Consider the following 56213-nt stretch of genomic DNA (forward strand, 5'->3'; position numbering starts at 1 on the left):
GAGTGCATCGTGCGCCTGGCCGCCGCTATGGAAGCGGATCCGGATGCCGGCATCATCCAGTCGCTGCCGCTGATCATCAACCGCAACACCCTGTTTGCCCGACTCCAGCAATATGCCGCCCGTGTCACCGGCCCGGTGATCGCCATGGGCCTCGCGGTGTGGATGGGGCGCGACGGTAATTACTGGGGCCACAATGCCATCATCCGAACCAAGGCCTTTGCGGCTCATGGGGGATTGCCGGACCTAAAGGGCAAGCCGCCCTTCGGCGGCCACATACTCAGCCACGACTTCGTTGAGGCGGCCCTGCTCCGCCGCGCCGGCTGGTCAGTCTATATGCTGGCGGACCTGCAGGGGTCCTATGAGGAAAGCCCGCCTTCTCTCATCGATCTCTCGGCCCGTGATCGGCGCTGGTGTCAGGGCAATCTGCAGCACATGCGAGTGGTCACGGCGAAGGGACTGAAATTGCCGACCCGGCAGCACTTCGCCACCGGCATCATGTCATATCTGGCGTCGCCGTTTTGGCTGTTCCAGCTCATCGTCGGTATCGCCCTGGTCCTGCAAACCACCTATATCCGGCCGGAATACTTTGCCCGCGATTTCCGACTCTATCCGATCTGGCCTCGATTTGACCCCGAGCGAGCCCTCACGCTGTTCGCGGTGACCATGGGCATCCTGTTGGCCCCAAAACTCTTCGGCCTAATCCTGATGCTCATCCGCGGCAGCGACCGGCGTGCCTCTGGAGGCGGGATCCGATTGATCATCTCCTCGACAATCGAGATCATCCTGTCGGCTCTCCTGGCGCCGATCCTCATGCTCATCCAGTCCGGTTCGGTGTTCCAGATCCTGCTCGGACGCGATACCGGCTGGCAGCCGCAGCGCCGCGACGACGGCTCCATACCGTTCAAGGACATCGTTCGTCGCCACCGGGCCCATACGGTCCTCGGAGCCCTTGCCGGCCTCTCGGCCTTCATGATCGCCACGTCCCTCTTCCTCTGGATGTCGCCGACGATCATCGGTCTGTTGTTGGCAATTCCACTTTCCTGGCTCAGCGGCCAGTTGGGAGCAGGTCTGGCCTTGAAGCGTTTTGGACTTCTCAGGACACCCGAAGAATATCAGCCTCCGGCCATCGCCACCCGCGCCAATGAGCTCCAAGCCCGGAACATTGCCTTCGGTTTTGACGATGCAGACAGCCTCAAGGCCATCTATGAAGACGCGACCTTGAGGGAGCATCATATCGAGATGCTCCCGCCCGCCCCGCCGCGCAAACGCGGGATCATCGAGACGGAACGTGCGCTCGCCGAGGCCAAGCTCGTCGATGCGGAGACCATCGATGATGCGGTGAGCTGGCTCCACAACAAGGAACGCATGGTCGTCCTCCACGACCGCGCTCTCATCGACATGCTGGTGCAACTCAAACCGCAGCCTGTGGAAGCCCAGGCTGCGGAATGAGAAACTCGGAACTAAGCACCAGCTTTCACTGCAGACGCTGGTAAAGCTCTGTCGGTGTCGAGCGCCACTTCGCTCAATACCCAGTCCCGGAAAGCCTCGATTTTGGCGGACCGCCTGCGAACTTTCGGGTAAACCAACCAATAGCTGCGATCCGTCAGTGCCATAACATCGAAAGGCTTGACGAGTCGCCCGGACGCCAGATCCTCCGGGAAGAAGAAGGGGTTGATGAGTGCGACGCCCTGGCCAGCAATAGCTGCCATGCCCTCGAACTGCTGCACCCCAAGCGAATTGTCCGGGCGACGTGAGAGGTCAACTTTCTTCACTCCGGCAGCCGCAAACCAGTCATGCCACCAGGGATCACTGGGAGAAATGAGCGGCAATTTGAGAATGTCGAGAGGCTCGCGCAGCTCGATTCCCTTGAGGAGTTCCGGACTGCAGACCGGCATGAAGTGGTTCGGAAACAGAGCGTGCGTTTCCAATCCTGGCCAGTCACCCGTACCGCTCCGAATGCCGATGTCATATTCGCTCTGACCGAACTCGACGATGTCGGTCGACACAGAGATCTGAACCGCGATGCTGGGGTAAAGTTGCTGGAAACGTCCCAAGCGGGGAACGAGCCAGTTGGATGCGAAAGTCGAGAGAGTCGTGATCGAGAGGACCGACTGAACTCCATCCTCAAGGCTAGCAAACGCGCTCCTCAACGCTTCGAACGCCTCGGATACTGCGGGAGCGAGTTGGCGGCCCTTGGCCGTCAGTGACACTTGGCGTGGCTGGCGGATGAACAGAGGCGTTCCGATCCGATCCTCCAGAACCTTGATCTGATAGCTCACCGCGGCTTGCGTCATGCCGAGTTCCTCGGCTGCACGGGTGAAGCTCTGATGACGAGCCGCCGCCTCGAAGACTCTGACGGCGCTCATGGGGGGAAGTTTGGATGGCATTGTTGGGACTACGATCCATAAGGCTGCCTTATGCCAGCCTATTGGCATTCGCTTTGTCAAGATCCTGAAACAGGAGCACCTTAAGGATGCTTGATCGAGGGCGCTGAGAGCCCTTTGACGAAACAAATCGGTAGGTTGTCATGAGGTATGAAGAGACTCGCCGCTCGCGCGGTATTGAGAACGCTTGGCTGCGCCTGAAGCTCTGGTTCCGCCCGGACATCCTGCGAAGCGATTCCATCGTTTCAGATCTAAACAACCTGTCCGATCATGAGCGGCGCGATATCGGATTGCCCGACCCGGTCCGGTACATGGACTGGCGCACCCTGAAGGATCAGAAATAGCTCTCGCGATCAGGATGTCAGACGGCTAGGCTTGAGCTCTCCGCTCTGCTCCAGCAGGGAGTGGCCAGTCGACGCGATATGAGCCTCGATGCGCTTCAGGTCACGAACGATGTCGAGCTGAAGCGTACTGGTGTCACCCACGGTCCTGCCTGACCTGAGCTGGTCGAGGTGCTTCTGGGCTACTGCGCGCTCAAGGTCTCGGAATCGCTCCTTTTCGGAGACGAGCCTGCGGGCCGAGCCGATATCCTGGAACATGAGAACGGACGCGGCCAGTTGCAGGTGCTCCAGCAGCTTGGCGTGCATGCTTGTGATGTCCTCCAAACTGTCCTTCGGCAGGCGCAGGTGGTTCTTAATGCGCTTGGCGGCCAGCTCCATCAGATTCTTGTCGATGATGTCGCCCACGTGCTCCAGGTTGATGGCGAAGGCGAGAATGTCCGAGAGGCGTTTGGCCTCCGCCTCGCTCAGGGCCTCATGATTGATGGAGCTGAGATAACGCCTGATGGCGCTGAACAGGCGATCCAGCACGTCGTCGGTGCGGCTGACCTGATCGACGCGGCTGATGTCGTCCTCCCGGAAAAGATCCTGCGAACTGCGCAACATGGATTCGACCGTGTCGACCATACGCAGAACCTCGCGGGCTGCGTTCGACAGGGCGACCGGAGGCGTGTCCAAGGCATCCTTGTCCAAATACTGCGGCACTCCAGGATCCGAGGCTTGGAGCTTTTCCGGAAACAGCCTGACGAGCAGCTTTGCAATCCATGGCAGCGGCAGAATGAAGACGGTGGCGAGTGCCACATTGAAGATCGTGTGGAAGTTCGCTGCCAGACGCGACGGGTCTGGGTCGATCAGTGTCATGGCCGAGAGAATCGGATCGACCAGGGGCAACGCCACGGCGCAGCCAATGACACGCGTGGCCAGGTTGCCGACCGGCACCCGGATCTTGGCAGGATCGCCTCCCATAGCCTCCAGGAATGGATTGAGAGCGCTTCCAAGATTGGCGCCAAGCACCATCACGAGAGCCGCCGGCGGTCCGATGACAGCAGCCGCAGCTAGGGACATGATCAGCAACATCGCGGCCACACTGGAATGGGCGATCCAGGCAAGGAATGCCGACAGGAGCACCAGGATCAGCGGATCGGACGCGATGGACGCAAGAAGCTCCTTCAGGACAGCCGAGTTCTCGATGAGGTGGATCGTCTCGCTCAGAAGGTGAAGGGACAGCAGCATCAGGCCCAGGCCGATGGCGACGCGCCCCAGATCTTTCGTCCGGCTGGTCTTTCCACGCCGGTACGTCATGAAGCCGCCGAAGACGAGCACAGGAAAGATCAGCGATACGTCAAAGGACAGCACCTGTACGATCAGGGTTGTGCCAACATTCGCGCCCAGCATCACGGCAAGGGCCGGAACGATGTCCACCGCTCCGCCGGCCGTGAACGAAGCCACCATCAGGGCAGTGGCGGTGCTGCTCTGAAGAACAGTCGTGACGCCGACACCCGCCAGAAAGGCCTGGAGGCGGGTTCTCAGTGCCGCTCCCAAGATCCAGCGCAAGTCACTGCCGAAAGCGCGCTGCACCCCGCTGTTGACCATGGTGATGCCCCAAAGAAGCAGGGCAATCTCACCGAAAAGGTGGATCAAGACGGATGTTGCAGACATTCAGCCCTCGGAACAGGAAGTGATGGCGCGATCGCTCTGCTTATCCTTCGTGAGCCATGTCCGCAATAAGGTTGCCGGCTAATAATGAGCCGCCCCCACGTGCGAGTCACCAGTTTCTTGAAGCGGGAGGCAGATCGGGCTGGTCCCTAACCCCAAAGCGAGCCTTGATCCCAATTTGGGTAATGGCTTCAAAGATTTGGGCCTGTATACCCTTCTCGGGACAGTCGAATGTAGGTGTGGAACAATTTGGCTACTCCCAACGCATGTTCCTATCCCCGAAATGACGTCTGCTCTTTTCCACAATTAGCCGGTACGCATGAGTATCTGGCACGGCCAAGTCTTGAGGTTGCATTCTTGATAGACGGTATTTCACTGGTGAGTATGCGAGGGTGTGAGATGGGTTTGGACGATCCATTTCCGATCGAGAAATGCTCCGGACGTGTACGGGGAGCCATCCTGGCAGAATTCCAGGGCCGGTGTCCGACGATCCGTGAGGTAGCGAGCATCTCCGATGCACAATGGCTGACGGTGCCTAATATTGGCCCGACTACCCTGGAGGAGCTGCGCAGCATGGCGCAGCCGCTGCCAAATGGAGAGGAGGGTGCAGCTGCCCGCATACCGGATCACGAGATCCTATCTCGGTTGAGCAGGCTGCAACGGGAGTTGAGTATCCTGATCGGGGAGATCCGGGCAAGATTGAGCGCCAGTTCCCCTAGAAGAGGCCCGCACCGTTAAAAGTTACGATCCCGCAGGAAGAACCTGACCTCCAAATGGGCCAATTGCTCTACTGCTTGGTTTCTCATAGCAAGATCCGCCTAATCCTCTCCTATCATTCCCCTAACGTTAGGATGAAAGAGCGACCAATCTTGACGCGTGCGAAGAGAATTAGATGCAACTTTATTCTAAAAGTTTAAATAGGTATCTGAAGAAAGGCTTAGACTGCAGGCTGCCAAAAACTTAAGCATCGATTGACTTTACGTCATGAAGAGAGTTGATGGATCCCAAATATGGGGTGGCTCGCTCTGGCTTCATTGCGCCGGCTCACTCTTGTCTGGGGGCAAGTTGCATGTCTGGCGTGGTTCGGTCGCTTGAGTTCGTCATCGACAAGGATGAAGCGATTGGGAAAACCGGTTCGGTATACGAAGTCGGAACTCCTGCGGTTAAGTTTCTCATTGAACAATTGTCGGATGGCACTCTGCAGTTGACTGCAACCCTCTTCGACAACGATGGGGATAAGAATAGGGATACCGCCGATCTGCGCGGCATCTTCTTCCATATTGCAGGTATTGAGAACGATCCCGCAGGCGAAACCTGGCTGAAGGGGCTCTCGGTCATTGGATTAGGCAGTTCAGCCCCCCTGATCGAAGGACGCATGTTTGATGCCGATGGTGTCGAGTCTGTGCCAGGCGGCGGTAACAGCGACAACATGAATGGCCGCCCCCTTACTCCCTACGATGTGGGAATCGGTATCGGGACATCAGGAATTGGGCGGGATGACATCAAGACGGTCTCTATCCTCCTGGACCATACCAGCGACAACCTGACCCTCGAGCATCTGGCGCTGCAGGGTTTCGGCGCACGTCTCACGAGCGTCGGCACGGACGGAGCCAAGCGCGAGGACAGTCTCAAGCTTTGGGGATTGGCTCCTACAGCACCGGCTGTTGTGCCTCCGATAGCGCAGACCGGCTCCCTTTCCGGGCGAGTTTGGCTCGACCTCAACAAGGATGGTCTGCAAGATGATGACGGCCAGGAAGGTGGTCTGCCCGGTATTGAGGCCAATCTCATCGACTCTAGCGGCAAGGTCGTGTCGACTGTCGTAACGGACCACAAGGGCGAGTATCGCTTCAGTGATCTGCCGTTCGGGACTTACAATGTTCAGTTCGGTAAGGGTCCCGAGGGAACATACCAGTTCACTGGGTTAGACGCCGGGCCTGATGACGCCCGGGACAGCGACGCCGATGCGAGCACCGGACGCACGGGCTCCTACACGATCAACGAGACGACTAAGCACATCACGACCGTAGATGCTGGGCTGTCCAAGATTGAGGCCCAACCTCCTGTGGTGACTCCTCCCAAGGAAATCGGAAACGACGATCTCATCGAAGCGGGTGACCATGATGACTTCATCCATGGCGGTAGCGGCAATGACGAAATGCAGGGTGAAGGTGGTAACGACACGATCTACGGTGGAACGGATCGCGGGGAGATTGCCCTCAACCCCGGCAATGGAAAGCTGAACAAGGTTCTCATCGGCGACAACCTCTACGGCAATGACGGCCAAGATACCTATCGCTATACCAAGGGCGACGGCGTCGACATGATCTGGGACTTCAGGCCAGGCGACGATGTCATCGAGCTCTCTGGTTATTCCCTCAAGGACATCAAGGCGACTTGGGTCGGCAAGGTTGCAAACTGGATCGATACGCCAAAGCACGCCAAGCTTGCACTGGTGTTCAGCGACGGTGGCGCCATCGTCCTCAACGACTACTCGGGATTGGACAGCAGTTCGGCCGCGGCCCTCAAGTTAAGCGACGGCACGGTGGTCAAGTTCGCGGATCTGATTGCATTAGCAGGCAGCAAACCAGCGAGTGCCGAAGTCAACGATGAGCGGCAGGTCGCCCTCCGGAAATACGAATGGCGCGATGTCGGGAAGGGTCAGAACGGCTATGGCGGCAACGACCGTGACAAGCTCATCGGCGCAATCGGTGATGACAACCTCTACGGCAATGAGGGTGTCAATGGCCTGAACGGAAAAGATGGTAACGATCAGCTGTTCGGAGGCAACACCCGCGACGTCATGATCGGCGGAACCGGCGATGACATCGGCTACGGCAATGACGGCGACGATTTGATCGTTGGCGGAGCAGGCTCCGACAGGCTCTACGGCACAGGCGGTGCGGACTATATCTTTGGCGACGAGATGCCTCTCGGCTTTGTTCTGCCGTCCACCTTCTCCGGCGATCTCGTATGGCTGCAGGAAGAGAAGACGCTCGTGACCTCTTCCAGCATGACGCTCGCGAGCGACGTCAGCAACATCACCGCTTCTGGCACATCTTACCTCAGCCTTATCGGCAACAAGCTGAACAACGTGATGATCGGCAATGCCGGTAAGAACGTGATTGAGGCCGTCGAAGGCGATGACATGGTCTTTGGGGGGTACGGCAACGACATCCTGTCCGGAGGCTCCGGCAAGGACAAGTTCGTGTTCAATGAGAGGCTGGGCAGCGCGACGACCGACAGGACGGTGAACTTCGATAAGATCACCGATTTCAGGGTGAAAGACGATCTCTTCTACCTTGATGACGCTGTGTTTAAGAAGCTCGGCAAAGGCTCGCTCGATAAACCGTCGCAGCTGAACAAGAACTTCTTCACGACCGGCCCGAAAGCCAAGGACAAGAACGACTACCTGATCTACGACAAGGCATCAGGCGTTCTCTCATATGATGCCGACGGTTCGGGGGCGAAGGTTAAGGCAGTCGAGTTCGCCAAGATCGATGCAGGCCTCAATCTCAAATATACTCACTTCTATCTGATCTGAAGATCAGAGAAGTCTTCGCCTCATCTAAGTTGCAGGAGGTGCTCATCCGCTGTGCACCTCTTGTTTTATGAAAGCGAAGCCTTTGGAGACGCCCCTCAGATAGCAAAGGGCAGTACGGCGCGCGTCCCAGCATGCTGCTGGTCGAACTCAATGGACGATTGCAGATTGGACGCCATGGCCTTCACGATCTTCGTGCCGAGGCCGCTCCCCTGCACTTCGCCATTGCCCCTCCAACCAATGCCGTCATCCTCAACGACAAGGACGACTTTCTCGCCGGAAGACGAAAGCGCGACGCGTATGTCGCCGGACGTGCCCTCCGGATAGGCATACTTGAAAGCGTTGGTGACGAGTTCCGTAACTATAACCCCAACGGAGACGGCTTTGTCGGTCGGAATGGCAATTGGTTCCGCCAGAACCCTGATCGTATGCACGCGACCGGCAGCTCTCATGGCCCCTTCCAGTTCCTCGACCAGCCCTTGCAGATAAGTGTCCATCTCCACAAAGCGAATATCGTTCGAGGTATAGAGACGGCGATGAATCTGTGAGATTGCTGTAATGCGGCTCTGGGTTTCGGCCAAGGTGTCCTTGGCGATCGGGTCGTTTCCAAGCGCTCTCTGCTGCATGGCCACTAGTGATGCAACCAGCTGAAGGCTGTTGGCGACACGGTGATTGACTTCGCGGAGGAGCATCTCGGCCCGCTCCCGCGCCTCGCGCATTTCCCGCTCGGCCGCTTCCTTCTCGCGACGGAGGCGAGCGGCGGCAAGTGCCTGCTCAGCCGCCGTGCGGAGGAGATCGATGAAGACACCGCCGACATCCTTGATCACATAGTCCGCCGCACCTGCCTTGAGAGCGGCAACGGCGATCCGGCCTTCATCGGCACCCGTCACGTACACCACGGGAGGAGGGTCGGAGAGTTCATGGATTTCGGCAAGGATTTCCAGTCCCTCCTTGCCCGGCATGAAGTGATCCAAGGCGATCACGTCGAACCGCTCGGCGACGAGCTGGCTCAGTCCCTCATCGCCGCTCAGGGCATGCCTGACATGAAAACCGTGACGTGAGAGGGTCCGTTCGACGAGGCGACCGAGACCGTGGTCGTCATCGATGTACAGGAGCCGGATCGGCGGGCTGGCTGCATCACCGTTGATCATAGCGTCTCGGGAACCTGGATGACGGACAGGAATAGTCCTAGCTGGCGAATGGCCTGGGAAAAGGATTCGTATTCTACCGGCTTCGTGATGTAGACATTTGCACCGAGGTCATAGCACCGCTGGATTTCGCGCTGATCGTCGGTAGTGGTGAGCACGACCACTGGTGCGCGCTTCAACTTCTCGTCCGCTTTGAGCTTGATGAGAATATCCACGCCGTTCATGTCCGGCAGGTTTAGATCCAGCAGAACGAGAAACGGTCCTGCATTGCGAACATCTTCGCTGAAGAGGTGCTCCAAAGCGCCCGTCCCGCTCGCAAAGGTGCGGATTTCATTGCAGACGCCTGCCCGGCGAATGTTCTTCTCGATCAAGCGGGCATGCCCCTCATCGTCCTCGACCATGATGATGGTGACAGGCTGTTGGCTAGGCATCAGGCGGCTTCCGAGTTCATGCTGAGGTATTTGGGCAAAATGACCGTGAATGTCGAACCCTGACCCAGTTGGGATGACACGGTAATTGAGCCGCCAAGCCTTCGCACGAGTGCGCGCACATGCGCAAGCCCGATCCCTTCTCCCTGCTGGTCCTGGACGCCGGATCGCCGGAAAAGGTCAAAAATCCTCTCGAAGTCCTTGGGGTCGATCCCGCGTCCGTTATCCTGGATATCGTACTGGACATTCTCTCCCAACTCCCGGCCGCGAACCACGATGCGGCCTGCCCGGCCAGTGTCCAAGTACTTGACAGCATTGTCGATCAGGTTTCCGAAGACCTGTTCGAGGGCGAAGCGGTCGCTCGTGAGGTCCGGAAGTGCTTCGATCACCAGGTCTGCACCGCGCTCCTGCAACTGATGTGCGACGCTTTGGCGCTGGGCCTCGAGCACTTGGCTCATGTTGAGCGGCTCCGGCATCAGAATACGTCTGCCCTCGCGTGACAGTTTCAGGATGGCGTTGATCAATCTGTCCATCTTGACGGTAGACGACCGAATGAACCCGATCGCCTCCGGCAGATCGATCTCGACAGCCGTGCGGGCTTTCTGTGTGACCAGTCCGGGATCCCGCTCAAGAACATTCCGATAGAAGCGATCCACTTCTGCCTGGGCGGCCTCAAGTTCGCTCGTGAATCCCATGACATTGACGAGAGGTGCTCGGAGGTCATGGCTGACGATATAGGCGAAGCGCTGGATTTCCTCGTTCGCCTCATCCAGTTCAGCCACGCGCTCTGTCAGCATGGACGCAAGCCGGCGTGTCTCCTCCTGGGCCATTTTGAGGTCATGGATGTCCGTGCAACTGCCATACCACCGAACAATGCGACCCTTGTCGTCGCGAAGGGGCTGAGCGCGACCAAGAACCCAGCGATACTGGCCAGAACGATGGCGAAGCCGGTATTCGATGTGGTACGGCTCCCCTGTTTCCAGGCACTGGCGCCAGACACCCCAAGCTCTATCCTGGTCGTCCGGATGAAACATCCCGTTCCACCCTTCCCCGTCCGTCGTTCCCTCGGGAACGCCTGTGTATTCGTACCAACGCTGATTGTAGTAGTCATGGGAGCCGTTCGGCTGCGTTGCCCAGATCATCTGATCGATCGAATTGGCAATGACCCGGAAGCGCTCTTCACTCTCGCGCAGGGCTTCCTCGTTCCGCTTCTGCTCGGTCACGTCGTGGCCTTGAACGAAGATCCCGGACACCTTGCCATCCGGGTCGAACACCGGCTGGTAGACGAAATCAAGGAAGCGCTCCTCAGGAGCGCCGCCAGAACTTGGCTCAAGGACAATCCTGATGCTTCGGCCCACGAAGGGCTGGCCACTCCGGTGCACGCGGTCGAGTAAAGCCAGGAAGCCCTGGTCGACCACTTCGGGCAGAGCCTCCCGTACGGTTTTCCCAACGATGTTCTCACGGCGGATCAGCCGCAGATAAGCAGCATTCGCCATGGTGAATACATGGTCGGGACCGCTGAGAGCCGCCATGAAGCCGGGAGCCTGTTCAAAGAGGCCACGCAGGTGCTGACGCTCTTCAGTCAGGGCCTGATTAGCCTCCTGCACCGCCTGGGCTCGGCGGAACATATCCGTCTCGATCAGGGCTGAAGGCCCTGAGGACAAGCCGGAGCTTCTCGCCAGAACCCTCAGGCGCTGGAGTTCGGTCACATCCACCGTATGCTGGAGGATGAAAGTCATCTCGCCCGCGTGAGTGAAGAGCGGCGTATGGGTTGCGCTCCAGAAACGCTCCTCGAAACCCTGGCCGTTGGGTAACGGGATGGCGTATTCGATGAGGGGCAGATGGTCGGCTAACTTCTCGCGGATAACCTTCTCGAATGAATTCCGCAGCTGTCGATGGCTCGGCGAATCCGGATCGCTAGGAAAAGCATCGAACATGTTGCGCCCGATGAGATCTTCCCGCTCGCGCATGGTGACGTTGAGATAGGCCTCATTCATTCCGACAATGGTGAGGGACAAGTCCACCAGCACGTAGGGATTAGGGGAGGCGCTGAACAGCGCCTCAAAATTGATCGTCTTCAAGAACCTGCGCTGGACAGCAGCCAGCCTCCCTGTCTGATGCCGAATGGAGCTTGTGCTTAATTAGGCACCCTTTGACCGAGAGCCATGGCAATCCCCGACGACAGGCGGACCTGTGACCAATCCGACACTCTTTGCCGCGATCATACCGCGATTGGCACCAAGCGTACCCCACCACAGAGGCGCAACTAAACCTTGGCCATGAGCGTTCCGCTGGAGAGCAGAGGCCTGTCGCCTCAATGGAAGGGAGCCCAGGGTCAATGATGAATGCAGCGGGCCTCGTAGCGCCCTCATCCGAATAGGTTGAATTCGCTCAGCTGCAGGCGCGTATGCCTCCCATGTTCCGCGGCTTTTCGGATCAGGACGCCCCCAGAACGGTCGTCATCGTTCCAAGCCTGACCATGGATCGGGAGGTGCTGGCCAACATATCGGGCGCTCATCACTACGAAGAGCGGATGCTCTGCTATCTGATGCTTCTGCGGATGCCCCGGACGCAGATTGTCTACGTGACCAGCCACCCGATCCCGGAGCCCATTATCGACTACTATCTGCACCTGCTGCCAGGCATCCCGGCGCAGCACGCCAGAAAGCGGCTGACCCTTCTTTCCTGCCACGATGGCTCTCAAACGTCCCTGACCGAGAAGATCATCGAGCGCCCTCGCCTGCAGCAGAGGATCCAGGACGCCATTCCCGATCCAGATTCTGCCTACATGATCTGCTTCAACGTCACGGAGGTTGAGCGAAATCTGGCGCTCAGCCTCGACCTGCCGATCTATGGCTGCGATCCGGATCTGCTGTCACTGGGCTCCAAGAGCGGCTCAAGAAAGATCTTCCGCGAAGCCGGCATCGCCATGCCCGAGGGTTTTGAGGATCTCTTCACGCAGGATCAAATCGTGGATGCGCTCTTGGAACTCCAACGGCGCCGACCCGCGATCCGGCGAGCGGTTGTGAAGCTGAACGAGGGGTTTTCCGGCGAGGGAAACGCAGTCTTCGCCTACGAGGAGGCGCCCAAAGGGTCCAAGCTCCGAGGTTGGATTCGCAGCCGCCTTCCTCAGCTCGCTTTCGAGGCAAAGGACATGACCTGGGAGCTGTTCGAAGAAAAGCTCTCCGTGATGGGCGGAATCGTGGAGGAATTCATCGAAGGCGAGGTCAAACGCTCCCCGTCGGCCCAATTCCGTATCGACCCGCTCGGGCAGCTGGAGCCTGTCTCGACCCACGATCAGGTTCTTGGAGGTGACAGCGGGCAGGTCTTTCTCGATTGCACCTTCCCAGCCGACGAGCACTATCGCCTTGAGATCCAGGAGGATGGCCTGAAGGCAGCCCGGGCACTCGCCGAGCAAGGCGTCTGTGGGCGCTTCGCAATCGACTTTCTGTCAGTTCTGGAAGGCAACGAATGGCGCCACTATGCCATCGAGATCAACCTGAGGCGCGGAGGCACGACGCATCCATTCATGATGCTCGAGTTCCTCACGGACGGCTGTTACGACCCTACCACCGGCAACTTCGTCACCCCGTCCGGTCAACCCCGTTGCTATTATGCCTCCGATAACCTGGAATCGCCGCTCTATCGCGGTCTCGCTCCAGGCGATCTGATCGATATCGCGGCTCTCAACAGGCTGCACTTCGATGGAGCTTGCCAGAAAGGCGTCGTCTTCCACCTGATCGGCGCTCTATCGGAATTCGGCAAGCTCGGCGTCCTCTGCATCGCTCCCTCCCACGAGGAAGCAAGGGAGCTCTACCGGCGCACGACCGACGTGCTCGATCGGGAGAGCACCGAGGCCTGACCTACAATTTCAACCCTCATACTTGATTTGGATGCGAGCCGCCGCCTGAGACGCTCGTTTGCGGGCCTCCTCCACTGTGCTCCCGGATGCCAAAGCAACGCCCATCCGGCGGTGCTTGCGGGTCGTCGGCTTGCCGAACAGGCGAACCTCTACGTCCGCCTCATCGGAGGCGAGCTCCAGCGCCTCCCGGAGCCCCTGAATCGAAAACCGTTCAGCCTCGCGGTCCGCCAGGATCACGGCTGATGCTGTCGGCCCCTTGAGGCGAACCGGCGGGATCGTAAGCCCCAGAACGGCACGGGCATGGAGATCGAATTCGGAGAGGTTCTGGGACAGGAGCGTGACGAGACCGGTGTCATGCGGGCGAGGCGAAAGCTCAGAGAAGATCACCTCGTCGCGAGTAACAAAGAATTCGACCCCGAAGATCCCGTAGCCTCCAAGGTTGTCGACGACCTTGCGGGCCATCTCCTTGGCATCATCCAGCAGCTTCTCGGTCATCGGTGTCGGCTGCCAGGATTCCTGATAATCCCCTCGCTCCTGCCGGTGTCCGATAGGCTCGCAGAAGGACACGCCCTCCCGGGAGCGGATAGTCAGCAGGGTGATCTCGTACTCGAAGGCGACAAACTCCTCGACGATCACCTTCTTCCGGTCGCCCCGCATGTTGGCCACGGCATCGTTCCAGGCCTGCTCCAGCTGATCGGGCGTTCGAACGGTGCTCTGCCCCTTACCCGAGGAGGACATGACCGGCTTGATGACGCAGGGCAGCCCGGTATGCTCGGCTCCAGCCCTGACCTCTTCCAGGCTCTCCGCATATCGATACTTGGACGTACGCAGGCCGAGCTCGGTGGCGGCAAGCTCGCGGATCCGGTCCCGGTTCATCGTCAGGGAAGCAGCACGGGCAGAGGGCACGACCGTCAAGCCCTTATCCTCGAACTCCTGCAGCACCTCAGTGCGGATTGCCTCGATCTCCGGCACGATGAAGTCGGGCCGGTGCTTCTCGATGGCCTGCCGCAGGGCGTCCGCATCCAGCATGGAAAACACCTCGGCCTCATCGGAGACCTGCATGGCCGGTGCATTGGCATAGCTGTCGCAGGCAATCACATGGCACCCGTACCGCTTCGCCGAGATCACGAACTCCTTGCCGAGTTCGCCCGATCCGAGGAGGAGAATTTTGGCAGTGAACACAGGATTGCCTTTCGTCTTGCCCGGCGGTGACGACACTGCATGCCTTAGCCGATCAGTATGGTCGAGTCTGCACAGGCCGAAAAGAGCGGTCGTGAACTCGAAACTTTGCGACGGCCTGGTATGCGGCACTGCTGAAAAAGCTTTGCTCCTAGCCATTTTTCCAGCTTTACCATGGATCCGGTTTGCTCCAGTGGCGTTCAAGAGCATCGAGGGGATTTCAGCCTCGCTTGCGCTCAGTGCAGCCCTGCCGCCTCAACCATGCATTACGCAAACCTCAGCTTCATGAGTTAAGGGTCTGCCCAGGAGAAGCCCGATGCTAGCCAAGAAGAAACCTTCGGAAACCCAGAACCGGCGCGTTACCCGTGTCGACCTTCCTGCCGTTGAGGAAGCCATTGCGGCGGCCCAGGGTCTGACGGACGATGTCGAGAGCCAGATCGAGATTGCCGCACAACTCATGGGAATGTCCGAGGATGAGGTCCGACCCGAGGTGCTGAAAGCTGCAGTTCCGGCCGCGGTCCGTCGGCCTATGCGCTTGGCAGATCGTTTCTCCATGCCCGAACGCAACGAGGGCCCGAAGGTCGTGGTAGTCGAACGGAAGCGCCCTCGCCTCGTCATGCCGCGATAAGCCTGTTATCCTGTTCGCCCGCCCGCTGGCGCTAGCCTGATCGGCTGGCGCCTTTGCCTTTTCTAACCGCCCCTCCCGCGGGATTGCCCGAACATGGTCAAAGGTATCATTCTCGCTTTCCTTGCCTTCGCGGTCTTCGCCTGGGGCGACGCCATTGTGAAGGCGATCGGCCATGACCTCGATCCGTTCGAGGTGACCTTCTTCGGTTATCTTATCCCGCTGATCCTCTCGCCAGTCTTCATGAAGAAAGGCGACAGTGTCATCGATATGGTGCGCTGGAACAGGCCTTGGCTCATGGGGTTCAGGGTCTTCTTGATCGCGGCTACGACGCCATTGAGCGTCATAGCATTCCGGAGCCTGCCCTTCGCTGAAGCCTTCGCGCTTCTGTTCCTTATGCCCAGCCTCGTGACGATCCTCTCCATCTTCATCCTGAAGGAACATGTCCGCTGGCGCCGCGGCCTTGCCGTCTGCGCGGCCTTCATCGGGGTGCTGGTCATCGTGCGTCCTGGGTTTAGGGAGCTTCTCCCCGGCCATTTTGCAGCCCTAGCTGCGGCTTTGTGCGCAGCCGGAGGGGTCATTGCCGGTCGCATGATCGGCCACACGGAGAAACGGTTCACGCTCATCAGCACCGTGTTTCTGGCCACAACCCTCTTGGCCGGTGTGCTGATGATCCCAGGCTTTGCCTGGCCCACAATCTCTCAGTGGATCCTGCTGATCGCCTTCGCAGCCACAGCCTTCGTCGCGCAGGCCTTCTTCATCGTGGCGACCATGTACGCTCCGGCCGACCGCCTAGGGGCGGCCCAATACAGCCAAATCCTCTGGGCTCTGGCGATCGGCGCCCTGTTCTTCGACGAGTGGCCGGACGCCTTGGCCCTGTTCGGCATCGCCATCGTGGTTGCAGCCGGTCTGTTCATTTTCGCCCGCGAGCGGACCCTCAAGCGAGGCCGACCGGAGGCTGACCCATTGCCCGAACCCGTGCCGCAGGCGTCGGCCGCGACATCCACGACGCGCTGAAGCTGCGCCGCGATCACAGAGGTGCGACTTCTGCCGCACCCGCGTTCACTCGATTAGCCTGTGCCCTATGTCCCTGATCTGCAATCGTAAGGCATGGGCCGCAGCCTAGGCCGTTGAGGCAGGGTGGAACTTGTGACAGGCGCGTATATCAACCGGATCGGCACGGCTGTGCCGGAGCATGACGTCCATCAGACATTCATCGGCTTTGTCGACCGCCTCCTGCCCGAGCGGAAGGACAAGCTTCTTTTCAGGCGCATGGTGCAGCGTTCCGGCATCGAGCATCGTTACTCCACCCTCACGCCTAGTGAAAATCTGGACATTGCCGCCGATCAGGAAGGGTTTTTCCAGCCGGGACAGTTTGCCGGAACCGCGGCCCGAATGAACCGTTTCGAGACCCATGCAGTCGACCTTGCCGAGCGGGCAGTCGGTGGCCTCGAACTGGGCGAAGAACTCTCCACCCTCACCCATCTTATAGTGGCGTCCTGCACAGGATTCACAGCTCCCGGGCTCGACCAGCAGCTGATGGAACGACTCGACCTCAATCCGTCCATCGAGCGTACCTTGGTCGGGTTCATGGGCTGCGCTGCGGCCGTCAACGCGTTGAAGCTGGCGCACCACGTTGCCCGGTCGGAACCCTCTGCGAAGGTGCTGGTCGTCAATTTGGAACTCTGCACGCTTCACCTCCAAGAAACCATGGACCTCGAGGTGATCTTGGGTGCTTTGCTCTTCGGCGACGGATGCGCCGCGAGCATCGTTACGGCCGAACCACGAGGCATTGCCCTCAAGGATTTCCGCGTAGCGACCATTCCGGACACGCGGGATCTCATCACTTGGCGCATCGGCGATGCGGGCTTTCAGATGAGCCTATCCGGCGAGGTGCCGCAGCAGATCGCAAAAGCGCTCCGCCATGAGTCAACCCGCAACGACGACGGTGGCATCCTGCGGGGCCAGCATAAGGACGACTTCGATCTCTGGGCCGTTCATGCGGGCGGCCGTACGATCCTTGATGCGGTCGAACAGGGCCTTGAGCTTGCCCCGGACGCTCTGCGCTGGTCCCGCGGCGTCCTGCGGGATTTCGGGAACATGTCGTCCGCCACGCTGATGTTTGTGCTCAATCGCATGATGCATCAGGCGCCTCCGGATTCGAAAGGCATCGGCATGGCCTTCGGGCCCGGACTCGTCGCCGAGACCTTTCGGTTCGATATCACAGGATAACCCCGCCATGGGCCGGAGCTTCGCCGAGCGCAGCCACGAGACGGAGTTGATGGACACCGAAACTGTCAGCTTCGAGGATTACCAAGCCTGCCTCAAGGATCTCGCCATGGTCAATGCTTTGACCTTGACCCACGGCCCCATCCTGAGCTGGCTCGACCGTGCCACCCGCAATCTGGCACCGAACGAGCGTGTGACGGTGCTCGATGTGGGATACGGCTACGGTGACCTCCTACGCAAGATCCATTCCTGGGGCCGTCGCAAAGGCCGTGCAGTCGGTCTGGTCGGGGTCGACCTCAATCCTATGAGCGAACCGATTGCCAGAGCTGCAACACCTGCCAGTGTCTCCATCGAGTACCGGACGGGCAATGTCTTCGACTACATGCCCGAGCAGCCTATTGACTTCGTGATCAGCTCACAGACGACCCATCATATGTCGGATGAGGAACTGGCGGTCTTCATTCGCTGGATGGAACAGGTGGCGGCAAGAGGCTGGTATATCGCCGATTTGCACCGCCATCCGCTTCCATTTCACGTCTTCGGCACGCTCGCCCGCCTTGCCCGCTGGCACCGCTTCGTCCAGCACGATGGACCTGTCTCCATCGCCCGCAGCTTTCGGAAAGGGGATTGGGAGAAGATCCTGCATGCGGCAGGCCTCGCACCCGGAGTGGCAGAAATCCGGTGGCACATTCCGTTTCGCCTCTGCGTGAGCCGGTTGAAATGAACGGTCACCGCACCGAGGAACTCGTGATCGTTGGCGGAGGGCTTGCCGGTGCCTCTGCTGCCTGCATCCTGGGCAGGGAAGGACGCTCGGTGCTTCTCCTCGAGCGCGATGTGGGAGCACGGCACAAGGTTTGCGGTGAATTCCTCAGTGTCGAAGCACAGACCTACCTCGCCCGTCTCGGCATCGATCTCGATGCCCTGGGTGCGAGCCGGATTTCGCACCTTCGTCTATATCATCGCGGGAAAAAGGCAGAAGCGGAGTTACCCTTCCTGGCACGGGGACTCTCCCGCAAGATTCTGGATGAGGCGCTGCTGGAAAAGGCGATTTCGCACGGCGCTCAGATTATGCGGGGAGTGACCGTGCGATCCATCACCGCCGACGAAAGGGCCAGTTGGGTTGATGCAGGTTCATTGGGCCGCGTTCGGGCCGAGACACTCTTCCTGGCCAGCGGCAAGCATGATGTCAGAGGTGCAAAACGGCCGATATCGGGATCCATCAATGATCTCATCGGCTTCAAGATGCATTATCGGCTGTCGGAGCAACAGCGAACCGCCCTTGACGGCGCCATCGAAGTCATCCTGTTTGACGAAGGCTATGCCGGGCTGCAACTCATTGAGGGCGGTGTCGCCAATCTCTGCCTCGTCGTCAGCCAGAGAGGGTTTGAGCAGGCTGGTAAGAGCTGGGACAGCCTGGTCAACCAGGTCACCCGTGAGTGCCCGCCTGTGGCAGATCGGTTGAGGAACGCAATCGCGCTTTTCGAAAGACCTTTCTCGATCTTCCAGATTCCCTATGGCTTCGTTCATCACCCTGACTGGACCGAGCCTGGCGGCCTCTTCCGCCTCGGCGATCAGATGGGTGTAATTCCCTCCTTCACCGGTGAGGGAATGTCGATGGCTTTGCATAGCGGGTATATCGCCGCCTCGATGTTCCTTCGCAATGGCCGCGCCAGCACGGATTTCCATCGGAAGATGGCCGCGAACGTCCGGCAACAGATCCGGCTCGCCTTTCTTCTCAACAAGGCAGCCCGCTTCGGGCCTGGGCAGGCTGTTCTGTTTCACCTGTGCCGCACTTGGCCCTCCCTCATGCGTCAGGTGGCAGCGTTCACGCGGATCCGGGTGGGCTCCATTCACAAAACCGCGGCTCTGTCATGATCGTGCCGCGTGAGGTTCAGACATCGGCCGCCGTCGCAGAGCATTATGACGAGTTGGATCCGTTCTATCGTGAGATCTGGGGCGAGCATGTTCATCACGGTCTGTGGAAGACTGGCCGGGAGACACCAGATGAGGCAGTCGAAGCCCTCATAGCCCACCTCGCGGACAAACTGGACCTCCAGCCGGGTCAGCATGTCTGCGATGTCGGCTGCGGCTATGGCGCGACGGCGGAATGGCTCGCATGTCATCACAATGTCCGCGTGACCGGCGTCACGCTCTCTTCGGCGCAGCTTCAGCGGGCGCAGGCGCGCAGCACCGCGTCGACCCTGCTGCACTTCAGCCGGGAGGACTGGCTCGAGAACACCTTCGGGGACGAGACCTTCGACCAGGTGATCGCCATCGAGAGCTCCGAGCACATGCCCGACAAGCAGAGGTTTTTCGACGAAGTTTTTCGCACCCTTCGTCCCGGCGGCCGCTTCGCCGTTTATGCTTGGCTGGCTTGTGACGGAGCCAGTTCCTGGGAGGAACGCTACCTGCTGGAGCCGATCTGCCGTGAGGGACGCCTGCCGAGCATGGGCAGCGAAACCGAATATCGTACGTGGGCGAGCAAGGCCGGGTTGGCAGTCGACGGGTTCGAGGATCTCAGCGCCGGTGTGAGGCGCACCTGGGCGCTCTGCACGGGACGGGTTGCAAGGAAACTCCTGACGCAGCCGCGATACAGACGCTACCTGCTGGATGCCCATGCCAGGAACCGCATCTTCGCCCTGAGCGTCCCGCGTATCTGGATAGCCTATTTGAATGGTTCGATGCGTTACGGTCTTCTAACGGCGCACAAACCCGTAAAGGCCTCTGGAACGCTCTACGCCTGAGCCACACGAGCGAGCAACTCGGCCGTGTCGGATGCACCCATCGCACTCGCCAGCGCCTCGGCCGTAAGCCCGCCAGCATCGAGCGCTTGAACATCCGCTCCACGCGCCAGCAGCATCTCGACGATCTCTGCTCGGTTGAACATGGCTGCGACCATGAGCGCGGTCTTGCCGCCGTCACCCCGGCCATTCACGTCGGCGCCACCATCGAGAAGGATTTCCACCGATGTCAGATCGCCCTTGAAAGCCGCCCCGGCGAGGGGCGTCTGCCCACGGTCATTGGCGAGTTCCGGATCGGCGCCATGCTGCAGTAGAATCCGTACGGCCTCTGAATGCCCGTGATAGCTCGCCAGCATCAGGAGCGAGTCGCCCTTCTCGTTGCGCAGATTGGGCGGCAAGCCCATGCGGAGCAGGTCGCCAAGCTCCTGCACCTGCCCTGCTCTCGCATGCTGGAAGACACGTTGGGCGAAGGCGATGGTCTCCTCGTCGAGTTCCTGAGTTGGTTTCTGCGGCTCGTCCGTCATCGCAGTTTCCTATCCAACTGCGCTGAGTGTTTCAGCAAGGCGGTCGAGAGCACCGGGACCGTCGACGCCAAGTGCCACCTGCACAGGGCTTCCTTTTGGGTCGATCGTGAGCGCTCCAGCCATCTCGCCATTGCCGGTATCGACGATCAGGCGAAGCTCCTCGATGCGGAAGAGTTCAGGCGCAAGGGCGTACAGCATCACGCAGGGATCGTGGAGCGGACGGCTCTCCCGGTTCGTTTGAGCTTCGAAATAGGATTCAATGAGGCTGGCCACCATGACGGCCATCGGCTTTTCGCTCGCTGACAGCGTCTCCACGAACTCACGTGTGGCGCGAACGCGGCGGGTCACGTCGAGGGGAATGAGTATAAGGGGCATGCCGGATGCTACGACAACCGCCGCAGCCTCAGGATCGGCCCACAGGTTGAACTCGGAGCGCGGCCCAACATTGCCGTGCTCGTGGATCGCCCCGCCCATGGCGATGATCCGGCCGATGCGCCCTGCGGCCTCAGGCCTCTCCAGAGCTAGGCGAGCCAGATTCGTCAGAGGCCCTAGGGCAAGCACATCGACAGAGCCTGCCGGTTGATCGAGCAGGAAATCCGCCAGCCATTCCACAGCAGGCTGGCTTTCAGGGAGACGAGTGGGATCAGGCAAGGCAACACCACCGATGCCGTCTTCGCCATGCAGGTTAAGCGGCTCAGGCCCGGCCCGCGAGATCGGCGCGGCTGCGCCTTGGAACACGGGAATATCGCCCCGATCCGAGAATGCGAGAAGGCGCCCTGCGTTGCGCGTCGTGCTTTCAATGCCGATGTTGCCCGCCACGGTCGTGATTCCGGCGATGGTGAAAGTGGGCGAAATGAGGGCCAGGAGGATGCCGATGGCATCGTCGATGCCGGGATCGGTGTCGATGATGGTCAGGCGGGGTTTTGCAGGGGTCATGATCGGGGTAGAAGCCTTTCAGGTCCGTATGGTTTCTTATCCGACAGCGGGCCGCTTTTGACCATAGCTGCAGGTGCGCCGTGACCCGTTCCGCTTCGCTCCCCGACGATCTTCTGGTGAATGCCGCGGACGAAGTGGTAATCCGTCAGGACCTCGTCTTGGTCGCCCTTGGCAAGCGCCCGGCCGACAGGCTCCTGCGCGTCGGGCGGCTGCTCGATGTTCACACCCGCACATGGCTCGATGATCAGGAGATCGCGATCCGCGGTCGGCGCATTGCCTGGACCGGGCCTGCGGGCACATTCCCTGGGAAAGCCCTCGCGCTGGAGGACCGCTCGAACTTTGCCGCCGTTCCGGGGTTCGGCGAGGTGCATAAGCACATCGAAAGCTCGCATATAACCCCCGAATACGAGGCAGCTTTGGTCCTCCCGCACGGCAATACCTGGACCTGCGAGGCAAGCCATGAGTTCTCGAATGTCGATGGTCCGCACAATCTGGAATTCTGGCTGACGGCTCGCCGGCATGGCTCGCCCATGAAGATCTTCCCGCTTCCCGGCTCGGCGGTGCCGCCCACGGCCTATGAATGGGGCGGTGGCTATTACGGCCATGACGAGCAGGCGAGTTTCCTGAAACACAGCCTGATGGTGGCTGGCCTCGACGAGGTGATGGACTGGCCTGCCCTCTGGAACCCGGAAAATCCGTCCCATAAGCGGCTCTGGGGGATGATCCAGGCTACATTTGAACAACGCGGCGTCATTGAAGGTCACGGTGCTGGCCTACGAGACCTTAATTCCATCAATGCCTTCGCGGCGGCAGGGCTCGCGTCCGATCATGAAGGTTGGACCGCCGAAGAGGTGTGGGACAAGCTGCGCCACGGTATCTTCATCGAGATCAGGCCACATTCCATGCCGGAGATCATTCAAGGCATGCTTCAGCGGGGTCTTACCGACTGGTCCCAGGTCGCTTTTGCCACCGATGACCGCAGCGCCTCGGATACGCTGAAGATGGGGTCAACGGACTACAATGTGCGCCTTGCCATTCAGTCGGGTCTCTCGCCGGAGATCGCAATCCAATGCGTGACCATCAATCCGGCACGTCACATGCGTCTGACGCCCTGGGTTGGCAGCATCGCGCCGGGACGCTTCGCTGATATTGTCCTGCTCGACGATGTCGACAAGCTCTCCATCACCGAGGTCTGGGCTGACGGTCATCCTGTTTCCAGGGGCACTGAATATCTCGGAGCCCTGCCTTCCATCGACTGGCCCGACTGGGCCTCCCAAACCATCAAAATCAAGCGTCGGGTCAAGCCTGAGGATTTTACTATTCTCGCGGAACCCGGCCGCACCACGATGCAGGCCGCGCTGCTGCGGCCCTTTCATTGGCATGACGACTTCATCACCATGGAGTTGCCGGTCGAAAATGGCGAGGTCCAGCGCGATCCGGCCCGGAACGTCACCAAGTTCGCCATCGTTGACCGCTTCTCCGGCGAGGCGAAGATCTCGCGCATGTTCTGGCTCGGCTGCGGCCCGAAGACTCCCGATACGGCCGTCGGCTGTACGGTGGCGCACGACAAGCACAACCTCTGGATCGTCGGTTCGTCCGACGAGGCCATGGCAATGGTGGCGAACCGCGTAGCGGAGATCGGCGGCGGTTGGGTTCTCGTCAGCGGCGACAAGGTTCTGGCGGAGGTCCACTATGAGATCGGCGGTCTGATGACCCAGCGTCCGGCGGAAGAACTCGATGCCGAGATGAAGCAGCTTTACGCACAAGCCGAGACAATCCAATGGCTCTACGAGCCGACTTTCTCGCCGCGCTGGTATCCGGGTTTTCCCGAGCGGCTGCAATTCGCGACGCTCACCTGTGCGCCTTGGCGCTGGGTTCTGGTCGCGCCTTGCGAGGCGGCTCCTCAGGGCTTTGTGAATGTGGCGACCGGGCAAACGCACCCGGTCGTCTGGTAAAGTTCAACCGGCCGCGTCGATCCGAGCCATCTCAGCCTTGAACGCTGTCGCAATCTGACCGGCATCGCGCAGGATCTTCTTGCGTTCCAGGCTTTCCACGTTGCGGCCCTGCATGATCCAGCGGCCGCCGACCATCACGTCCTGAACGTCGACCGGCATCGCGGAGAACACGAGCGTCGCGTAGATGTCGTAGACCGGCTGCAGGCGCGGCGCAGACAGGTCGATGCGGATGATGTCGGCCTGCTTGCCGGGCCCAAGCGAGCCGATGCGGCTGTCGAGGCCGAGCACCTGTGCGCCTTCCAGCGTCGCTATGCGGATCACCTGGGCGGCCGGCATCGGCTTGCGGCTGTGGCCGAGAAGCTTCTGGAACATGGAGACCGGCCCGAACTGGCTGAACAGGTCCAGCGTGTTGCCGCTCATCGGGCCATCGGTGGCGATGCCGACCTTGATGCCGGCGGCACGCATGGCCTCGATCGGCGCGATTCCACGCCCGGCCTTGGCATTCGAGCGTGCATTATGGGCGACCCGCACATCGGCTTTGGCCATGCGCTCGATCTCAAAGGGATCGATATGCAGGCAATGGGCTGCGATCAGCCCGGGCATCAGGAGACCTGCCTTCTCTACAACCGCGACTGGCCGCAACCCATGGTTCTTGCGGCACCATTCCATCTCGCTGTCCATCTCGGCGAGGTGGATCTGCACCGGCACTCCCGGATGAGATTCAGCCCAGCGAGCGACACGCGCCATCACCTCGATATCGGTCGAGTACGGCGCGTGAGGGGCGATGGAGGGGATAATCCGGTCGTGCCCTGAAAACTCGGACACGAGTTCCTCAACCAGGGCAAAGCCTTCGTCGATGGATCTGTGGTCCGGCGGGTCGAAGGTGGCGAGGGTCTGGCCTACGACGCCGCGCAGTCCGGCCTGATTGAGGGCCCGCCCGACCTCCGTCTCATAATAGTACATATCGGCGATGGTGGTGACGCCTGCCTCGATGGATTCGAGCGCGCCCAGGAGCGTACCGACGCGCACCATTTCCGGCGTCACGAACTTGCGTTCCATCGGCAGCACGTAGCGGAACAGCCGGTCGTCCACGTCCTCGCCGAGGCCGCGGAACAGAGTCATGGCCAGATGGGCATGGGGATTGACCATGCCGGGCATGACCACGTCGCCGTTCACGTCAATGATCTCGGCCCCGTCCACCTGCGGTGGCTCGCCGGAACCAAGAGCCCGGATCGTGCTGCCCTCGATATGGATCCATCCACCTTCGATGACGCTCATGGTCTCGTCGATGGGAAGCAGGCAGGCGTTCCTGATAAGGATCGACGCCATCACCGAGCTCCGTCAGCGGGAAGGATGGTGCACTGCTCCGGCATCGGCACGAGCTTTACGCTGGTCCCAGCCTCGAGCGGTGTTGTGAGGCTGCCATTGGCGACGAGGTGACCTGCCTGGGTGTCGCACTGGTACTGGTAGGCCCGTCCCAGATAGGTTCGCAGGCCCAATTGGGCTGAAAGACCTTCAGCCATAGGGTCGGTGGATACCACCAGGCCGTCGGGTCGCGTCGCCAGAAGGAAGCTGTCAGGGATGGCGCCATAGGCGGCTTGCGACAATCGGAGGATCATCCCCGCCGTCTCCGCCGTAACCCTGTCGCCGTCCCGTGCAACCACCTTGAACGGAATGATGTTTTCAAATCCGACGAAGCGGGCCACGAAGGTGTTCGCCGGGCGCCGGTAGAGCACCTCCGGCCGGTCGAACTGCATGAGCCGCCCGGCATTCATGATGGCCACCCGGTCGGAGATCGAGAACGCCTCCTCCTGGTCGTGGGTGACATAGACCGAAGTTGTGCCATTCGACCGCTGCAGCTGGCGGATCTCGACGCGCATGTCGACCCGGAGCTTGGCATCGAGATTCGACAGCGGTTCGTCGAACATCAGCAGTGGCGGTTCGATGACGAGCGCCCGTGCCAACGCGACGCGCTGCTTCTGGCCGCCTGAGAGCGCTCCGGGCGCACGATCCGCCAAAACCGCAAGACCGACACGCTCCAGCATGGCCACGGCGCGCTTGCGGCGCTCGGCCGGACCTATACCCCGCTGCTTCAGCCCGAAGGCAACGTTGTCGAGAACTGACAGATGTGGAAACAGAGCGTAATTCTGAAAGACCAGGCCGATATCGCGCCTATGGGTCGGCAAGCGCGTCAGGTCGCGGCCGCCGAGTTGGATCGAGCCGGTGGTGGGCGTGAGAAAACCGGCAATCAGGCGCAGGGTCGTGGTCTTGCCGCAGCCGCTGGCTCCGAGAAGCGAGACGAGTTCGCCGGCCTGAACCGAGAGCGAGAGGTCTTCGAGGACCTTGGTCGTTCCGTAATGGGCGGAAACGGCTTGGAGAGCGAGAGGCTGTGTCACGGGAGTTACTTTGCCAAAAAGGTGAGGCCGAGGGTTCGCTCCACCACGGCCATGACGGCCACGGTGAGGAACATCAACAGGACGGAAACGGACGCCACGGTCGGGTCGAAGAACTGCTCCACATGGGCGAGAATCTGGATCGGTAGGGTACTGATCCCAGGTCCTGTCAGGAAGAGCGACACCGATACGTCGTTGAGCGAGGTGATGAAGGCGAGGATGAAGGCTGCGATCACCCCGGCCCTGACGTTCGGCAGGACGATGGTGAAGAAGGTTTTGACCGGAGCGCTGCCTAAGCTGATCGCCGCCTCCTCGATGGAGAAGTCAAAGGAAGCCAGACTCGCGCTGATCACGCGCACTACATAGGGCAGCACGATCAGCGTGTGGCCGATGAGGAGAGACAGGAAGATCGGCGCGCCCGTCCCGACCGTGAACGACTTGAGCAGGGCAAAGCCGAACACGATCTCGGGCACAAGGATCGGCAGAACGAACAATGTCCCAAGCCATTTCGGCAGCTCGACCCGGAAGCGGTTGAGCGCATAGGCAGCCGGAATGCCGATCAGAAGAGCGATAAGCGTTCCGAGAAGCGCAATCTGCAGGCTTGTGATGATTGTTCGTCGGAAAGCACTGATCTCAAAGATGTTTTCGAACCAGCGCAGGGACAGGCCCTGCGGCGGGAACGTGAGATAGGTGGTGTCGCTCAACGCCGCGCCGACCACGATGACGAGCGGCAGCATCAAGAACAGGTAGACCAGCGCCGCAACGACGATCAGGAGGAAATGAGGTCTGTCCGACATCATGTGGCCATGGGGTTGATGCGGCGGGCGACGTGGCTCATCGCGAGAACGATCGTGATGGTGATCACCGTCATGATGGCCGCGATGGTCGATGCGCCGACCCAGTCAAAGGATACCATGGCACGCTGCTGAAGCAGGGTTGCCAACACGGTCTGGCGCTCGCCACCGAGCAATTGCGGCGTCGCATAAGCCGTGAAGCTGCCGGTGAAGACAAGTACAGCGCCGACGATCAGCCCCGGCACGGCCAGCGGCAGCAGCACCTGCCAGAAGGTCGCCATTGGAGACGCCCCAAGAGATGAGGAAGCCTGCAACACGTCCTTGGGGATGTTCTCTAGAACTCCCACCAGGGAGAGAACCATCAGCGGCACGAACAGATAGACCATACCGATGACCACTGCCCCCTGGGTGTAAAGCATCTCAAGCGGCTCGTTAATGATGCCGAGGCCTAGCAGAGTCTGGTTCAGAATGCCGTTCCGGCCCAGGATGATGAGCCACGCGAAGGCACGCACCACCACGCCGGTCAGAAGCGGAAATACGGCTGCGACGATCAGCAGACTCTTCAGCTTTCCCGGGGCGCGGGAGACCACATAGGCGGTCATGAAGCCGAAGATCAGGGAGATGATCGTCGTGATTGCGGAGATCTGCAGTGTGCGGAACAGAACGGTCGTGCGGAATCCGCTGTTGAAATAGGCAATGTAGGGAGCAAAGACCCCGCGCGGATCCATGAAGGTGCCGGCGATCACGGCTCCGATGGGTATGAGCAGGAAGCCGATGACGGCGAGCGTGGCGGGCGCGGAGAGCGCCCACCCGGTTGCGCCATTGCGGCGCCAGAAACGTCTTGAGGTCATGATAGCTGGATTACTTCCCGAAGACCTCGCTCCAGGCATCGAGCCAGTCGGTCTTGGCCGCATTGAGCTTTTCATAGTCCAGGCGCTTGAGCGACGAGATCATCTTCTGGCCATAGGTCCAGCGGGCAGCTTCCTCCGGCTTGAGCTGCACGGCGGTTGCAACGGGAGCATCCACGCCGCGCTCGGCCAGCGTCTGCTGAATCTTGGGATCGAGAATGAAGTTGATGAACTGGTGCGCGAGTTCCGGGTTGGCCGCGCCCTTGGCGATGTTCACCGTGTTGAGGGTCGCGTAGTCTCCCTCCTTCAGCTCAGCCCAGCGCACCGTCGGAACGGCAGCTTGGATCTGGGCCAGTGTGAAGTCCTGCGCCATGGCCACGGAAACCTCGCCGGTCGAGAACAGGTTCACGAGCTCGGAACCCGTGTTGTAGTTCTTCACCACGTTGGGCTTTAGCTGCTCGAGGGCTTTGAAGGCCGCCTTTTCGTCCTTGTAGGGATCGACGCCCGCCTTGCTCGCGGCAACCAGAACGGTCATCGGGCCGGCCGTGGTGGTGATGCCGGGAAGGGAGACCCGGCGCTTCAGGTCTTCCCGCCACAAATCATTCCAGGAGGTGACAGGCGCGCTGACTTTGGCGCTGTCGTAGATGATCCCAACGCGGCCGATCGTGTAAGCTGGGCCGAACTGGCCCTGCGGCGCGCGGGCCAGTTCATAGATGCCATTGAGGTTGGGGAGCTTGGAACGGTCGACCGGCTGGAACAGGCCTTCCTGGATGCCGAGCTGGGAGTAGCTGTCGGTAAGATAAACCACATCGACGCCGCTGCCGCCGCGGATCTTGATCTTGTTCAGGCGGTCGGCGTTATTGCCAGTCTCGAAGACCAGCTCGCAGCCGCATTGGGCGCGGAACGGCTTGAGCACAATCTCTTCCAGCTTATCGCCGTTAAAGCCCCACCAGGAGATCGTCAGGGTCTTGTTCTGAGCCATGACCGGAGCCGACAACAGCGCCGCCAGAAGAAAGGTCGTGCCTGCAAGCGGTTTGTACCAACGCCCTACCATCTTAAGGTCTCCTATGTTTCAATGTTTCGCTGCCGAGAGGGCCGTCGTTTTGGCCATGGCCCCCTGCCCTGGTGCATAGGCATTAACACAACCATGGCCATGGAAAAGCCCCGCCTCTCACGGACATTGCCCACGTTACCGCCATTCTGCTCAAAAAGCTCCCAAATCAGAAAGCAGGCATCCAGCCACCGCCAGCAATCCGCTTGAGCCGTGGCGTCCGCAGCACGCCTACTACCCGTTCTGGCCATTCTGGGCCGAGAGCGGCGAGCTTGTCCCGCCATGCATCGGTCTGGAGCATTGCCGCGCCGATGGCGACGGGCAAGACCCCGCACGAGGTGAGGAGCTCCAGCGCGGCGGCGATCGATCGCCCGCTGCTGATCACATCGTCCACCAGCAGGACCCGCCTGTTTTCGATCAAAGGGAGCATGCGCGGATCGAGATAGAGCCGCTTGAGCTGGTCGGGGCTGGTGATCGATGTCATCGGCACCGACAGATCCTCCCGGTACCAGAACTTACGGGAGGTCCCGAGGGGGACATAGCGGCTGTGCCCGAGCTTCTTGGCTGTGCCGCTCGCCAGGGTGAGTCCGAGGGTCGGAAGCCCAACCACCACCTCCGGCTCAAAAGCGCGGACCTTCTCGGCAAGGCTGGCGCAGAGGGCGTCTTCCACAGCAAAGCCGGCCTGGTTGATGATGAGTGAGGCCAGGGCATGCTCGCCATCGGCCAACTCCCGGATCGGCAGGCGCAGCTGACGTCCATCCTCGAACTCCGCAGGATAGAATCTGCGATGGCCCTCGGCTGGGTGGCCATCGAAGGTCGATGGCGGATGGATCTCCTGCCAGAAGTCATGGGGCTGCATCGCTCGCTCCTTGTCCCTCAGACACGCGGAGGGTGATTGTGGGCTATCCTTCGCCGGGTTATCGAACCATTCGAGCCGGCTTATCCAGGATGACAGCACGATGCCCCTTCAGGACCTCATTCAGGCCGACCTACCATTCCTGCGCAACCTCCGCCAGGATCTCCATGCCCATCCGGAACTTGGTTTCGAGGAGGAGCGGACGAGCGGGATCGTTGCTTCCCTATTGGAGGAGGCAGGCTTTCAGGTGCATCGAGGACTGGGCAAGACAGGGGTCGTCGGCACCCTCCAGGTCGGCAACGGCATGCGCACCATTGGTCTTCGTGCCGACATGGACGCACTGGCCATGCCGGAGCATGCGGAGCGTCCGTACCAATCGAAGTTCCCCGGCAAGATGCATGCCTGCGGCCATGACGGACACACGACGCTCCTCCTTGGAGCGGCTCGCTACTTGGCCAGAATCCGCAAGTTCTCCGGCACGGTGCATTTCATCTTCCAGCCGGCGGAGGAAGGCCGGGGCGGAGCGAAGAAGATGGTGGAGGACGGGCTCTTCGACCTCTTTCCCTGCAATGCGGTCTATGGCCTGCACAACATGCCAGGATTAGCTGTCAACGAGATGGCCGTCACCGCAGGCCCGCAGCTTGCCTCGTCTGACAGCTGGTTCGTGACCTTCATGGGCGTCGGCACCCATGGGGCCAAGCCCCATCTCGGCAAGGATCCGATCACGGCGAGCGGCCACTTCCTTGCGGCTTTGCAGACCATTGTGGGGCGCGTGGTCAACCCGCTGCAGCCTGCAGTGGTGAGCGCCTGCTCTGTACAAGCCGGCGATCAACGGGCGCTCAACGTCATTCCCGATATGGTCGAGATCGGCGGTACGGCGCGGGCTTACTCCGCTGAGGTACGCGATCAACTCGAAGCGGAAATCGGGCGCCTCGCCAAGGGTATTGCCGCAATGTTCGATATCAACGTCTCGTACGAATTCCGCAGGCGTATCCCACCCGTGATCAACCATGCCGATGCCACGGTACGAGCCTTGAAGGCGGCGCAAGCTGTCTGCAGCTCGAAGGTCGTGACGAATTTCGAGCCATCGACGGCCGGTGATGACTTCGCATTCTTCAGCGAGGCAGCTCCGGGTGCCTATGTCTGGCTCGGAAACGGCCCCGCTATGAACGGAGCGCTCCACCACAACGCGGCCTACGACTTCAACGACGAAGCAATCCCGACCGGCGTCGCCTTCTGGGTTGCGCTCATTGAGCAGGAGCTATCAGCCTAGAGATGATTCCACTAGTATGGAACCATCTCTCTTCTTTCCTCTGCCGCATTTTTGGCGGCGAACCGGATCCAATTCGCCGAAAAATGCTTTAGTGCCTCCTGGGGCGAACCTGCTCCAGATCACCGGCATCGGACTCTGTTCTACGCTGCCGGTTCCTTCTTTGCTTCTGCGTAGCCTTGCCCCTGTCCCGCCGCACTTTGTCCTCGGGTTTCCGACGATGCGAAACGGAGGTTGCGACGAGCTTTTCTTCGATCTTGGCGTTAAGGCTTGCGCGCAGATCGACAACAGCCTCCACATCCTCGAAGACAGCCGGATAACGCTGAGCGAGCCAAAGCCAGGAGGTGGCAATCTTCACTCGAGCCTCAAGCTTGAGGAGATCCGTGTTGACCCCGAAATCAGGCGCCTGAACACGCCCGTCTCGGGCATGCTGCCGGGCCCAGTCCAGGAGCAGTTCGACGGCCAGCTGCTCGCGACCGTCGACCGGCGCCATGGAATAGGACAATCGGTCGAGGATCGGCATATCGACAGTGTCGAGAAGCGTTGCCAGATCAATCATCTCGTCCATGTCGGCCATGCGCAGATCCGGGTGGCCCGCCACGAGGGTGTCGTACAGGTGACGAAGCACGCGACCAAGGCGATCCGTCTGCAGCACCTCGCTCGCCGAGAGCACGGTTTCCTGGTTGGGACGGACATAGGCCTTCCCCCGCAGCTTCTCGGCATCGCCCGTCAGTGCTTGACTGATGATCTTCTCCACCTGGGCGTAGCCGCCGACGTCCGGCAGAGCCGTCACGAGACCTTCATCGTGGTGTCCGAAGCGTCCTGCACGGCCGGCAATCTGCTTGATCTCCATGGCGGTAAGTTGGCGATCACGCACGCCATCGTACTTTCGCAGGGTGGAGAATACGACCCGCCGCAGCGGCCCGATATTCAATCCCATGCCGATGGCATCGGTGGCCACCAGGATTTCGGCCTCGCCATTGCGGAAGCGCGCGGCCTCGGCCCGGCGAACTTCAGGGCCCAACGCACCGTAAACGGTTGCGACCGTGCGCCCCGATTGCACGAGGCGCGCCCGCAGGTCATGCACATCACGGCGGGTGAAGGCTACCACCGCATCACCACGGGTCAACTTGGCGAGATTGGCCGGCACACCTTCGACGCGCAGCCTACCCTTGCGCTTGAGGATCTTCACCTCCAGTGGTTCGCCGGTCATGGCGAGCAGGTGCTCGACGAGAGGGATTGCTTCCGGCGCACCCGTCAAGACCACGAGCTTTGCGGGGGCGCCGACCATCGCCTGAGTCCAAGCCCAGCCACGGCTCGGATCTCCCAGCATCTGAACCTCGTCGATGACGCAGACATCGACAACGCGATGCAAATCGAGCGTCTCGATGGTGCGGGCAATGTGCGTCGCGCCTTCCGGCAGCACCCGCTCCTCGCCCGTCACCATGCCGGCCGGAAGCCCCTCCTCGCTCATGCGCTCGAAATGCTCCAGCGCCAGGAGGCGCAGGGGAGAAAGGATTTCAGCAGTCTCGGCCTCGCGCGCGAGCTTCAGCGCCTCATAGGTCTTGCCTGAGTTGGTCGGCCCGGCCAGGAAAAGGAAACGTCGGTTGAGGGAACGGGCGACGGGGAAGATTGCCGCATAGCGCTCGTAGCCGGAGGCTTCGCGGATCTGGGCCTCGCGCAGGTGCCGGAGCCTGCGAGCCGCGGCTTTCGAGCGGTAGTCATCGAGCTTCTGTCGCAGCTTGCGCGCGGCAGCGGCAGGACCGCCTTTGTCGGACCCATGGATCCGTTCGAGCTTGTCGACAGCGGCACGGATGCCGCCAAGGATCGCCTGCCGCTCGCCTGCATCCTCGAATGCGTCGAGATAGGTCTCAAGCTCATCGCGCCAGCCGCCAAGCTCCTGCTCGCAGGCCTCGAACGTGGCATCGCGCAGTTCGATCAGTCTTGCTTCCAGGGCTTCCGAGGCGACCGTGAGCTCGGCTCGCTCCACCCGAGCCGGTGCCAGGGTCACGGCAGCAACCTCTACCGGTTCGACAAACGCAAACTCGACGGCGATCTCGATAGGCTCGCTGTCCGGCAGGACCTGCATCGGCCGGCTGAACACGGCACGGTAGCCGGCGAAAACACGCTCTGGCTTCCAGCGGCCGCTCTCGATCCGACGAATGTCCTCGGCGATGTAGACGCCTGTGTTTTTCCGGATGGGCGCGAGCATGCTCTGGCGCCGCCGATGCGCCGCCTCATCGAGCGATGGGTCGGCCGATCTGCCGCCTTCCCTCCCGCGTGCTTCAGAGCGCGCTCCCTGGCTTCCTTGGTCGCCGTGCTCCCGCCACGCCGGCACTTCGGCGGCAAGCTGCGCAACGACCTCGGGATCGAACATCGGTTCCTCGACGTTCCGTCCTCGTCGATGCACGGTCCGGCGTTCGGCCACCGGGATCAGTCCGGCCTCGATCCAGCGCATACATTCAGTCTGGCTGGCGAGCAGAATGCCCGGCAGGTGGTTGAGGCTCACAAAGCTCTTCGATTTCTTGGACATTCAGATTTCCGGAAGGTGAAGCGCCAAAGCGGCTTCCGCCTTTTCATGGACAGCGTGCCGTCACGGCTTGCGCAGCGCGCTGGGGAAACTCCCGAAGGCTGCAGATGTTTTCGATTATTGCTGTGATGCGATGATGATCTCGCTGCTCCGGTCGTACCTTTGACGACCGGCTGAGGAGGTTAAGACGTTGAGGTGACGCGCTTTTCCTCTGCTTCTATGTGATTGCGGCATAGTGCATTATCAAGAGAGCCGCCGGCTATGGACGGCTCACCTTTGCAAAGCGTTATCCCCTGCTTAACGGCTTTCCCCGTTCAACGTTCTTCGCAGGAAGGACAAGCCTAAAGCCGAGAGAAAAGCCGCCTGCTCCTTATTGGCGGCGCCATGGCCGCCATCGTCGGGCTCGTAGAAGAAGACCGGCTGCTCCAGCGCCTCCAGCCTGGCCGCCATCTTGCGGGCGTGGCCCGGGTGCACGCGGTCGTCCCGTCGGGATGTGACCAGCAGCACGGGAGGATAGGCGCGCCCCGCCTCCAGGTTTTGGTAGGCGGAAAAGCCCGCCATGTAGGACCAATCCTCGGGCTTGTCCGGATCGCCATACTCCGCCACCCAGCTCGGCCCGGCCAGCAGACGTGTGTAGCGCTGCATGTCGAGAAGCGGCACGGTACACCAGATCGCCCCGAAGCGCTCAGGATAGCGGGTCAGCATGTTGCCCACGAGCAGGCCGCCATTGGAGCCGCCATAGGCCGCCAGCTGTTTCGGCCTTGTCACGCCCCGGTCGGCAAGGTCTCGGGCAATGGCGGCGAAGTCATCGTGGGAGCGGCGCTTGCCCTCTCGCATGCCGGCCTTGTGCCAGGCCGCTCCGAACTCGCCTCCACCGCGGATGTTGGCCACCACCCACACATTGCCCCGCTCGAGCCACGTCTTGCCGATGCCGCCGAGATAGCCTGGCGTCATTGAGACAGAGAAGCCGCCATAGCCGTAGAGCACTGTTGGGCGCGGTTCGTCCTGGCCCTTCGGCCCGATCTGATAATAAGGAATCCACTCTCCATCCACGGAGACGGCTTCATGCCGCGTCACCTCCAGACCGGAGGCATCGAAGGCGGCGGGCGCTTCCTTCAAAACTTCGATCCGCCTATCCCCCGTCACCAGCGCGAGCTTCATCGGTTCGACGAAACTGGAGATCGTCAGGAGAATCTCGTCGGTTCGTTCCAACTGGCTTGCATCCAGCGACATGGCGTGGACGAAGGCCGTGTCCGGCAGCTCCTCGAGTTGCTCAAGGCTCCAGGGTGAGCCCGGCGTTCCGAGCCAGATCTGGCTGGCGAGATTGTCGAGAACCGTGAGCACCAGCCGGGACTTGGTCCACCAGAAGCTGGAGAGGACGCGTCGCGGGCCGGGTTCGAACAGCACTTCGAACCGGCGCTCTCCTTCAAGGAAGCGCGAGAAGCTCATCGCCAGGAGCGCATCGGCCGGATAGGTGCGCTCCGGAAGGCTCCAGTCGCTTTTCAGCTTCACGACGAGCCAATCCCTCTCCACATTGAAGCGGGCGTCGAGTGGCAGATCGATCAGCACGGGCTCGCCTTCCTTGCGTGCAACGTAGCTGAGCCCCTCCTCGAAGGTGATCTGCCGTCGGTAGAAGGTGCGCTCGAAACCGGGCTCGCGATCCACCGACGCCGAGATGTAGATGTCGCTGGCCTCGCCTTCGAAGACGACCGGCGCCTGCATGAAATCCGAATCGCGGCGCCACAGGCGAACGGTACGCGGATAACCCGAAGCGGTGGTGGCCTTCGCCCCGAGGGTGGTCGAGACGAGAAGCGTATCCTGATCGAGCCACGTTGCTCCGCCCTTGGCTTCCGGCAGGGCAAACCCGTCCTGGACGAACTGCTTCTGGACGAGATCGAACTCGCGGACCACGACGGCGTCAGCCCCGCCTCGCGACAGGCTCACCAGACCGTAGCGCTGCTCCGGCTCAAGGGTAGTGCAGCCCTTCCAGACCCAGTCTTCTCCCTCAGCTCGAGCGAGTGCATCAATGTCGAGCACCGTCTCCCAGGTGGGCTCCGGCCGGCGGTAATCCTCCAAGATGGTGCGGCGCCACAAACCGCGCACATGGGACGCATCCTGCCAGAAGTTGTAGAGTTGATCCCGCCGTCGGGTGATAAATGGGATGTTGTCCGGTCGGGTCGAGATCTCGTAGAGCGTCTTTTTGTCGGCTTCGAAAGCCGGATCGCACAGGGCCGCCTTGGTGGCTTCGTTATGTTTGCGCACCCAGGCCAGCGCCTCGCCGCCCTCCACATCCTCCAGCCAAAGGTAGGGATCAATACGTTCCTGAAGCTGTTCGGCCATGGTGTGTGGATTCCGCTCGAGTGGGATGAGAATCGATGATTGGCATTATTGGTCAGCTCAAGCCTTCGGCAATATTTCTATGAGAACCGAACCCGTCACTGTCCGTTGACGGTCAAACCACTCAAGAAAAGGGGCTATCATGGATCCGTTCGTTTCGGCGCTGGAGGAACTCGCGGAAGCCCTGTTGGCGGGAGAGGATCCGGAAGGCGCCCTGCAGGATATCGCGCAGGAACACGACCTCCCAGCTCAAGCCCTACGCAACCGGGCCCTTCGGGCATTCGGCCCGCTGGAGACCTATAAGCAGCGTCAGGCGGAGCTGAAGAAGGAGCGCGAGCAGACCGCCAGACGACGGGACCCCGTTTTGGCGGGCGCATCGTTTCTGGCCGCCATAGCGAGCCTAAGCCCCAAGCTGACCACGGAGGAACGGCTAGCCGAGATCAAGCGTCTTGCGGCCGAGTATGACGTCAACCCCGCAGCGCATAAGGATGCCATCGAGCGTCTGCGCAGGCGCTGATAATCGACAGACCTGTCAGGTGCGCAGATTGTTGAGGCAGCCTGCGGGAAGGCCCGCCCCGGTCACGAGGATCGCGCCATGCCAGAACAGCTTCCAGCCTGATTGCCCATCAGGCAGCGTGACGACCGCGATTTCCCCGCTGCCATCCATCCAGACCATCTGCGCATCGACCGATGCGAGCGATTTGATGGCATACTCCTGCCCTGTGCCCGGTAAGAACATCACCGTGGTAAATTCATCCCCTCGCAACGGCCAAATTCCCATAGCGCCCATGCCGAAAATCAGAAGAGATACCAACGTGCGGGCTTGATTGGGCGATCGGACAGCCCCGGATCCGTCGCCCGTCGACCCGCGCATGATCCACCCGAGGATCACCGGCACGAGACCGAAGAGGCCCAGCCAGAGGAGATCCCAGAAGAGCGGGCTGCTGCTGTCCATCCGGATCCGGTGGATTCCGAGGAGCCAATGGGACAGAACCGCATCGACGATGTGCCACACACCGAAGCCGATCAGGATTCCAGCTAGCAGCAGACGGCCCGACATCCCGACAGGGTTGCGCCCCGAGGCCCACAACATCCAAAGCCCCATGGCGGCAATCACGTACATTAGGGCATGGAAGTACCCATCGGCAGCAACCTGGAATCGGATGTCGTCGCCGTTGATGGCACTCAGGAGATGATGCCATTGCAGGATCTGGTGGAGCAGAATTCCATCGAAGAAGCCGCCGAGGGCGAAGCCAAGCACATAGCCGGGCCACGGATGGCAGCGTCGGGATGCGGTGATTGCCAAGATATGCCCTGGGTTGGAGAGCCGTTTCGTTCCCTCAACCGTCGGTGCTGATCGGAGGTTTCAAAGATTCATCCATGTTTACGATTGTCATTGATGTGTCGGGTTCCTGACAGACGAGAAGACACCCCTCAGGTAGGATTCGAATCAACAATACAACGAACGATTTGTAGGGGGCACAAGCATGGCCATCCGAGCCTCGGTCGTCGTCTTCCTCAGCAGGGAGAGCGAAGGCCACGTTTCGGACCCTAAGGTGCCAGATGAAGAGCAGGAAACCAAAACCTTCTGCATCCAAAGCCCGACGTGCCGCAAAGCTTGAGCGACAACTCAAGATCGTCGAGGCGCAGATTGCCCTTTTGGAGAAGGACACCGACTTGAAACTCGCCGCGCAGGATCATTTCGTCCTGTGGAGGCGTCCCAGTCTGTTTGCACCTTGGCCCCTCGGAGTTCAGCACTAAACGGAGCAGTCTCATTCATCGGGATCGGTAAAGCCGGTTAATCGCTATCGTCCAACGATGCGGCCAGAACGCCACGACCGCAACGATGAGTGCGATGAGGATGAGGGTCATCATCACCTGCGCGGCGCCGAATATCGGCGCATCCTTGGCGACGAACCAGCCCGTCACGAAGCCGGCCGCGATCATCAGAATTCGAACGATCCAGCCGAGCATGTGAGCCTCCGTGCTGTCGCAAATGCCTTGTGCATCATGACGGCACATTCGGGTATTTCCTTGATCCCGATCAAGGTCGAATAAATTCACTCTGGCGATAGCTTTCAGGTCCAGTAGAGAATCCGAGCGGATGGAAGATAGTCCTCAATCGCCTTTTCGAAGAAGCCGCGCATCTGCTTCATGATTTCGGACGGATAGACATATTTGACCGAGTTGAACTTGGTTGTCTTCCGTACCCGTGTCTGTTCATCCATGTCGAGGTCCGAACCCGAATACCACCCGTTCAGGACGGTTTTGGACCCAGGCGTGAACCGGTGGGTAATGAGTTCCACCGACAGATCGAGATCAGGCACATCGCGCGTTGCGGCGGCGGCTTCCTGGAGCAAAGCGCCGTAGGCCCCACGCCAGTTCTCGACGGGCATGATCGGTGCAATCGTCAGGCCTATTCTATAGCCGGCCAAGGCTGCCAATCGCATGGCATACAGTCGCGCTGAAACGGGTGCTGTCCCACCCTCGAAACGAGCCGCAGGCATCGCATTGACGGAAAAGCGGATCCGGGTACGCCGGCCATGCGCGATGCCGAGCAAAGGCTGGATGGCATCATATTTGGTGGTGAACCGGAGTTGCACGGGAGCCTGCCAAGATCCGAAATGCGCGATGGTCGCTGCCAATGAGCCGGTAAGGTGCTCGATGCCCAACGGGTCGGTGTAGCAAGACGCCTCGAACGTGGTACCCTCGTGTATGCGATCCGGGGATCGCGAGGTCACGGTGCCCTTGCCGGCATAATCTGCTAGGCTGCCAATGATCCCCGGGAGATTGGCGTAAACCCTCGTGACCGGAGGACCGGAGAGCGAGCCTGCCAAGTAGCAGTACTGGCAATGGGCCGGGCAGCCCTCCGCAAGATCGACCCGCCAATCCGCGCTTGGCGGAATCGGCTGCAGACGAAGCTTGCCTGGAGGCGCCACGACAACTGCGAGGGTCGTCTTGGCATTCACGTAGCTCTGCCGTTCATTCTCGCCGGCGAGACCCGTGAGGCGGTTGCTTTTCAGCTCGACGATCTCAGACCCCAGAGAGGCCGCTCGCTCCAGAATGGCGCGGCCATGGTCCCATTCCAGCGCCGCCGGCGTCACAAGCACGCGCTTGGGCCGCCAGAGCTTGGGCGCACCCTCCTTCTTCTCATCAAGGGCTAACCCGGCATTCAACACGGCATCTCCTTCAACGGAAGTAACGCCGACCGCTAACCGGAGGTCCTTCACGGGCAATCTGCCACAGCTTCAGGCTTGGTCGGCACGAAGCTCAGAATGGGATGCGTTGTCCGTCCCAGGCGAAGAACCCTCCACTGTCCGCTGCGGTGAGACCATCCAGGACACTGAGCAGTCGCTCGGCGGCATAGGCGGGAGTAAAGAGATTCCCGCTTTCAACTCCTCTCTGAAATGGCTGACTTAAGGCTGTATCGACGGTTCCAGGATGAAGGGCAACACAGATGGCGTCGGGCTTCTGGCGCCGGAGTTCCACGGCCAGGGTGCGCATGAGCTGGTTGAGAGCAGCTTTCGACGCGCGGTAGCTGTACCACCCGCCGAGCCGATTGTCCTCGATACTGCCGACACGGGCCGAGATCACGGCGAAAATGCTCTTCCCGCCCTTCGGCAACAAAGGCAGCATGTGTTTGGCGACCAGCGCAGGCCCGATGGCATTGATGCGAAAACTCCTGGCCAGAAGTTCCGGATCGAGGCTTCGATAGGTTTTCTCTGGCTGATAGTCCGCTGCATGCAGCAATCCGGTTGCCACAAGAACCAGACGCAATGGGGCGCCGTCTCGGAGTTCCCCAGCCGTTGCGGCAACACTGGGCTCGTGCTCGATATCGATGACCCCTGCTCGTACGCCTCGATACCCGCTGTCGAACCCTCTCCGTGACAAGGCATGGACAGCCTCGAACCCCTCGCCTGCCAGCAACTCCGTGACAGCCGATCCGATTCCTCCCGAGGCACCGATCACAGCAGCCCGTGAGGACCGCTCAAGACTTCCCAAGGGATTTGTTGAGGTCATGAGAACCTGGCAGGAGTGACGCTAGAATATGCGCGGCTTTTGCCATGAAGGGAAAGACCTATCATCCCCGTCCGCACCGTGCTCCGGCATTTGTGAACGGGGCAGCCGGATCAGAAACGCTGTGCGGAGAACGGACTGCCGTCGACGGGGCCCGGTCGCCTTTCGAGCATACCCGCGACCATCTGGGCCGTGATCGCAGCCTGGGTCAAGCCATAATGCCCATGACCGAAGGCGTAGATCACGCGCCGGTCCCGCCCGGCAGGCCCGATGACCGGCAGGGAATCCGGGATCGAAGGCCGGAACCCCATCCATCGCTTTGCGGACGGCTCTGATTGCACATGGGGCAGGAAGCGCGTCAGACGCTGCACCATAGCATCAGTCCGGCTATGGTTGGGCAGAGCCTCAGTTCCGGCGAACTCGACCGCGCCGCCGACCCGGTCGCCCGTGTCGAGAGGCGTTGTGACGAAGCCCTCGCCTTCGAACATGATCGGTCGACTGATCCCGAACGTACCCTTTGGATAGGTCGCGTTGTAGCCTCGCTCGGTATCGAGCGGGATCCGGTCGCCGAGCTGGGCAGCCAAGGCGCGAGACCAGATCCCGGCCGAGATCACGAGCCGATCGGCAACCACGGCTTTCTCGGCACTATGTGTATGAATGTGAATCGCCCCGTCCTGCAGCTCGATTCTTGAGGCGTGCGCCGCCACAGGAACGGCGCCGCGCTCGAGAGCCAGTCGCAGAAGGTCGGCAGCGAGAACAGCTGGGTCGGAAACATAGCACGCATCCGGATACAACACAGCGGCTTCGACGCTGTGAAGCGACGGTTCCAACTCCGCGAGTTCTTCAGGGTGCAGAGCCTCCGCCGCAATTCCAAAGCTGCGCTGACGGTCGATGATGTCCTGAGATCGAATGAAGTCGCCTCGATGCCTCCACACGGAGAGAATTCCCTTCCCCCTGAGGTGCCCATCCAAATTCAGAGAGGACAGGAGTGCCTTCCAGGCCGGCAGCGCCTCCGCGTTGATCGAGCGAATCGCCCCAATGCTGGCCTTGATCCGTGAGGGCGACGAGGCTAGCAGAAAGCGCACTAGCCACGGTGCCAGATGTGGCAGGTAGCCCGGCCGGATGGTGAGCGGCCCGAGCGGATCCATGAGCCAGCCTGGCAGGTTCCGCCAGGCCTTCGGCGAGGCGAGCGGCATGACGTCGGTATGGGCGATCCAGCCGGCATTGCCGTCCGTCGGGCGCCCTTGCTTGCCGCCCGGCTCGATCAAAACGACCTCATGGCCTCTGTCGAGCAAGGCGTGCGCGGTGGCAAGCCCCACAATGCCTGCACCGATGATCGCGACCCGCATGGTTCGTTCCTAAAGCAGGCTTAAGGCCTAGCGGTTCTGGTCGACAACCTGGAAGCCGTTGGCGAAAGGATCCCGGTCGTCGACGAAGATGGTGTTGAACCCTGTGACCCGCGCCCATCCCTCGATCGACGGGATGATGGCATCCCGGTCACCCACCTTGGTGCGCCCTTCGATGCGTCCCGTGAAGGTCGAGCCGATGATGCTCTCGTGCACGAAGGCATCGCCCTCTTTCAGTGCTCCGCGGGCGGCCAGATGCGCCATGCGGGCGGAGGTGCCAGTCCCGCAGGGTGAGCGGTCGATCGCCTTGTCGCCGTAGAACACTGCATTGCGCGCGGTGCCACTTGGTGTCTGGGCCTTACCGGTCCATAGCACGTGGGTCAGGCGGTTGATGGCCGGGTTCTCGGGATGCGCGATCTGGTAGCGCGCATTGAACGCCTCGCGCAGCTTCGGGCTCCAGCGCAGGATGTCGGACGGGTTGACGTCTGCCACATCCGAATAGAGCGTCTGCGGCTCCACGATGGCATAGAAGTTGCCGCCATAGGCCACATCGACCATGAGGTGCCCAAGCCCTTCGACCTCGACCTCGTAGCCAGTGCCATAAAGGAAAGACGGGATGTTGGTGATGCGCACCCGCTCCACGAAGGGACCGTTCTGCTCGTAGCGCGCCTCAACCACGCCGGCTGGCGTATCGAGCCGCAGCAGGCCGGGTGTCTTGGGATGAATCAGGCCGTTCTCAAGCGCGATGGTCACCGTGCCGATGGTGCCATGGCCGCACATGGGCAGGCAGCCGGACGTCTCGATGAACAGGATGCCGACATCGCAATCCGGCCGGGTCGGCGGGTAGAGGATGGAGCCCGACATCATATCGTGGCCGCGAGGCTCGAACATCAGGCCGGTGCGGATCCAGTCGTATTCCGCCAGGAAATGCTGGCGGCGTTCGAACATTGTGTCCCCTTTGAGCTGGGGAATGCTGCCGCCGCCGACCACGCGGACAGGGTTGCCGCAGGTATGGCCGTCGATGCAGAAGAAGGTGTGGCGCGCCATGGCCTCACTCGCTGTTCACAAGAGATCTTATCGAAGATGACAGGCGCCGCGAGATCGCACCGCCTCGTTTTTCAGGCTGCGGATTTCAGGCCTACATCCGGCAGCTTCGGACGGTTCTTAAGTGCCTTGTCCATGACAGCTTCGACATGAGCGCGGTCCGCTCCTTCGAGGGGCAGACGCGGCGGACGAGTGAGAGCCGAGCCGCGACCCATGATTTCCTCGCAGAGCTTGATGCACTGTACGAGATCCGGCCGCGCATCGAGATGCAGGAGTGGCATGAACCACTCGTAGAGCGCCCTCGCCTCCTCATAGCGGCCGGCCTTCGCCAGACGGAACAGGGTCTCGCCCTCCTGGGGGAAGGCATTGGACATGCCGGAAATCCAACCCGCCGCGCCGAGCATCACGCTCTCGACCACCACGTCGTCGAGGCCGGCGAAGAGGACGAAACGGTCGCCCACCATGTTCTTGGTGTCGATGAAGCGGCGCGTGTCGCCAGACGAATCCTTGAAGCAGACAATGGTTTCGCAATCGGCGAGCGACGCCAGGATGTCAGGCGTCACGTCGTTCTTGTAGATCGGCGGATTGTTGTAAACCATCACAGGAAGATCGGTGGCCTCGGCAACGCCGCGGAAATGGGCGGCGGTCTCATGTGGCTTCGAGGAGTAGACCAGGGCGGGCATAACCATCACGCCATCGACGCCGACGCGTGCGGCCTCCTTTGCAACCTCGGAGGCGAACTGGGTGGTGAACTCAGCGATGCCGGCGATCACCGGCACCCGGCCGCGGGATACGCTCTTGGCGGTTTCCATGATGGCGACCTTTTCGGAGCGGCTCAGGGACGTGTTCTCGCCAACGGTGCCGCAGACGATAAGACCTGAGACGCCGTCCCGGATCAGGCCGTCCAGCACCTTGGCCGTGGCATCGAGATCGAGATCAAAGTTCGATTTGAACTGGGTGGTGACCGCGGGAAAGACGCCTTCCCAACCGATTTTGTACGCCATTATGGTCCTGCTCCCAATGAGGCATTGAAGTTCTGTATTGTAGATTGTATAAAATCTACACTGTCAAGCGATACCCTTCCCTCCTGCTGCATGAATTTGATGACGAACCGAGCCGCACCGCCCCCGACGCCCATTCACAAGACACTCCAGCACCGGACGATCTCCGCCTCGGTAGCCGGGGAGCTGCGCCGTCGCATCGTGGACGGCGAATTCCAGGCCGGCTTCCAGCTGCGCCAGGAGGCTCTGGCCGTGGAATTCGGGGTCAGTCGAATCCCGGTTCGCGAAGCTCTGATGCAGCTCGAGGCCGAGGGGCTCGTCAAGATCCATCCCCATCGAGGCGCCATCGTGTCAGCGCTCTCGCCGGAGGAGGTCGAGGAGCTGTTCGAACTCCGGGCACTGCTGGAGCCGCGCCTTCTCAAGGCCTCGGCTCCGCACCTGAGGGAAACGGATTACCGCCGGCTAGAGGACATCCTGAAGGAATACAGCTCTGAGCTCCACGCTATGCAGGTGAGCCGCTGGGGCGAGCTGAACCGGGAATTTCACATGGTCCTGTACCAGCATGCCGGCCAGCCCCGCTCGCTCGCCATCGTGGCGAATCTCCTGCAGGAATGCGACCGCCACACCCGCCTTCAGCTCGCCCTGACCGATGGCCGCGCGCGAGCAGAAGCCGAACATGACGAGTTGCTTCGCCTCTGCGCCGCTGAGGACACTGCTGCGGCCTGCAAGCTCCTCAAGACTCATATCGAGGGCGCAGGGAAGTCGCTTCTGAAGTATATCCACGAGCATCAGAAGGGGGGCTAGCCCCGAAAATGCTGTTGTTACGAGGTCTGCAAGGCGGGCTCTGCCTGCTGCTTCATGCGACTCTTGGCCTGCCGGGTCATCCAGACGGTGAGGACGATAGTTGCCATCAGCCCAACGGCTAGCAGAATCCAGTTCATCACGCCCGCACCTCCCTCTGCGGCCGTTCGGCCGATCACGCCGATCCACACGTTCTGGATCGTCCCGGGCACGATCCCGATGGCCGTTGCCAACAGGAATGAGCCGAGGCGTACGCCGGTGACGCCGAAGGCGTAGTTCTCGACCGCGAAGGGAGTGACCGGCGTCAGCCGGGCCAGCACGATGGTTTTGAACGACTCCTCATAGGCGACCGTGTCGACCGCCTTCATGGTCGGATGCCGGTCCAAGAAGCGCTTGACTCCCTCCCGGGCGAGATAACGGCTGACCAGGAAGGAAATAAGGGCTGCCGTCATACCGCCTAAAAAGCAGATCGTCAGCGCCCACCAGCCATAGGCGACGGCAACCGCGAGGGTCAGGGCCACGCCGGGCACGAGCAGCAATGTGCAGACGACGTAGCCGATGCTGACAATGACAACGCCTGTCGTTCCAAGGCCTTGCGCCCATCGGCTGAAGTGATGCAGCCACTCATCCATGGGCAAAAGGAACCAAGCCGCAATGAGAGCGATGAAGCCGATCACGGATGCGGCGGCAAGCCAGATGAATTTTCGGTTGGCGGATGCAGATGGCAAGGATGGGAACTTCTCATTTGGACGAAGCCAAACGCTTGATCCTCCCTGCCGTTCCGACTGAAGCTGTGGAGGTAGTCACCGCACAGCGGACACGTCCATTGGTGAATGGCGACTCCGGTAGGGCTCGAACCTACGACCTGCCGCTTAGAAGGCGGCTGCTCTATCCAGCTGAGCTACGGAGCCGTTCGGTAGCCCGCCTCGACCTCAGTGGGTCCAGGGGCCGACGCGGTTGAACTTGAAATTGTCTGAATAGGAGATCGCCCGCCGTTTGATCTCGTGCGGCTCCTCGACCCGGTACGCGATGCCTTCCCGCTCGGCATAGGCCATGGCCTCTTCCTTCGAATCGAACCACAGGCGAAGTTGCTGGCGGGTGTCGCCCGAGCTCGTCCAGCCCATCAAAGGCTCGATCTCGCGGGGTTTATCCTGCTCGAAGACGAGAAGCCACTGCTTGGTCCGGGCCATCCCGGACTGAGTTGCAGACTTGGCAGGCTTGTAGATCCGTGCAGGCATCGGTTTTGGACTCTCTCCAAGACTCATGCGGTGATGATGGTCGGGGCGGCAGGATTTGAACCCGCGACCCTCTGCTCCCAAAGCAGATGCGCTACCAGACTGCGCTACACCCCGAAATCTTCAACAGCTTGGTTTCTCTATCGATTTGAGAACCCCTGTGCAAGCCCTCCAGTTCCTTGTCCAACTCTCCTGTGAACTCGAAGCATCAGGAGAGGCCGATGCAAGGCTCATAGATCGACTTGGTCGGGATATTGTCCCGGGAAATCGCTGGTGGCCGGGGAACGATCGCCTCTTGTTGAGCTCAGATGGGCGAGTGCATTCCTAATACAAGAGAAGTATTCATTCCAATATCATAGGAAAAAGGGCCGCGCCCTGTCATTGCTTGACAGTGTCCGCGACCCTCCCGGCCCGTAATCCCCTACGGGAAAACCCTCCCTAAGATAATGTTTACGCTTGAGCAACCTATTTTCGTTCATAGGTGAACTTTCATATGAGATATAATGTCTCACTAAATCGTTGTCTTGCCACATGAATTCCCACCTTGCCGCAATGATGACACGATCATGCAGCACATAGGGAGGAACCGGCCTTCTTTGCCCCTACGGGCCGGACACTCAGCGTCCATGCATAACCATGGGCGCTTTCTTTTTGCGCATATCACCCAAAAGCCAGCATAATGGTGATCAGCGCTCCAAGGGCAACAACCCCTGTGGCGAAGCCCGCGACGGTTAGCGCATTGTTGCGATCTCGACGGTCCATAAAATTATCCAGGCTTGTCCAGGACTACCCTGCCAACGCGGGATAGGGACGATTGTCCCCAGCCAAAGGATTGCACCAAAACGCTCATGTGGTTCGAGGCTGTAGCTCACCCTCCTCTTGGCGAAACGTCAGGGCAGTCTACTGAGTAAGCATTGATGGTCTTTGGCTGTCACATTGTCAGTGATCACCCAATGGATGATCTTCTCGTTCTCATCGATCTCAAGCACCATTTCGAGAACCGAGTTCTCTGCATAAACTCCGAAGAACCCGTAGCGGCGCGCTCCCCAGGACGGCAGACTGAAACGCTCGATCTCATGAGTCAGGCCGTGGCAGTGCGCCAGGGTCAGCTGCAGGTCCTCCAGCGAGTATTTCTCCTGTAGGGATGGCGCTAGAAGCTCGCGAAAAGCTTCAGCATCCCTTGCATTGTAGATGCGCAAGAGGCTCTGGGAGACGTTGATCACCGCATGGGGACCGACCTGGGCGGCGGCGGCATTCGCCAGCAGCAAACCAGCCAGGACGGTAATAACGATTGTGGTTCTGCCGGACATCCCTGCCCGTGCCTGTCTCAGCGCTTGAAGAGAGGGTGTTCCACCCGGTCGCCCGGCTTGATGCCCAACTTGGCAGCCGTGCCGGCGTTCAGCTCGAGAACCGCCAGAACCGGCTCACCGGACGGGATGGTGCGCGTGGACAGGGGCTCGGTATTGGCAGCGATGCGGGCGACGGTGCCATCAGGCCGGATGAACAGCATGTCGAGCGACAGATATGTGTTCTGCATCCACATCGACACGGGTTCGACGCGCCCGAAGTCGAACAGCATGCCCTGGTCAGCCGGCATGGAGCGCCGGTACATCAACCCTTGCGCCCGGTCCGCGTCGTTGCGGGCGACCTCGACCTTAAAGGATTGCTTCTGTCCGCCCTGAGTGGCAATCGCCAGGGCCTCAAGAGCTTGCGCGTAGGCGGCACCGGCCAAGAGGACGACGAAGCCGAGAGCCGGGAGAACCGGCCGGAAACGCTGCAGCACGGAATGTCTCATCAATGGGAGTGCGGCAGGGCCATATCGGCCAGACGAACCTCGGCAGCCATGAGACCCTTCGAGCCGTCACCGAAGCGCACAAAGACCCGCTCGCCGGGCTTCAGCTCGGCAATGCCGTAGCGGCGCAGGGTTTCCATGTGGACGAAGATGTCCGGCTTGCCCTCGCCTTGGGTGAGGAAACCGAAGCCACGCAGGCGGTTGAACCACTTCACAACCGCGGGTTCCAGGCCGCTGGTCGGCACCACCTGGACATGGGTGCGGGGCAGTGGAAGCTCGGATGGGTGGAGCGCCGTCGACTCATCAAGGGACAGTATGCGGAAGGCCTGCAGACCCCGGGGGCGCTGAACGGCCTCGACGACGATCCTCGCTCCTTCATTGGCAGCCTGATAGCCGTCTCGGCGCAGGCAGGTTACATGAAGTAGGACATCCGGCATGCCGTTATCCGGAATGATGAAGCCGAAACCCTTGGCCACATCGAACCATTTGATACGACCACTGACCTGGACAAGATCGAGAGCGCCCTCCTCCGAGCCCGGCTGAGAAACCTCGCGGCGCCCATGATCTAAGGAAGGATTCTCCTCTCGGAGACTGAAAGAATTGGAGCCGTAATCGCCAGTCATGAAATAACCCAAACTCGAATCATGAACCCGATTCTTAAAAAGAAGATAACATCGTCCTGAATCAGGGGAAGCCAGAAACACACCTCAGCGACCGATGAAATTTTCAGCACCCTGCATGTTCTTGAAGTTACGCAATAAATTTTGAAAAGACTTCGCCTATTTCTGCATGTATCGTTAGATCGGCGGCCGTATCGAGGGGTGTCGGCTCCCGATTGACGATGACGAGGCGCGCCCCGTTCTCCTTGGCGAAGGCCGGAAACGCAGCCGCGGGGAAGACCACCAGCGATGATCCTGCGACCAGGAAAAGGTCGCAGACCGCCGTGAGCCTCTGTGCCCGCCGCATCGGTTCTTCCGGCATAGCCTGCCCGAATGAGATGGTTGCCGATTTGAGAATGCCGCCGCAGACCATGCATTCAGGCGGATCGTCGTCTCTCTCGAAATGGTAACGTACCCAGTCGAGTTCATGACGGCGGCCGCAGGAGAGGCACTTGGCAAAGGTGCCGTTGCCGTGCAACTCGATGACCTGATCCTCCGCCAAGCCAGCTTCCTGATGGAGTCCATCGATGTTTTGGGTAATGACGGCTGGCATTCTCCCCGAGGCGACCAGCGACGCAAAGCCGACGTGACCGGCGCTCGGACGAGCCCCGCGGTAGAGATCGTCCATGGTGAACTTGCGTCGCCATGCCTCCCGACGCGCCTTCGGATCCCGGAGAAAAAGCTGGAACGGGATCGGCTTATTGCGCATCCAGGGAGAGCCCGGTGAACGGAAGTCCGGAATGCCACTCTCCGTCGAAATCCCGGCTCCCGTGAAGCCCGCCACGATCCGGGCATCTTGAAGCATATCCAGCAATGTGGCGATTGAAGCGGTAAGACTCTCAGTCATGCCTGTTCATGTAAGACCGGACGATCAGGAAGGAACGCCCCTGCTCATGAAACATTCGGACGTGAAGGCCGGCCCCCTCCTGTCTCAGACGATTACGGTTCAGCGGTGGGATGCCATCGACGTTGCCCGCGGTCTCGCGATCCTGGCGATGATCGTCTACCACTTCAGCTGGGACCTGAGTTTCCTGCAACTCATCGACACCAATATCCTTCAAATTCCGGCCTGGCGCTGGTTCGCGCGTGGCATCGCAGGCTCCTTTCTGATGCTCTCGGGCTTTGGCCTCGTCCTCGCTCACGCAAAGGGTTTTAACAGTTGGGGCTTCCTAAAGCGTCTCATGAAGGTGGGTGGTGCGGCTCTCGCGGTGACTCTAGCGACGTACTTTGCCTTTCCGGAAAGCTATATCTTCTTCGGCATCCTTCACTGCATTGCGGTCTCGGGCGTGCTGGCCCTGCCTTTCCTGAGGCTTCATCCGATCCTGATTCTGGCCTGCGCGGCCCTGTGCCTTGGAGCGCCGTACATCCTCACCGATCCAGCCCTTAACGCTCCATGGCTCGACTGGCTCGGACTCGGTTCGACCAATCCGGTCACCAATGATTACGTGCCGATCTTTCCCTGGCTTGGCCTCGTGCTGACTGGCGTGGCGGCAGGCAGGATTTTGCTGGCAAGCCAGAAAACCATGAGCCTTGCCGGCTGGCGCTCCAGGGATCCGTTCTCAAGACTGCTGATCTGGGCCGGGCGGAAGAGCCTGCCGATCTACCTGACCCACCAGATCATTCTTCTGAGCATTCTCTACGGGGTGCTGCAAATCGTTGGCCCCAACCGCATGGCAGAAGCACAGCCCTTCATGATCCAATGCGAGGCCTCCTGTCTGCAGAATGCGCAGCCCCAGACTTGCAGGAATCTTTGCTCCTGCACAGTCGAAACCCTTCGCCAGAGCGACCTCTGGCAGAAGGTGCTCGACAATACCACGACGGCCCAGGACCAAACACGCATCTCACGAGCCGCACAGCAATGCCTGCGCCAGAGCCCGCCATCATAAAGGGCATTGACAGCACAAACTGGATGTCTCGCTCTCCTTGCTAGGCCGGAGGACAGCACCATTAATCTTACGCTATCCCGTCATTCATTTACGGAATCCGCGGGCGAAAAGTCGCCTACTCCACAATAAATCTCCTATTTTTGCTCCTATTCCGATTGATTATTTATATCGTTTCGATATCGGATGAAGAATAGACATCATGATTCCGTAGCGGAATATACCAAGGATCCATCCTGTGACTTTTTCGTTGAAGGCAGAAGTCGCTCAGCATGTTCTTATGCTCTGCCAGATGATAGACGGGAATAAGACCACACCTATCGCCATAGATGTCTCTCTGACGCGCACCCTTGCCTTCGACTCCCTCAAACTCATGCAGTTCTTTGCAGGGATCGAACAGCTCTACCCCGGCATCGCGCTCGAGGACTGGTTCGTCGAACACAGCACCGATGGGCGGGACACGGTTGACAGCGCTGTCGCGTACATGACGCGATTTCTTGCTCCAAGCTCCTGAATGGTTGAAACCGGCTCTGCATCTGTCCAACTAGTAGCGGTCGGCTGACACCCGGTGTGCTTAAACCCAGCTGCACCCATGGGAGGAAAACTGTGCTGCGCGATTATCTGGCTGAACTCCCTCTCATAGCGATCCTGCGTGGCCTGAAGCCGGAAAACGCGGAACCCGTCGGTCACGCCTTGGTCGAGGCTGGCTTTCGTATCATCGAAGTTCCGCTCAATTCGCCGGAGCCGTTCCGCAGCATCGAGATCCTGGCCAAGACCATGCCACGGAGCGTCCTCGTCGGCGCCGGCACGGTTCTCGACCCTGAACAGGTGAATGGGATCCGCGATGTGGGTGGCAAGCTGATTGTCATGCCTCATGCGGATCTTGACGTCATCAGGCGGGCCAAGGAGCAGGACCTCATCTGCACGCCGGGCGTCGCGACGCCGACCGAGGCCTTCGCAGCGCTCAAAGCCGGAGCCGACGGCATCAAGATCTTTCCTGCCGAAGCCGTCCCGCCCGCTGTCGTGAAAGCCTGGCGGGCCGTTCTGCCGAAGGATGCCATTGTTGTGCCCGTCGGCGGCATCAAGCCCGACAACATGAAACCCTATGTGGATGCTGGGGCCAATGGGTTCGGCCTGGGCTCGGCGCTGTTCACGCCGACTATGTCGGTGGAGGAGATTGGCCGGAAGGCTCGCGATTTTGCCGCCGCCTGGCAGGCCCTCCGCACCCCTTGAGCCTCTCAAGAACGTCAAGCTGAAACACCTGGGCAGGAACCCCCGAGGGCGAAAGCCGTTCTCAGGAAGAGATGCCCCTTTGTTGGAGTTTGACCATGAAGAAGACGGCTTTGATTCTTGCAGCTTCGCTCCTGAGCACGGCTGCATTCGCTCAGGATACCACGACCACCATCAAGAAAGAGGAAGGCCTTCTGGGCAGCAAGACCACGATTGAGCGCTCCACGGAGCCCAGCACCACGTCCTCGACGTCGGTGACGACCTCCACGACCGGTAGCGTCGGCTGCACCTCTGAGACCAAGCAGAAGACCGACGAGTTCGGCGATACGACCACCAAGAAGAAGGTCGAGTGCTAAACCGCTTCCGCAGGTTTTCCAGCCAGGCCCGGCATCTCTCGCCGGGCCTTTCTTATTATCGGCGCCCGCTACGAAAGAACGGAACCGTCAGAAGGCGCCGCCCCGTCTCGTCGGTGATCTCGAGCTCGATATTGCCCGCGTCGGCGAGTTCGTCGCGAAGCTCCTCGACGGTTGCCAGAGCTTCGGCCTTAGCCGCTTCGAGATCGGGAAGCTCGATGCCCTCCTCGTCCTCATCAACCTCGTAGCCGTCCCGGATGTTGAAGAAATAGCGGGGCATGTTTTTAGCTTCATTCTGATCTGTGGCGGGGAAAAACGCCTTTGCCGGCGGCAGGTTCAACCGAGCGCTTCCGCCTCCTATACACATTCCTGTGCCGGACAACAGCCCGCGTCCGAACGGTGGAGCTTTTTCCGTAATGGCGCGTTGATCCGCACGCCAAGGGTCAGTGCGGGTCAACCGTATAGGAAAACGTCATGATCCGCTCCTCCCTTGCCCCGCTCGGGGCCTTGGCCGCCCTGACGGCGATTGCCGCATCTCCGGCCAGCGCCCAGTCGGTCTGCGGCCCCCGCGAACATCTCGTCAAGCTGCTGGCCGATCATTACAAGGAAGATCCTGTAGGCATGGGTCTGTCCCAGCCCGGTCAGATCCTGGAAGTCTTCGCATCCTCCAACGGCTCCTGGACGATGGTCATGACCATGCCTGACGGAAAAGCCTGCATGATCGCTGCCGGTGACAGCTGGGAGATGGTGATCAAGGTCAAAGGCAATCCCGTGTGATGGATCGCTTGCTTCGGGCAATGCCCTAGGGCCGGAGCTTACTGAAATCCTCTTTGGTGTCGATATCCTGGACAACGGCATTGTCCGCAGTCGGCCATTCCACAACGTCCGGTCTTCCGCGAAGAACAGATCCTGCGCCAACGTCGCCGGAGAGGCCTTCGATTACAGCCTGAAGACCACGCGAAATCACGACCGGGTTGCCGCGCCTGCCGCTCAGGGTGGGCACCAAGGCAGCCGGCCCTCCGCTCTCATGCCAGCCGGCCACAACGGCATTGATGAGGTCAGAGCCCACGAGCGGCATATCTCCCAGGAGAATGATTGCGGCTCGCGTCTCTTCCGGTAATGCGGAGAATCCTCTTTTCAGAGACGTCGAGAGACCATCCGCGAACAGGGGATTGTGAACGACCTGAATCGGCAGCCCATTCAGTTCTTCCTCAACAGCGTCAGCGCGATGGCCTGTCACCACGATTACCGGGTTGGCCAAGGAGTGGACGGCAGCCTCCGCAGCATGGCGAACCAGGGCTTTTCCACCGACTTGAGCCAACAGCTTCGGCTCTTCGCCGAAACGGGTGCCGCGACCGGCCGCCAGCAGTATCGCTGCGACGTCGCTCATTCCTCACCCTCGCTCTCGCCGCCCTCGCGCGGCTGAGGCCGTGAGACGATCTCCATGAGAAGCCCGCCGACCCCCAAGGACATGATGTCAGCCCGGGTCACGGGCACGTCCGCCAGAAGCCGATGAAGAATCCAGTCGAAGCCGTTCTCCTTCGAGGAGCGGGCGCAGCCGGGGGCGCCAATCACGGGCTTGCCGGCAATGGAGCCCACAAGAAGAAGGTTTCCCGGATCGACCGGCATCCCGAAATGCTCCACCTGTCCGCCGGCCATCTCGATGGCCGATGGAATGACGTCGCGGCGGTCGGCAATGGCGGATGCTCCGAAGACGATGATGAGTTCAGCATCGCCACTTGCCTGAGCCGCCAACTCCTCAGCCAGGATGCCGGCTTCATGCGGAACCCGGCTCTCCTGCACGACCCGCGCATGCGCCGGCTCCAACCGTCGCCGGAGCACCGCAAGGGTCTTGTCGATCACGCTCGGCTTGAGGCCTGGAAGTAGAGTGGAAACGACGCCAACGGAGCGGCGTGCGTAAGGGGCGATCCACAGGGCTCCCTTGCCTGCTCTATCAATCCCACTCTGCAGCAAGGCATCCGGGATGGCATAGGGAATGATCTTGACTGTGCCGACCATCTCTCCGGAGACGACAGGCTTGTAGGCCGGCAGGGTAGCGACCGTCATGGCTTCGTCGACGGCATTGAGACCGTGGATTGCCTCGACATCGATGACGAGAACGCCCGCGGCTTCGGCGTAGAGATTAGATCGTCCAGTGAAAGGCGCCTCGACAGCAACCTTATTGCCTGCAAGGGTATGAGCCAGCCGGGAGGCGGCCTCGTCCTCGGCAATATCGCCGGGCTCGAACCGTGCTGCAATGAGGGTCTCGACCCCAGCCTGCATCAGGCGCATAGCAATGTCCGCCGTGATGACGGTTCCCTTCTTCACCACCATCTCATCGGCCCGGACGCTATGGGCCGCCAGGGCCCCGATCGCTTCCTCGACTCGAACCTGCCCGAACTTCACGCCGAGCGCCTCTGGTCCTTGCGCAGGCTTGCAACGATCTCAGCCAGAATGGAGACTGCGATCTCCGCAGGCGAAACGGCCCCGATATCAAGGCCGATGGGCGCATGAATCCGCAAGAGATCAGCCTCCGCAAAGCCCGCCTCAGTCAGGCGTTGGATGCGGCGTTCATGGGTTTTGCGCGAGCCGAGCGCGCCGATGTAGAAGCACTCCGACCGCAGAGCAGCAATGAGCGCGGGGTCGTCGATCTTCGGATCGTGGGTGAGAGCCGCGACAGCCGTATACCGGTCAATACCGATCTCCGGCAGAACTGTATCGGGCCACTCCGCGAGCACCGAAACCTCGGGAAAACGCTCGGACGCCGCGAAAGCCGTACGCGGGTCGATGATCGTGACGTCGAGGTCGAGGCCCATGGCGATCGGCGCCAGCGCCTGACTGATATGAACAGCCCCAATGACCACCACCCGCACCGGCGGCGTCTGCACGGTCAGAAAGAACTGGCGGCCATTCCGTTCGACCAGCCCGCTCTTGCCCCGACGCAAAGCATCCCCCAGGTCCTCGGCCAAAAGGTCGCCGTCAACCTCCGCCTCTCGAATGAGGCGCTGGTCGCCCGACGCGACGTCGGTCACGAGCACGGCAGCCCGCCGGGCGGCGCGCTCCTTGTTGAGATCTGAAAGGAGACTCAGGCGCATGCCGTCTAGTCCACCCTCTCGACATAGACCCGGATTCGCCCGCCACACGACAGTCCCACCTGCCAGGCTGTCTCGTCGGCGACACCAAACTCGATCATGCGGGGCTTTCCGTCGGCGATCACGTCGAGGGCCTCGGTGATCACGGCCCCTTCCACGCACCCACCGGAGACGGATCCGAGGAAGTTAGTGTCGCCGTCGATCACCAGGTGGCTGCCGACCGGCCGGGGCGCCGATCCCCATGTCTCGACCACCGTCGCAATTGCGACACCCCTGCCCTCCCGTCTCCAGCCTTCTGCTGTCTTGAGGATATCTGTGTCGGTGGAGAGCATGAGATTTCCCGGCAAAGGCGCATAACGCTGATCGATACTGCCACCACCACCCCTTGAACGGCAACCGGCATGCGAAGCGCCAGGACGTCGAGGCATTGACAGGCCTAGCGTTGGAGAGTCTGATCTATGCGGAACAAGCACCTTCGTCGGATGGACCGCCCGCAGGATGCTGAATGATATCTACAGCCGCCGCATCCTGGAGCTTGCGGCCGACATCCCGCTTCAGGGCACCCTGCCCGATGCGCATGCGAGCGAAAAAGCCCATTCGAAACTTTGCGGCTCGACGGTAACGGTTTATCTGAAGCTCGACGGCGATGTGGTCAGCGCCTTCGCTCATGAGGTAAAGGCCTGTGCCTTGGGTCAGGCCTCCTCGTCGATCATGGGACGGCATGTGGTCGGCTCGTCAGCCGAGGAGCTCCGGGCGCTCCGGGAGATCATGCATCGCATGCTGAAGTCCGGCGGGTCTCCTCCTCCCGGCAAGTGGGCCGACTTGGCGCTTCTGGAACCTGCCCGGGACCTGAAAGCCCGCCACGCTTCCATTCTCCTTACCTTCGACGCAGTTGTCGATGCACTTGCTCAGGCCGAGGCTGCAGCCAGAGCTCAGGCCGTCACAAGTTCAGACAGTTGAACACTTGGCTCTTGCGTGCATTGCAGCAACGCTTGGCAGGTGACGCACCGCCTGATTTGCCCTTACTCTGCTGTTGGGCTGTTGTCAGGAGGAGAACGCAGCATGGCGATGACGATGCAGGGCGAAGTCGCACTTCCGGCCGACCGGGCGACCGTGTGGGCGGCTCTCAACAATCCGGAGATCCTGAAAGCAGCTATTCCCGGATGCCAGGAACTGGAGAAGATCAGCGACACGGAGTTCCAGGCGACCGCGAAGATTTCGGTCGGGCCCGTCAAGGCAACCTTCAAGGGCGGGGTGAATCTCACCGATCTCGACCCGCCCAACGGCTACACGATCAGCGGTGAGGGACAGGGCGGCGTTGCCGGTTGGGCCAAGGGCGGGGCGAAGGTACGGCTCGAGGATGTCGAGGGCGGTACCAAGCTGATTTATGACGTCGAGGCCAATGTCGGCGGCAAGATCGCTCAGCTCGGCGGGCGCCTCATCAACGGCGTCGCGAAGAAATATGCCGACGAGTTCTTCGCGAATTTCGCCAAGATCCTCTCGCCTGCCGAGACGGTCGCCTGACCGGACCCTCATGCGCCGTCCTTTGAATTATTCCAATGCTTGACCGCTCGGATTGGGCGGGCCACACTCGACCTTGATGGATCGCATCCGTGCGGTCGTCCAACAACAATACCTGCCGGTGTCTGAGACCACCTGAAGGTTGGCCTGACTCCCGGCGTTTGAGGAGGAAGCCACGCATGACAACCGTCTCCCTGACGGTGAACGGTCAATCCGTTACCGCAGACGTCGATCCCCGCACCCTGCTCGTTCAATTCCTGCGCGACAATCTCAGACTCACCGGAACCCACGTAGGCTGCGACACCAGCCAGTGCGGCGCCTGCGTCGTTCACCTGAATGGGCAGGCCGTAAAGTCCTGCACCACCCTCGCCGTTCAGGCCAATGCCAGCGTGATCACCACCATCGAGGGCATTTCCCAAGGCGGCGAGCTGCACCCGATGCAGGCGGCCTTCCGTGAGCATCACGGACTCCAATGCGGGTACTGCACGCCCGGCATGATCATGTCCGCCATCGATATCGTGAATCGCAAGGGTAATACCCTCGACGAGCAGACCATTCGGGCCGAGCTCGAAGGCAATCTGTGCCGCTGCACGGGCTATCACAACATCGTCAAGGCT

At 60.7% G+C, this 56213-nt stretch carries 56 protein-coding genes and 2 tRNA genes (2 of these 58 cut by a window edge); 22 read left to right on the forward strand and 36 right to left on the reverse strand.

Annotated elements, in window-relative coordinates; translation table 11 throughout:
* Positions 1-1449: the 3' portion of a glucans biosynthesis glucosyltransferase MdoH gene (mdoH, locus tag I2H36_RS16120; RefSeq protein WP_196264930.1), read on the forward strand. The gene continues 747 nt to the left of window position 1, outside the view; only the last 1449 of its 2196 coding nucleotides appear in the window; its start codon lies beyond the left edge, outside the window; the stop codon is at positions 1447-1449.
* Positions 1450-1460: 11 nt separating this feature from the next.
* Here the strand turns inward: mdoH and gcvA are convergent, their stop codons facing one another.
* Positions 1461-2387 carry a transcriptional regulator GcvA gene (gcvA, locus tag I2H36_RS16125; RefSeq protein WP_196264931.1) on the reverse strand — a complete coding sequence of 309 codons (927 nt, stop codon included), beginning with the start codon at positions 2385-2387 and terminating at the stop codon, positions 1461-1463.
* Between the two features lie 140 nt (positions 2388-2527).
* Here gcvA and I2H36_RS16130 point away from each other — a divergent pair, with 140 nt between their 5' ends.
* A complete protein-coding gene (locus tag I2H36_RS16130) occupies positions 2528-2728 on the forward strand; it encodes a hypothetical protein (RefSeq protein ID WP_196264932.1) in 201 nt (66 codons plus the stop codon).
* Positions 2729-2737: 9 nt separating this feature from the next.
* Here the strand turns inward: I2H36_RS16130 and I2H36_RS16135 are convergent, their stop codons facing one another.
* On the reverse strand, positions 2738-4381 hold the full coding sequence (locus tag I2H36_RS16135; RefSeq protein WP_196264933.1) for a Na/Pi cotransporter family protein: 1644 nt from the start codon (positions 4379-4381) through the stop codon (positions 2738-2740).
* A 994-nt stretch (positions 4382-5375) separates the two neighbouring features.
* Between I2H36_RS16135 and I2H36_RS16140 the strand changes: the two genes are divergently transcribed.
* Positions 5376-7919: an SdrD B-like domain-containing protein gene (locus I2H36_RS16140; protein ID WP_210331100.1), complete on the forward strand. Its 2544-nt coding sequence runs from the start codon at positions 5376-5378 to the stop codon at positions 7917-7919.
* A 95-nt stretch (positions 7920-8014) separates the two neighbouring features.
* On the opposite strand, the gene I2H36_RS16145 is transcribed toward I2H36_RS16140, so the two are convergent.
* The 3 genes from I2H36_RS16145 to I2H36_RS16155 are packed head-to-tail and all read right to left on the reverse strand — an operon-like array spanning position 8015 to position 11573.
* Positions 8015-9067, reverse strand: coding sequence for a sensor histidine kinase (locus tag I2H36_RS16145; RefSeq protein WP_196264935.1), 1053 nt, complete (start codon positions 9065-9067; stop codon positions 8015-8017).
* A complete protein-coding gene (locus I2H36_RS16150; protein WP_036352872.1) occupies positions 9064-9495 on the reverse strand; it encodes a response regulator in 432 nt (143 codons plus the stop codon). The genes I2H36_RS16145 and I2H36_RS16150 overlap by 4 nt, the downstream gene beginning before the upstream one ends.
* On the reverse strand, positions 9495-11573 hold the full coding sequence (locus tag I2H36_RS16155; RefSeq protein WP_196264936.1) for a PAS domain-containing sensor histidine kinase: 2079 nt from the start codon (positions 11571-11573) through the stop codon (positions 9495-9497). The genes I2H36_RS16150 and I2H36_RS16155 overlap by 1 nt, the downstream gene beginning before the upstream one ends.
* A gap of 326 nt (positions 11574-11899) precedes the next feature.
* Here I2H36_RS16155 and I2H36_RS16160 point away from each other — a divergent pair, with 326 nt between their 5' ends.
* Positions 11900-13354 (forward strand): peptide ligase PGM1-related protein, encoded by a 1455-nt coding sequence (locus tag I2H36_RS16160; RefSeq protein ID WP_196264937.1) that lies wholly within the window; start codon positions 11900-11902, stop codon positions 13352-13354.
* Positions 13355-13363: 9 nt separating this feature from the next.
* Here I2H36_RS16160 and purT read toward each other — a convergent pair whose 3' ends face one another.
* Entirely contained in the window at positions 13364-14536 is a 1173-nt protein-coding gene (gene purT, locus I2H36_RS16165; protein ID WP_196264938.1) for a formate-dependent phosphoribosylglycinamide formyltransferase, read from the reverse strand.
* 313 nt (positions 14537-14849) lie between these two features.
* Between purT and I2H36_RS16170 the strand changes: the two genes are divergently transcribed.
* The 6 genes from I2H36_RS16170 to I2H36_RS16195 all read left to right on the forward strand — a co-directional run bounded on the left by I2H36_RS16170 (position 14850) and on the right by I2H36_RS16195 (position 20131).
* Positions 14850-15161 (forward strand): hypothetical protein, encoded by a 312-nt coding sequence (locus I2H36_RS16170; protein WP_196264939.1) that lies wholly within the window; start codon positions 14850-14852, stop codon positions 15159-15161.
* A 93-nt stretch (positions 15162-15254) separates the two neighbouring features.
* A complete protein-coding gene (locus I2H36_RS16175) occupies positions 15255-16175 on the forward strand; it encodes a DMT family transporter (RefSeq protein WP_196264940.1) in 921 nt (306 codons plus the stop codon).
* A gap of 132 nt (positions 16176-16307) precedes the next feature.
* Entirely contained in the window at positions 16308-17390 is a 1083-nt protein-coding gene (locus tag I2H36_RS16180) for a type III polyketide synthase (RefSeq protein ID WP_343234463.1), read from the forward strand.
* Positions 17391-17397: 7 nt separating this feature from the next.
* Positions 17398-18111 carry a methyltransferase domain-containing protein gene (locus I2H36_RS16185; protein WP_196264942.1) on the forward strand — a complete coding sequence of 238 codons (714 nt, stop codon included), beginning with the start codon at positions 17398-17400 and terminating at the stop codon, positions 18109-18111.
* Positions 18108-19262: an NAD(P)/FAD-dependent oxidoreductase gene (locus I2H36_RS16190; protein ID WP_196264943.1), complete on the forward strand. Its 1155-nt coding sequence runs from the start codon at positions 18108-18110 to the stop codon at positions 19260-19262. Before I2H36_RS16185 ends, I2H36_RS16190 begins: the two co-directional genes overlap by 4 nt.
* Positions 19259-20131 (forward strand): SAM-dependent methyltransferase, encoded by an 873-nt coding sequence (locus I2H36_RS16195; RefSeq protein ID WP_196264944.1) that lies wholly within the window; start codon positions 19259-19261, stop codon positions 20129-20131. Before I2H36_RS16190 ends, I2H36_RS16195 begins: the two co-directional genes overlap by 4 nt.
* Here the strand turns inward: I2H36_RS16195 and I2H36_RS16200 are convergent.
* A complete protein-coding gene (locus I2H36_RS16200) occupies positions 20122-20652 on the reverse strand; it encodes an ankyrin repeat domain-containing protein (protein WP_196264945.1) in 531 nt (176 codons plus the stop codon). The two genes, I2H36_RS16195 and I2H36_RS16200, sit on opposite strands and share 10 nt — an antisense overlap.
* Positions 20653-20661: 9 nt before the next feature.
* Complete coding sequence (locus tag I2H36_RS16205) at positions 20662-21588, reverse strand: nucleoside hydrolase (RefSeq protein ID WP_196264946.1); 927 nt, start codon at positions 21586-21588, stop codon at positions 20662-20664.
* Positions 21589-21668: 80 nt separating this feature from the next.
* On the opposite strand from I2H36_RS16205, the gene I2H36_RS16210 reads away from it, so the two are divergent.
* Complete coding sequence (locus I2H36_RS16210; RefSeq protein WP_196264947.1) at positions 21669-23543, forward strand: adenine deaminase C-terminal domain-containing protein; 1875 nt, start codon at positions 21669-21671, stop codon at positions 23541-23543.
* A 3-nt stretch (positions 23544-23546) separates the two neighbouring features.
* On the opposite strand, the gene I2H36_RS16215 is transcribed toward I2H36_RS16210, so the two are convergent.
* From I2H36_RS16215 to I2H36_RS16240, 6 genes are all read right to left on the reverse strand, one after another.
* Positions 23547-24872, reverse strand: a complete 1326-nt coding sequence (locus I2H36_RS16215; protein WP_196264948.1) for an amidohydrolase family protein — start codon at positions 24870-24872, stop codon at positions 23547-23549.
* Positions 24872-25939 carry an ATP-binding cassette domain-containing protein gene (locus I2H36_RS16220; RefSeq protein WP_196264949.1) on the reverse strand — a complete coding sequence of 356 codons (1068 nt, stop codon included), beginning with the start codon at positions 25937-25939 and terminating at the stop codon, positions 24872-24874. Before I2H36_RS16220 ends, I2H36_RS16215 begins: the two co-directional genes overlap by 1 nt.
* 5 nt (positions 25940-25944) lie before the next feature.
* Complete coding sequence (locus I2H36_RS16225) at positions 25945-26736, reverse strand: ABC transporter permease (protein ID WP_196264950.1); 792 nt, start codon at positions 26734-26736, stop codon at positions 25945-25947.
* A complete protein-coding gene (locus I2H36_RS16230; protein ID WP_196264951.1) occupies positions 26733-27581 on the reverse strand; it encodes an ABC transporter permease in 849 nt (282 codons plus the stop codon). Before I2H36_RS16230 ends, I2H36_RS16225 begins: the two co-directional genes overlap by 4 nt.
* A 10-nt stretch (positions 27582-27591) precedes the next feature.
* The gene (locus tag I2H36_RS16235) at positions 27592-28632 is read right to left on the reverse strand and encodes an ABC transporter substrate-binding protein (RefSeq protein ID WP_196264952.1); all 1041 of its coding nucleotides are present in this window, start codon (positions 28630-28632) and stop codon (positions 27592-27594) included.
* 166 nt (positions 28633-28798) lie between these two features.
* Positions 28799-29488: a phosphoribosyltransferase gene (locus tag I2H36_RS16240; protein WP_196264953.1), complete on the reverse strand. Its 690-nt coding sequence runs from the start codon at positions 29486-29488 to the stop codon at positions 28799-28801.
* 100 nt (positions 29489-29588) lie between these two features.
* On the opposite strand from I2H36_RS16240, the gene I2H36_RS16245 reads away from it, so the two are divergent.
* Positions 29589-30758, forward strand: a complete 1170-nt coding sequence (locus tag I2H36_RS16245; protein WP_196264954.1) for a M20 aminoacylase family protein — start codon at positions 29589-29591, stop codon at positions 30756-30758.
* Between the two features lie 88 nt (positions 30759-30846).
* On the opposite strand, the gene I2H36_RS16250 is transcribed toward I2H36_RS16245, so the two are convergent.
* Together I2H36_RS16250 and I2H36_RS16255 are read right to left on the reverse strand one after the other, a co-directional pair.
* Positions 30847-33288, reverse strand: coding sequence for a helicase-related protein (locus I2H36_RS16250; RefSeq protein WP_196264955.1), 2442 nt, complete (start codon positions 33286-33288; stop codon positions 30847-30849).
* Positions 33289-33582: 294 nt separating this feature from the next.
* Positions 33583-35652, reverse strand: coding sequence for a prolyl oligopeptidase family serine peptidase (locus I2H36_RS16255; protein WP_343234464.1), 2070 nt, complete (start codon positions 35650-35652; stop codon positions 33583-33585).
* A 112-nt stretch (positions 35653-35764) separates the two neighbouring features.
* On the opposite strand from I2H36_RS16255, the gene I2H36_RS16260 reads away from it, so the two are divergent.
* On the forward strand, positions 35765-36139 hold the full coding sequence (locus I2H36_RS16260; protein WP_196264957.1) for a hypothetical protein: 375 nt from the start codon (positions 35765-35767) through the stop codon (positions 36137-36139).
* A gap of 15 nt (positions 36140-36154) precedes the next feature.
* Here the strand turns inward: I2H36_RS16260 and I2H36_RS16265 are convergent, their stop codons facing one another.
* The 7 genes from I2H36_RS16265 to I2H36_RS16295 form a co-directional block, all read right to left on the reverse strand.
* Positions 36155-36928 (reverse strand): DUF2243 domain-containing protein, encoded by a 774-nt coding sequence (locus tag I2H36_RS16265; protein WP_210331101.1) that lies wholly within the window; start codon positions 36926-36928, stop codon positions 36155-36157.
* Between the two features lie 470 nt (positions 36929-37398).
* Complete coding sequence (locus tag I2H36_RS16270) at positions 37399-37596, reverse strand: hypothetical protein (RefSeq protein ID WP_196264958.1); 198 nt, start codon at positions 37594-37596, stop codon at positions 37399-37401.
* A gap of 104 nt (positions 37597-37700) precedes the next feature.
* Complete coding sequence (locus I2H36_RS16275) at positions 37701-38798, reverse strand: spore photoproduct lyase family protein (protein WP_210331102.1); 1098 nt, start codon at positions 38796-38798, stop codon at positions 37701-37703.
* Positions 38799-38892: 94 nt separating this feature from the next.
* Positions 38893-39642: an SDR family NAD(P)-dependent oxidoreductase gene (locus I2H36_RS16280; RefSeq protein ID WP_196264960.1), complete on the reverse strand. Its 750-nt coding sequence runs from the start codon at positions 39640-39642 to the stop codon at positions 38893-38895.
* 110 nt (positions 39643-39752) lie between these two features.
* A complete protein-coding gene (locus I2H36_RS16285; protein WP_196264961.1) occupies positions 39753-40988 on the reverse strand; it encodes an NAD(P)/FAD-dependent oxidoreductase in 1236 nt (411 codons plus the stop codon).
* Positions 40989-41015: 27 nt separating this feature from the next.
* Positions 41016-42032, reverse strand: coding sequence for a 4-hydroxyproline epimerase (locus I2H36_RS16290; protein WP_196264962.1), 1017 nt, complete (start codon positions 42030-42032; stop codon positions 41016-41018).
* 71 nt (positions 42033-42103) lie between these two features.
* Positions 42104-43033, reverse strand: a complete 930-nt coding sequence (locus tag I2H36_RS16295; RefSeq protein WP_196264963.1) for a dihydrodipicolinate synthase family protein — start codon at positions 43031-43033, stop codon at positions 42104-42106.
* 99 nt (positions 43034-43132) lie between these two features.
* Here I2H36_RS16295 and I2H36_RS16300 point away from each other — a divergent pair, with 99 nt between their 5' ends.
* Positions 43133-43834: a GntR family transcriptional regulator gene (locus I2H36_RS16300; RefSeq protein ID WP_196264964.1), complete on the forward strand. Its 702-nt coding sequence runs from the start codon at positions 43133-43135 to the stop codon at positions 43832-43834.
* Between the two features lie 17 nt (positions 43835-43851).
* On the opposite strand, the gene I2H36_RS16305 is transcribed toward I2H36_RS16300, so the two are convergent.
* The 8 genes from I2H36_RS16305 to I2H36_RS16340 all read right to left on the reverse strand — a co-directional run bounded on the left by I2H36_RS16305 (position 43852) and on the right by I2H36_RS16340 (position 48364).
* Complete coding sequence (locus tag I2H36_RS16305) at positions 43852-44559, reverse strand: TVP38/TMEM64 family protein (protein WP_196264965.1); 708 nt, start codon at positions 44557-44559, stop codon at positions 43852-43854.
* 106 nt (positions 44560-44665) lie between these two features.
* Positions 44666-44742, reverse strand: a tRNA-Arg gene (locus tag I2H36_RS16310).
* A gap of 21 nt (positions 44743-44763) precedes the next feature.
* Positions 44764-45069, reverse strand: a complete 306-nt coding sequence (locus I2H36_RS16315; RefSeq protein ID WP_196264966.1) for an ETC complex I subunit — start codon at positions 45067-45069, stop codon at positions 44764-44766.
* Positions 45070-45106: 37 nt separating this feature from the next.
* Positions 45107-45183, reverse strand: a tRNA-Pro gene (locus tag I2H36_RS16320).
* Between the two features lie 773 nt (positions 45184-45956).
* Positions 45957-46376 carry a hypothetical protein gene (locus tag I2H36_RS16325; protein ID WP_196264967.1) on the reverse strand — a complete coding sequence of 140 codons (420 nt, stop codon included), beginning with the start codon at positions 46374-46376 and terminating at the stop codon, positions 45957-45959.
* A gap of 17 nt (positions 46377-46393) precedes the next feature.
* The gene (locus I2H36_RS16330; protein WP_196264968.1) at positions 46394-46861 is read right to left on the reverse strand and encodes a DUF192 domain-containing protein; all 468 of its coding nucleotides are present in this window, start codon (positions 46859-46861) and stop codon (positions 46394-46396) included.
* The gene (locus tag I2H36_RS16335) at positions 46861-47481 is read right to left on the reverse strand and encodes a cold-shock protein (protein ID WP_196264969.1); all 621 of its coding nucleotides are present in this window, start codon (positions 47479-47481) and stop codon (positions 46861-46863) included. Before I2H36_RS16335 ends, I2H36_RS16330 begins: the two co-directional genes overlap by 1 nt.
* A gap of 127 nt (positions 47482-47608) precedes the next feature.
* Positions 47609-48364, reverse strand: coding sequence for an SIR2 family NAD-dependent protein deacylase (locus tag I2H36_RS16340; RefSeq protein WP_246718862.1), 756 nt, complete (start codon positions 48362-48364; stop codon positions 47609-47611).
* Positions 48365-48410: 46 nt separating this feature from the next.
* On the opposite strand from I2H36_RS16340, the gene I2H36_RS16345 reads away from it, so the two are divergent.
* From I2H36_RS16345 to I2H36_RS16360, 4 genes are all read left to right on the forward strand, one after another.
* Complete coding sequence (locus I2H36_RS16345) at positions 48411-49403, forward strand: heparan-alpha-glucosaminide N-acetyltransferase (protein ID WP_196264970.1); 993 nt, start codon at positions 48411-48413, stop codon at positions 49401-49403.
* A gap of 235 nt (positions 49404-49638) precedes the next feature.
* Positions 49639-49914 carry a hypothetical protein gene (locus tag I2H36_RS16350; RefSeq protein WP_196264971.1) on the forward strand — a complete coding sequence of 92 codons (276 nt, stop codon included), beginning with the start codon at positions 49639-49641 and terminating at the stop codon, positions 49912-49914.
* A 92-nt stretch (positions 49915-50006) separates the two neighbouring features.
* Complete coding sequence (locus tag I2H36_RS16355) at positions 50007-50633, forward strand: 2-dehydro-3-deoxy-6-phosphogalactonate aldolase (protein WP_196264972.1); 627 nt, start codon at positions 50007-50009, stop codon at positions 50631-50633.
* Between the two features lie 95 nt (positions 50634-50728).
* A complete protein-coding gene (locus I2H36_RS16360) occupies positions 50729-50986 on the forward strand; it encodes a hypothetical protein (protein ID WP_036352564.1) in 258 nt (85 codons plus the stop codon).
* A gap of 55 nt (positions 50987-51041) precedes the next feature.
* On the opposite strand, the gene I2H36_RS16365 is transcribed toward I2H36_RS16360, so the two are convergent.
* Positions 51042-51263, reverse strand: a complete 222-nt coding sequence (locus tag I2H36_RS16365; protein WP_196264973.1) for a DUF6894 family protein — start codon at positions 51261-51263, stop codon at positions 51042-51044.
* 194 nt (positions 51264-51457) lie between these two features.
* Between I2H36_RS16365 and I2H36_RS16370 the strand changes: the two genes are divergently transcribed.
* Positions 51458-51760 (forward strand): hypothetical protein, encoded by a 303-nt coding sequence (locus tag I2H36_RS16370; RefSeq protein WP_196264974.1) that lies wholly within the window; start codon positions 51458-51460, stop codon positions 51758-51760.
* Positions 51761-51785: 25 nt separating this feature from the next.
* Here the strand turns inward: I2H36_RS16370 and I2H36_RS16375 are convergent, their stop codons facing one another.
* Genes I2H36_RS16375 through I2H36_RS16390 form a run of 4 tightly spaced genes read right to left on the reverse strand, consistent with a single transcriptional unit; the run spans position 51786 to position 54407 of the window.
* Positions 51786-52373: a nucleotidyltransferase family protein gene (locus I2H36_RS16375; protein WP_196264975.1), complete on the reverse strand. Its 588-nt coding sequence runs from the start codon at positions 52371-52373 to the stop codon at positions 51786-51788.
* Complete coding sequence (locus I2H36_RS16380; RefSeq protein WP_196264976.1) at positions 52370-53389, reverse strand: molybdopterin-binding protein; 1020 nt, start codon at positions 53387-53389, stop codon at positions 52370-52372. Before I2H36_RS16380 ends, I2H36_RS16375 begins: the two co-directional genes overlap by 4 nt.
* Entirely contained in the window at positions 53386-54078 is a 693-nt protein-coding gene (locus I2H36_RS16385; RefSeq protein ID WP_196264977.1) for an XdhC family protein, read from the reverse strand. Before I2H36_RS16385 ends, I2H36_RS16380 begins: the two co-directional genes overlap by 4 nt.
* Positions 54079-54083: 5 nt before the next feature.
* Positions 54084-54407 (reverse strand): XdhC family protein, encoded by a 324-nt coding sequence (locus tag I2H36_RS16390; protein WP_196264978.1) that lies wholly within the window; start codon positions 54405-54407, stop codon positions 54084-54086.
* A gap of 166 nt (positions 54408-54573) precedes the next feature.
* Here I2H36_RS16390 and I2H36_RS16395 point away from each other — a divergent pair, with 166 nt between their 5' ends.
* The 3 genes from I2H36_RS16395 to I2H36_RS16405 all read left to right on the forward strand — a co-directional run.
* On the forward strand, positions 54574-55035 hold the full coding sequence (locus I2H36_RS16395; RefSeq protein WP_196264979.1) for an iron-sulfur cluster assembly scaffold protein: 462 nt from the start codon (positions 54574-54576) through the stop codon (positions 55033-55035).
* A 102-nt stretch (positions 55036-55137) separates the two neighbouring features.
* Positions 55138-55599 (forward strand): SRPBCC family protein, encoded by a 462-nt coding sequence (locus tag I2H36_RS16400; RefSeq protein ID WP_196264980.1) that lies wholly within the window; start codon positions 55138-55140, stop codon positions 55597-55599.
* A 176-nt stretch (positions 55600-55775) separates the two neighbouring features.
* Positions 55776-56213 carry the 5' portion of a (2Fe-2S)-binding protein gene (locus tag I2H36_RS16405; protein WP_196264981.1) on the forward strand. Its footprint extends 57 nt past the window's final position, so only the first 438 of its 495 coding nucleotides appear in the window; the start codon lies at positions 55776-55778; its stop codon lies off the right edge, out of view.

Source organism: Microvirga terrestris (assembly GCF_015694425.1).
GTDB classification, from domain to species: Bacteria; Pseudomonadota; Alphaproteobacteria; order Rhizobiales; family Beijerinckiaceae; genus Microvirga; species Microvirga terrestris.

Excerpts from the sequence above, each read along its gene's own strand:
- gcvA (WP_196264931.1), bottom strand. The coding sequence starts at position 2,387 with ATGCCATCCAAACTTCCCCCCATGAGCGCCGTCAGAGTCTTCGAGGCG.
- I2H36_RS16130 (WP_196264932.1), top strand. The coding sequence starts at position 2,528 with ATGAGGTATGAAGAGACTCGCCGCTCGCGCGGTATTGAGAACGCTTGG.
- I2H36_RS16135 (WP_196264933.1), bottom strand. The coding sequence starts at position 4,381 with ATGTCTGCAACATCCGTCTTGATCCACCTTTTCGGTGAGATTGCCCTG.
- I2H36_RS16140 (WP_210331100.1), top strand. The coding sequence starts at position 5,376 with ATGGATCCCAAATATGGGGTGGCTCGCTCTGGCTTCATTGCGCCGGCT.
- I2H36_RS16145 (WP_196264935.1), bottom strand. The coding sequence starts at position 9,067 with ATGATCAACGGTGATGCAGCCAGCCCGCCGATCCGGCTCCTGTACATC.
- I2H36_RS16150 (WP_036352872.1), bottom strand. The coding sequence starts at position 9,495 with ATGCCTAGCCAACAGCCTGTCACCATCATCATGGTCGAGGACGATGAG.
- I2H36_RS16160 (WP_196264937.1), top strand. The coding sequence starts at position 11,900 with ATGCCTCCCATGTTCCGCGGCTTTTCGGATCAGGACGCCCCCAGAACG.
- I2H36_RS16170 (WP_196264939.1), top strand. The coding sequence starts at position 14,850 with ATGCTAGCCAAGAAGAAACCTTCGGAAACCCAGAACCGGCGCGTTACC.
- I2H36_RS16175 (WP_196264940.1), top strand. The coding sequence starts at position 15,255 with ATGGTCAAAGGTATCATTCTCGCTTTCCTTGCCTTCGCGGTCTTCGCC.
- I2H36_RS16185 (WP_196264942.1), top strand. The coding sequence starts at position 17,398 with ATGGGCCGGAGCTTCGCCGAGCGCAGCCACGAGACGGAGTTGATGGAC.
- I2H36_RS16190 (WP_196264943.1), top strand. The coding sequence starts at position 18,108 with ATGAACGGTCACCGCACCGAGGAACTCGTGATCGTTGGCGGAGGGCTT.
- I2H36_RS16195 (WP_196264944.1), top strand. The coding sequence starts at position 19,259 with ATGATCGTGCCGCGTGAGGTTCAGACATCGGCCGCCGTCGCAGAGCAT.
- I2H36_RS16200 (WP_196264945.1), bottom strand. The coding sequence starts at position 20,652 with ATGACGGACGAGCCGCAGAAACCAACTCAGGAACTCGACGAGGAGACC.
- I2H36_RS16205 (WP_196264946.1), bottom strand. The coding sequence starts at position 21,588 with ATGACCCCTGCAAAACCCCGCCTGACCATCATCGACACCGATCCCGGC.
- I2H36_RS16215 (WP_196264948.1), bottom strand. The coding sequence starts at position 24,872 with ATGGCGTCGATCCTTATCAGGAACGCCTGCCTGCTTCCCATCGACGAG.
- I2H36_RS16225 (WP_196264950.1), bottom strand. The coding sequence starts at position 26,736 with ATGATGTCGGACAGACCTCATTTCCTCCTGATCGTCGTTGCGGCGCTG.
- I2H36_RS16230 (WP_196264951.1), bottom strand. The coding sequence starts at position 27,581 with ATGACCTCAAGACGTTTCTGGCGCCGCAATGGCGCAACCGGGTGGGCG.
- I2H36_RS16235 (WP_196264952.1), bottom strand. The coding sequence starts at position 28,632 with ATGGTAGGGCGTTGGTACAAACCGCTTGCAGGCACGACCTTTCTTCTG.
- I2H36_RS16240 (WP_196264953.1), bottom strand. The coding sequence starts at position 29,488 with ATGCAGCCCCATGACTTCTGGCAGGAGATCCATCCGCCATCGACCTTC.
- I2H36_RS16245 (WP_196264954.1), top strand. The coding sequence starts at position 29,589 with ATGCCCCTTCAGGACCTCATTCAGGCCGACCTACCATTCCTGCGCAAC.
- I2H36_RS16250 (WP_196264955.1), bottom strand. The coding sequence starts at position 33,288 with ATGTCCAAGAAATCGAAGAGCTTTGTGAGCCTCAACCACCTGCCGGGC.
- I2H36_RS16260 (WP_196264957.1), top strand. The coding sequence starts at position 35,765 with ATGGATCCGTTCGTTTCGGCGCTGGAGGAACTCGCGGAAGCCCTGTTG.
- I2H36_RS16270 (WP_196264958.1), bottom strand. The coding sequence starts at position 37,596 with ATGCTCGGCTGGATCGTTCGAATTCTGATGATCGCGGCCGGCTTCGTG.
- I2H36_RS16280 (WP_196264960.1), bottom strand. The coding sequence starts at position 39,642 with ATGACCTCAACAAATCCCTTGGGAAGTCTTGAGCGGTCCTCACGGGCT.
- I2H36_RS16285 (WP_196264961.1), bottom strand. The coding sequence starts at position 40,988 with ATGCGGGTCGCGATCATCGGTGCAGGCATTGTGGGGCTTGCCACCGCG.
- I2H36_RS16290 (WP_196264962.1), bottom strand. The coding sequence starts at position 42,032 with ATGGCGCGCCACACCTTCTTCTGCATCGACGGCCATACCTGCGGCAAC.
- I2H36_RS16295 (WP_196264963.1), bottom strand. The coding sequence starts at position 43,033 with ATGGCGTACAAAATCGGTTGGGAAGGCGTCTTTCCCGCGGTCACCACC.
- I2H36_RS16300 (WP_196264964.1), top strand. The coding sequence starts at position 43,133 with ATGACGAACCGAGCCGCACCGCCCCCGACGCCCATTCACAAGACACTC.
- I2H36_RS16315 (WP_196264966.1), bottom strand. The coding sequence starts at position 45,069 with ATGCCTGCACGGATCTACAAGCCTGCCAAGTCTGCAACTCAGTCCGGG.
- I2H36_RS16325 (WP_196264967.1), bottom strand. The coding sequence starts at position 46,376 with ATGTCCGGCAGAACCACAATCGTTATTACCGTCCTGGCTGGTTTGCTG.
- I2H36_RS16330 (WP_196264968.1), bottom strand. The coding sequence starts at position 46,861 with ATGAGACATTCCGTGCTGCAGCGTTTCCGGCCGGTTCTCCCGGCTCTC.
- I2H36_RS16335 (WP_196264969.1), bottom strand. The coding sequence starts at position 47,481 with ATGACTGGCGATTACGGCTCCAATTCTTTCAGTCTCCGAGAGGAGAAT.
- I2H36_RS16340 (WP_246718862.1), bottom strand. The coding sequence starts at position 48,364 with ATGACTGAGAGTCTTACCGCTTCAATCGCCACATTGCTGGATATGCTT.
- I2H36_RS16345 (WP_196264970.1), top strand. The coding sequence starts at position 48,411 with ATGAAACATTCGGACGTGAAGGCCGGCCCCCTCCTGTCTCAGACGATT.
- I2H36_RS16360 (WP_036352564.1), top strand. The coding sequence starts at position 50,729 with ATGAAGAAGACGGCTTTGATTCTTGCAGCTTCGCTCCTGAGCACGGCT.
- I2H36_RS16365 (WP_196264973.1), bottom strand. The coding sequence starts at position 51,263 with ATGCCCCGCTATTTCTTCAACATCCGGGACGGCTACGAGGTTGATGAG.
- I2H36_RS16370 (WP_196264974.1), top strand. The coding sequence starts at position 51,458 with ATGATCCGCTCCTCCCTTGCCCCGCTCGGGGCCTTGGCCGCCCTGACG.
- I2H36_RS16375 (WP_196264975.1), bottom strand. The coding sequence starts at position 52,373 with ATGAGCGACGTCGCAGCGATACTGCTGGCGGCCGGTCGCGGCACCCGT.
- I2H36_RS16385 (WP_196264977.1), bottom strand. The coding sequence starts at position 54,078 with ATGCGCCTGAGTCTCCTTTCAGATCTCAACAAGGAGCGCGCCGCCCGG.
- I2H36_RS16390 (WP_196264978.1), bottom strand. The coding sequence starts at position 54,407 with ATGCTCTCCACCGACACAGATATCCTCAAGACAGCAGAAGGCTGGAGA.
- I2H36_RS16395 (WP_196264979.1), top strand. The coding sequence starts at position 54,574 with ATGCTGAATGATATCTACAGCCGCCGCATCCTGGAGCTTGCGGCCGAC.
- I2H36_RS16400 (WP_196264980.1), top strand. The coding sequence starts at position 55,138 with ATGGCGATGACGATGCAGGGCGAAGTCGCACTTCCGGCCGACCGGGCG.